Here is a 44,105-nt window from a genome sequence, read left to right on the forward strand (position 1 = left end):
TTGACGGGGGAGCTTACGGTGAAAATCTGCTATCAATCGCAGAGAAATATTGCCGGCAAGGCCCTCGCGCCCGGGGGCGCTCCTACGGGAGTGCGGGTAGTGGTTAGCGATGGAAGGCCAATGTTGCGATGACGCCGCGCTCCTGGCCTGGCCGCACGCTGACGCGCCAGCCGTATAGATCGCATAGGCGACTGACGATGGACAGGCCGATGCCGCCGCCTTGCGAATGGCCGGCGTGGGTGCCGCGGTAGCCGCGCTGGAACAGTTTGGCAGCGTCCTCTTCGCTCAGGCCGGGGCCGGAGTCGATGACTTCCACGGCATCGTCGAGCACGCGCACGCGGACCTGGCCGTCCTGGGTGTACTTGACCGCATTGCCGATCAGGTTGCCCAGTGCGACCGAGAGCGCCGCTTCCGGTGCGTCGATCACCAGGTCGCGACCGCCTTCCAGCAGCAGCTCCAGCAACTTGCCGCCGAGTTGGGCGCGGTGGGAGTCGATCAGTTGTTCGGCGACCTTGGCGACGTTGCTGCTGCCCTGCCCGCGCTCGTTGCGCGAGAGCAGCAGCAGCGAGCCGATCAGGTCGCTGCACTGCTGTTCGGCGCGCTGGATGCGCTGCAGCCGCTGCACCACCTTGTCGTCGAGGTTGGGACGGGTGAGCAGCAGTTCGGTGGCGCCGCGGATCACCGCCAGTGGGGTGCGCAGTTCGTGACTGACGTCGGCATTGAATTCGCGATCGCGCTGCACCACTTCGGTCAGCCGCGCCGAGTAGTCGTCCAAGGCCTCGGCCAGCTGGCCGACCTCGTCGTCGGGGAAGTGCGCGGCCAGCGGTTTGGGCTCGCTGGTGCCGCCGCGGTAGGCGCGCAGGCGCGCGGCCAGGTCGGATACCGGGCGCATGACCTTGGAGGCGGACCACCAGCCGATCACCAGCGACAAGCCGCTGAACACCAGCACCGACAGCACCAGGGTGCGCTTGAGCTGGATCTCGCCCTTGAGCGTCTGGGTCATGTCGTAGGCGAGGAAGAACCATTCGCTGGGCGTCTTGCGCACGGCCAGTTTGTAGGCGTAGTCGTTGCCGCTTTCGTCCACGCCGGTAATGGTGTGGATGCCTTCGGGCAGCTGGTACCACTCCGGTTGTTCGCGCCGCAGCGCTTCGAACTTGTCGCTTTTGACCACGCGCCCGCGCATTTGCTGCACCGGCAAATCCGGGCTGTGCAGCGGGTCGGAGTAATAGCGCTGGGCGAAGGCGTCGATGTTGCGGTTCATGACGTCTTCGACCAGCTGGTTTTCCACGCGCGCACGCGCCCAGTTGGTGGCGAAGGCGAACAGCGTGGTCAGGCAAAAGCCCAACAGCAGGAACGACAGGATGATGCGGCTTCGCAGGCGCCGCCGGTAGCGGCCGCGCCGACGGGCGGGCCGCGCACCATGGTGGCTTTCAGGCATCGGGCGAGGCGATGCGGTAGCCGATGCCGTGGCGGGTCTGGATCATCGGGACATCGAAGGGCTTGTCGACCACTGCGCGCAGGCCGTGGATATGCACGCGCAGGGAATCCGAATCGGGCAGCTCTTCGCCCCAGACGCGCGTTTCCAGCTCCTGGCGAGTGACCACCGCGGGCGAGGCTTCCATCAGCGCCTGCAGGATCTTCAGCGCGGTGGGGTTGAGCTGCAGGAGTTTGCCGCGGCGACGCACTTCCAGCGTATCCAGGTTGTACTCCAGGTCGCCGGTTTCCAGCACGCGGGTGTGCACGCCCTTACCGCGGCGCGACAGCGCATTGAGCCGGACTTCCACTTCCTGCAGCGCGAACGGCTTGATCAGGTAGTCGTCGGCCCCGGAATCGAAGCCGGCCAGCTTGTTGTCCAGCGAATCGCGCGCGGTCAGCATCAGTACCGGGGTCTGCTTGCGCGCCTCGTTGCGCAGCTTGCGGCAGACCTCGATGCCGTCCATGCCGGGCAGGTTGAGGTCGAGCACGATGGCATCGAACTCATGGACCACGGCCAGGTGCAGGCCGGTGACGCCATCGGCGGCAAAGTCCACGGTGTGGCCACGGTCTTCCAGATAGTCGCCGAGATTGGCGGCGATATCGCTATTGTCTTCGATTACTAGAATGCGCACTGGAACCTCGTTGGTGGGGTCGTCCCTGGCCGCCTCCGGACATCGCCGGCGCCGCCAGGTTACTTGTTGTCAGGTGGGGAACGCTCTTCGGCACGGTCCTGATCTGCATCCGCGACCGAGGCCCGAGCCAGCCCGCTGACCCCGGTATCGGCTGCCCGGTGCAAATCCGCTCGATGCCGGCATGGTCGACGTGCGCTCATTGAACAGTGCGACCATGGAACCGTGCGTGAGTTCCGCTAACGCCATTGCGGGCGGCGTTGGTGTGGCCGGCGACCTACCGATGCATGCGGCATCCAGGCGGGCGTTCCGCCACGTCCGGCGCGCATTGCGCGGGGCACAGGGCGCTCCCACGGTCGCCAGGCGAACGCCGGCATCGCGGCCGTCATGCGACAGCACGCCCTGGCCGGCGATCCTCGCCCGCATCCAGGACCTCCGCCACATCCGCCCCGCTGCCGTCATCGTGCTTGCCGCCGTTCCATCGCCGAAGTCCAGGGAATGTAGACGCGAACCCTACGGGGCGGCAAGCCGCCATAAAAAGGCCCAGGTGCCGCCAAGCACCTGGGCCGAAGTTCATCCCGATCACCGTCACTGCCGAGAGCGGAGCTACGGTCGAGAGAGGCTAACGAGGCTAGGATTAGAGTTTCGTTAAATTTTCGGTAATCAAACTGTAGATCGCCGGACCGCCTGCTCCAGGTGCTGGACGATGGTGCCGGCCACATCCACGCCGCAGACGCCCTCGACGCCCTCCAGGCCGGGGGTCGAGTTCACTTCCAGCACCAGCGGGCCACGGGCCGAGCGGATCAGGTCCACGCCGGCGACCGCCAGACCCAGCGCGCGCGCCGAACGCACCGCCACCTCCTGCTCCTGCGCGGTGGCCTCGGCCACGGCGGCACTGCCGCCCAGGTGCAGGTTGGAACGGAAGTCGCCTTCGGCTGCCTGCCGCCGCATCGCGGCCACCACGCGGTCGCCGACCACGAAGCAGCGCAGGTCCGCGCCCTCGGCTTCGGCAATGAATTCCTGCACGATGAAGTTGGCGTACAGGCCACGCAGCGCCTCGACCACGCCGCGCGAGGCGCTGGCTTTCTCGGTCAGGATCACGCCGGCGCCCTGCGCGCCCTCGTTCAACTTCACCACATGCGGCGGCGGGCCGAGCATCGACAGCAGGTCCTGGGTGTCGTCCGGGTTGTCGCCGAACACCGTCACCGGCATGTCGATGCCCTGCGCGGCGAGCAACTGATGCGCACGTAATTTGTCGCGCGAGCGCAGGATGGCGTCGGAGGGGTTGGGGGTATAGGTCCCCATGAACTCCAGTTGGCGCAGCACCGCAGTGCCATAGCGGGTGACCGAGGCGCCGATGCGCGGGATGACCGCATCGAAGCCGGTGATCGGCTTGCCCTTGTAGTGCAGGCTGAAACCGTCGGCGGCGATGCGCATGTAGCACCGCAACGGATCGAGGATGCGCACGACATGGCCGCGGGCCCGAGCCGCCTCGATCAGCCGTCGACTGGAATACAACTTGCTGTTGCGCGACAGGATCGCGATTTTCATCGCAGCGGGCGGACGGCGCGGCCTGGACATGGGCGAACACTGAGGAAGGAAAAAATGCGGCCAGCCAGTCTTCCTGCGCCGAGCATCGCGGCGGACCAACCGCCACCTGTCGATCCAGGCAACTGACCGCCCGGCCAGAAGACAGCAGAGGCAGCACGTCGAACACCTGCTCGATCCGCGCACAGTGCAACCTCGCCCGGCGCGATGCTAACAGGCGGCTTGCGCGTGGCTCAAGCACGCGGCGTCCGCACAGGCAGCAGTGACCGAATGCGCGACATTCGTTGCAGGTCCGTCTGTAGACATCCGCCAGCAGCGGTCGGTTAGCCCCCAATGGCACCTCACCGTACGCACCTGGTTCCTCACGCCGAGGCACTGCCGCCGTGACGTGTCGTGCACAAGCGCAACCGCGATGCTTCAGGCCCCTGCCCCGCCGGCATGCCGGCATTCGAGAACTCCGATGCGACGTCCTTCCAGCCCGGCCTATGCCATCCCCTCCCGCATCCGCCAGGGGCGTCCGTTTCCGCGCGGCGCTGTCTTCGACGGCCAGGGCACCAACTTCGCGTTGTTCTCCGCGCATGCCACGCGGGTGGAACTGTGTCTGTTCGACGAACAGGGCAATGAAACCCGTGTGGATCTGCCCGAATACACCAACGAGATCTGGCACGGCTACCTGCCCGACGTCAAACCGGGCCAACGCTATGGATACCGCGTCCATGGCCCGTACGAACCTACCGAAGGCCATCGCTTCAATCATCACAAGCTGCTGCTGGACCCCTATGCGCGCGAGCTCGACGGCGATCTCATCTGGGCCGACGAGCTGTACGGTTATACGGTGGGCCACCCGGATGGCGACCTCAGTTTCGACGAGCGCGACAGTGCGCCCTTCATGCCCAAGTGCGTGGTGGTCGAAGACACCTACGACTGGGGCGACGATGCGCGCCTGCTGAAGCCCTGGAGCGAGACGGTGGTGTACGAGACCCATGTGCGCGGCTACACCATGCGCCATCCGCAGGTGCCCGAGGCGCTGCGGGGTACATTCGCCGGCCTGGCGCAGCCGCAGGTGCTGCAATACATCAAGGACCTAGGCATCACCGCGGTCGAGCTGTTGCCCGTGCATGCCTACCTGGACGACCAACACTTGCTCGACAAGGGGCTGCGCAACTACTGGGGCTACAACACCATCGGCTTCTTCGCGTTGAAGTCGCGCTATCTCTCCAGCGGTCACCGCGACGAATTCCGCGACATGGTCAAGGCCATGCACAAGCAAGGCCTGGAGGTGATTCTGGATGTGGTTTACAACCACACCGCCGAGGGCAGCGAGCTGGGGCCGACGCTGTCGTTCCGTGGCATCGACAACGCCAGCTACTACCGCCTGGCCGAGGACAAGCGGTACTACATCAACGATACCGGCACCGGTAATACGCTCAACCTGAGCAATTCGCGGGTGATCCAGTTCGTCAACGATTCGCTGCGCTACTGGGCCGGCGAAATGCATGTGGACGGTTTCCGCTTCGACCTGGCCACCATCCTCGGCCGCGAGCCCAGCGGCTTCGATCAGCGCGGCGGTTTCCTGGATGCCTGTAACCAGGATCCGCTGCTGTCGGAGGTCAAGCTGATCGCCGAACCCTGGGACTGCGGCCCGGGCGGTTACCAAGTGGGTCATTTCCCACCGGGCTGGTCGGAATGGAACGACAAGTTCCGTGACAACGCCCGCACGTTCTGGAAAGGCGAAGACGGCAAGCTGGCCGAATTCGCCACCCGCTTCACCGGGTCGGCCGATCTGTTCGATCGCCGGGGGCGCCGCCCCTGGGCGTCGGTCAACTTCATCACTGCGCACGATGGCTTCACCCTGCGCGATCTGGTGAGCTACAACGAAAAACACAACATGGCCAATGGCGAGGACAACCGCGACGGTTCCTCCAACGATGGTTCGTGCAACTACGGCGCCGAAGGCGACACCGACGATGCCGATATCCTGCAGCTGCGCGAGCGGCAGATGAAGAACCTGCTGGCGACCTTGTTGCTGGCGCAAGGCACGCCGATGCTGCTCAGCGGCGACGAGCGCGCACAGAGCCAGGGCGGCAACAACAACACGTATTGCCAGGACAACGAGATCACCTGGCTGGACTGGGACAACGACCCCACCGAGGGACGGCTGACCGACTTCGTCAAGGCACTGACCGCGCTACGCAAGCGCTATCCCATCCTCTCGCGCGGCCGCTTCCTCAACGGCCAGTACAACGAGGAGGCCGGCCTGCGCGACCTGACCTGGCTCAATCCGGCTGGCATCGAGATGGACGACGCGCATTGGACCGACGGCGGTGCACGCTCGGTCGGCCTGCTGCTGGAAGGCAAGGCGCAGACCTCAGGCGTCAAGGAACTGGCCAACGACGCGACGTTGCTCATCGTCATCAACGCCTACCACGAAGGCGTCACCTTCACCCTGCCCAATTCGGACGAGCCGCTGCACTGGAAGCTGGTGCTCTCCACCGATGAAGCGCTGGAGGTCGATTCGATGCCGGCCGGCGCCAGCGACTTCCTGGCCCCGCCGCGCAGCATCACCGTGTTCGAGTGCCAGGGCGACCGCTAGTGGCTGACGGCGGCGGCTCGGCACCAGGCCGGGCCGCCGGGCGGCTCACGGCGACGAACCAAGGCGCAGGGCACGCGCTCGCACACTCAGCCCGGATAGAGCGGAAACCGCTTGTCCGGGTGCTTGGCCTTCCACTCCTTGTAGGAGCTGGTGCCCTCCCAGGCCTTGAAGGCGCGTGGGGTACGGCCGCGGCCGGTCCAGGTTTCGCCGGAATGCGGCAACCAGTACTTCGGTGCGACCTCGCCGGTGGACGTCAGCGCCCCCTTGGTCTTGCCGGTGGTCGCCAGCGCAACGATCTGCGCCTTCTGCTTGGCATTGAAGCGATTGCCGAACTGGCTCAGGACCTCGATGACCTGGTCGAAGGCCTCCAGGGTCTGGGCGTATTTCAGCTGGGCCTCTTCTTGTTCGATCCGACGCAGCTCTTCCAGCAGCTGGGCCTTGTGTGCAGCGGAAGAATCGGACGAAGCCTGGCGCATTGGCGAAGAATCTGACGTGGGCACTTGGCCGCCAAGTATTGCCGTTGCGGGTTCCAGCGTAAAGCGTGACGGCGCCCGGTGGTCAGGGAGTCAGCAAGGCCTGCTCGCGGGCCATGGTCAACACCGGGCCGATGCGCCCGAGCCGGATCAGCTCGCTGCAACGGCGGCCGACGAACTCCACTCGTGGCGTCACGAACCACTGCCTCACCCGCTCCACCTCGCCGGCGTTGATCGCCCAGGCATGGCACACGGTCTCGCCCAATTCTTCCACGCCCACCAGGCCGAGCTGCTGGATCTGCTCCTGATCCAGCCCGAACAGCGACAGCAATGCGTCCGGATCCTGCAACGAACCGCAGTGCGCATGCGCGCCGTCGGGCGCACGCGGGCGCGCGGTAACGGCGGCAGCACGTGCAAATTCTGCACGCCGCATGCCCTTGAGCAGCGCGGTCAGCAGCTGGGCTTTGGTGATCTTCATGACACTGGCTCGATGAGTGAATCCACTATCGCCGGCACGCACGCCTGACTCAATCAGGAGGTTCCTGACGGGGCGCAGGACACCGACGCACTGCAACGCCGCCGTCGCGGCTGACAAGCGACGCCAATGGGGCCCTCATCGTCAGCGCAGCCCCGTCTGCGGCGGCAGCGCTTGCGCAATCGCATCGAGCGCCCGTTCCTGCGAGACACGCTCGGCCGCGCTCAAGAATCCCTGGGTGCGCACCGCCTGTAGGACCTGCCGGTCGACCGCATGCAACTGCCGGCGCAGGCCGGCTGCCACGCGTCGACTGACCGCGCCCTGGTCACGCGCAGCCACCAGGCGCCGTTCCAGCACCGCGATGCGGTCGGCGAACGCCTGTTGCTGCACACGATCCACTTGCCAATGATCGCCGACCGGATGCACTTCCAGGCCGCTGCCGCGGATCGTTTGCAAGAACAGCTGCTCGCTGCTCAGCTGCCCCTCGACCGCGCCAACACGGCGCCCGGCGAGCAACGCGGGCTCCACCTCGACGAAGCACCCGGTGATATGCGCCACCTGCTGCAGGCGCTCATCCAATCGCTGGGCCGGCAAAGCCACCGCAAACGGCCCCTGCTGACACACCGCCATCGCCGGGGGCGCCAGCAGCGCCGCCATGCTCGCCACCCCGCAGACCAAACCTCGAATAGAAACGGACATGGGCGTGCTCGTCGATGCATGGATCTCCATGCAACGCCAACGCTAGAGGGTGCAGCCCGAACGTAGCCCGACTTGCCGACATTGCAGGTCGCAAGAGGCGAACCACCGCTTCGTACAGGCGTACTTCGCTTCGATTCAAGAGTGTACTCAAGCGCAAACCACGAGCGCCCCAAAAAAAGCAGAGCCGATTGCGTAGCGATACTGCTTGCCTCGCATCGCAGAGCACAGGTCGATGTCACCACCCAGCAGCATGCAGTGGAGCAAGAGCTTGAAATCGGACGTGGCTCAGTACGCAGGCAAACCAGATGCTGTGGGAGCAATCGACAATTGCGGAGCGGCCACGGACATTGCGGAGCGAACAGAATCGCTGAAAGCATTGCGGCAGATGGAGCGGGCGATGGGAATCGAACCCACGTCAGTAGCTTGGGAAGCTACAGCTCTACCATTGAGCTACGCCCGCGTGGCGTGGGCAGAGTGTATGCGCGCACGGGCGCTGGACGCAACGAGGGCCGGTTGCCCGGCCCTCGTGGTTTGCATGACGACGCTGGCGGCCGCTTAGAAGGCGCCGCTGAAGTTCACGAACAGCGTGGCATCGCGAGCGCTGCGCTGCGCGGTGGTGGTGCTCAGGCCGAAGTTGCTCTGCAGGCCCCACAGGCCGGTCCGCGCACCCAGCACGACGGTGGCGTAATTGCGGTCGAAGTTCTGGCCGGGAACGGTGTACATGCCCACGTCCGGCATCGACTGCAACCAGGCGCTGGCCTCGGTGCCGTCCTTGAACTCATGGTCGTAGGTCGCCTGCAGATACGGCTTGACCGCCGCGCCATCCAGATGCATCTGGAAACCGATGCGGCCGACCAGCGAATCCAGATCCTGGTTGGCATAGCCCAGTGCGGTGGACAGCTCGTTGGCCTCGCTGCGCTCGGTGTAACCGTCCAGCTTGATCTTCTGCCAGGTCAGCCCGACCACCGGGCCGTACTTGAAGCTGCCTTCGCCCAGGCTGTAGCCGGCATTGAGCGCGGCGGTCAGGTTGCTGCCGTCCGGCGAACCGCTGTGGGTCCGGGTCGCAGGCCCCAGCTGGACCTTGCGGTCCACGTCGTAGCCCAGCCAGCTGTAGCTGACTTGCGCGTTGACCCAAACCGGACCGGTGTACCAGCCGAAGAAGCCGCCCAGGGTGGTATCCCTCTCCTTGAAACTGCCATTGCGGTTGCCGAAGTCGGCGTCCATGCGGCCGAAGCCGGCAAAGCCGCCGAACACCAGGTCGCCCGCGGCCCAGTCGACACCGAACAGGCCGGCCGGCGCGGTGCCGTCGTACAGATCGGCGTGGTCGTAGCGCTGCATGTCGCCACGCACGCTACCCCACCAGCGCGCGCCATCGGCGTCCGGCTTGCCGTCCAGATGCCAGGCAACCTGGTCGGCACGCGAGCGGCCGCCGGCCTGTGCGGACCGGGTCAGCACCTGCTGCAGGCGCGGCGCTTCCAGCAGCGAAATTGCGTACTCGCCCAGGATCTGGTGCACGGCCGTGGTCGGGTGAATGCTGTCGGCGAACACGTAGCTGTTCTGCGCATTGGCGGCGACCAGGCTGGTCGGGTTGCAGGCCGGCAGCGGCACGGCCGGGTTGCAGGCGGTGCTGGCGACGTTGCTGAAACCATAGGTGCCCGGAGTGGCGACGATTTCCTGCAGCATGTGGAAGGTGTCGACCGGGATTACCTTCAGGCCGGCCGAACGCAGGCCGCCGAACAGTGCGGTGTTATAAGCCGTCGCCGCTGCCGTGCCCTGTGCCATGCCGGTCGCACCGCCCGCACGGAAGCGCGGAGTCAGGCCGACATCGGGAATGGTCGGGACCATCACATAGCGGGCGCCAGCGGACTGCAGTGCCGCCACGGTGCCGACCTGCGCGGTGACGGCGCTGCCGATGATGGCCTGCGCCTGCGCAGGCACGGTGGCTGCGGCCAACAGATCGTTGGCGCCGCCCCACACGGTGTAGAGCGCATTCGGGTCGGCACGGCCGCCGTTGGCGCTGAGGTAGCTATTGACCTGGGCGGCGACCGACGGCGCAGCGCCCAGCTGACTGACCGAGCTGGCCTGGATGCGGGCACCGCCGGCGGCGTAGTTGTCGCCGACCTGGCCATTGCCGTTGGGCGCGGCGTTGGTACCGAAGTGGTCGGCCACGTACTCGGCCCACACCCAGCCCGGATTGGTGGTGAACTTGCCGGTCACCGCGCGCGAGGCGGCGGGCAGCAGGGGGTTGTAGTAGCCGCTGTCGGTGAGGCTGTCACCGAAGAACACGGTGCGGTCGAAGGTCGACTCGGCCATGGCCGGGACGGCCGCGATGGCGATGGCCACGGCCATCAGGGAACGGATCGGGCGAAGGGATGTAGCCATGGAATACCTGCTCAAATAGAGAATGAATCCGGACCGGCAGCGCACACGTACGCCGGCGAATGGCAATGGTTTCACGCCATGCCGCCCCCGTTCACGCTGCATCGCCGCATATACAAACGCGCGCCGGGCGGCGCGCGATGCCACAATAATCGCATGAACATTCGACTTAACGGCACCCAGTGCACGATTCCGGACGCTTTTTCGCTCGCCGCCTTGCTGGCGCAGGAAGGGCTGACAGAGCGCCGCGTGGCGGTCGAGGTCAATGGCGAAATCGTGTCGCGTGGCCGGCATGCGGACCATCTGCTGCGCGAGGGCGATGTGGTGGAGATCGTGCATGCGCTGGGAGGCGGATGAGCCGCACCCCGTACGGCGCAGCCACGCGCGATCGGTGATAATCGCCCGATGACGACTTCCGCCCCCGACGACGCGCTGGTCATTGCCGGCACCCCCTATCGCTCCCGCTTGCTGACCGGCACCGGCAAGTTCAAGGACCTGCAGGAAACCCGCCTGGCCACCGACGCCGCCGCTGCGCAGATCGTCACTGTGGCGATCCGCCGGGTGAATATCGGCCAGAACCCGGACGAGCCCAGCCTGCTCGACGTCCTGCCGCCGGACCGCTACACCCTGCTGCCCAATACCGCCGGCTGCTACACCGCCGAAGACGCCGTGCGCACCTGCCGCCTGGCGCGTGAGCTGCTGGACGGCCACCAACTGACCAAGCTGGAAGTGCTGGGCGACCAGAAGACCTTGTATCCGGATGTGGTGCAGACCCTCAAGGCCGCCGAGCAATTGGTGGCCGATGGCTTCCACGTCATGGTCTATACCTCCGACGACCCCATCCTGGCCAAGCGGCTGGAAGACATCGGCTGCGTGGCGGTGATGCCGCTGGCAGCACCGATCGGCTCCGGACTGGGTATCCAGAACAAGTACAACCTGCTGGAAATCATCGAGAACGCCAAGGTGCCGATCATCGTCGATGCCGGCGTGGGCACTGCCTCGGATGCGGCGATCGCGATGGAGCTGGGCTGCGACGGCGTCCTGATGAATACCGCCATCGCCGGCGCACGCGATCCCATCCTGATGGCCAGCGCGATGCGCAAGGCGATCGAGGCCGGGCGCGAGGCGTTCCTGGCCGGACGCATCCCGCGCAAGCGCTATGCCTCGGCCTCCAGTCCGGTCGATGGCGTGATCGGATGACCGTCGGCCGTTCGCATCCTGCCGCCGCGATCGCCGCTGCGGCGCGCATCCCGTCGCCACCGGCGTCCACGCGCTCCAGCCGCGCGTGCGGCCGTCCCACGCGTGACCGCATTCGCTGATATGACCGATCCTTTCAACAGCAGCGGCGCCAAGGCACCGCCCAAGCCCTTCACCGTCGAGGAAGGCCGCCGCCAGGTACGTAGCTTCGTGCTGCGGCAAGGCCGCTTTACGCCGGCCCAGCAGCGTGCCTTCGATGCGCTGTGGCCGCGCTTCGGTCTGGACTACACCGGCGCCCCGCGCGATTTCGATGCGGTCTTCGGCAGGAACGCGCCCAAGGTGCTGGAGATCGGCTTCGGCAACGGCGCAGCACTGCGCTTTGCCGCCCAGCACGATCCCAGCCGCGATTACATCGGCATCGAGGTGCACGCACCGGGCGTCGGCCGCTTGCTCAATGCACTGGACGAGGACGGCAGCAGCCACGTCCGCCTGTATCACCACGATGCGGTGGAAGTGCTGGAACGCGAGATCGCCGACGGCGTGCTCGATGAGGTCCGTATCTACTTCCCCGATCCCTGGCACAAGAAGCGCCACAACAAGCGTCGCTTGATACAGCCGGCCTTCGCCGACCTGCTGGTGCGCAAGCTGCGCCCCGGCGGGCGCCTGCATGCGGCCACCGACTGGGCCGACTATGCCGAGCAGATGTGGGACGTGCTCGATGCCACGGTCGGCCTGGTCAATCGCGCCGGTCCGCGCGGCCACGTCGAACGCCCGGCCTGGCGACCGCAGACCCACTTCGAAACACGCGGCCAGAAACTCGGCCACGGCGTGTGGGATCTGCTCTACGACCGCGCGCCCGGAGTGGGGATTCGGGAGACGTAACCGCGCTCTCCCGCACACTCGACGCCGCAGCCGCCCAACGCCCTCCCACTCCCGACTCACGAACCCCGGCCCACAATGGACACCGCGCTGACGCTGACCAACGACATGAAGCTCGTGCTCGGGCTGGTCGGCTTCACGATGGCGATGTTCCTGTTCGAGCGCATTCGCGCCGACGTGGTCGCCTTGATCGTGCTGGTGGTGCTGGGCGTGACCGGCCTGGTCGCACCGGAGGAGCTGTTCGGCGGCTTCTCCGGTAACGCGGTGATCAGCATCATCGCCACCACCATCCTCGGCGCCGGCCTGGAACGTACCGGCGCCTTGAACCGGCTGGCCAGCTGGCTGCTGCGGCGCTCGCATGGCAGCGAGCAGCGATTGATGATGATGACGCTGGGCATCTCCGGCTTGAATTCGTCGTTCATGCAGAACCCGTCGGTGATGGCACTGTATCTGCCGGTCGCCTCGCGGCTGGCCGCACGCACCGGCCTGACCCTGCAACGCATGCTGCTGCCGATCGCCGCGGCGATCGTGATGGGCGGCGCGCTGACCATGGTCGGTAACTCGCCGTTGATCCTGCTCAACGACTTGCTGGTGTCGGCCAACAACAACCTGCCGTCGGGCATGGCCAGCATCGAACCGTTGACCATGTTCGCGCCCTTGCCGATCGGCGTGGCGCTGTTGGTCGCCGCCCTGCTCTATTTCCGCCTCTACGGCGACCGCAAGCTGATCGAGGAAGAGCGCCTGATCAATGAGGGCGTCACCCCCGCACGCACGGAGAGTTACTTCGCCAAGACCTATGGCATCGACGGCGACGTGTTCGAACTCACCGTCACCGCCGAAAGCCCGCTGGTCGGCATGACCCTGGGCGAGGCCGAGGCATTGCACGATGCGCCGCTGCTGCTGGCCCTGAAGACCGGCAACGACACGCGCCTGGCGCCGCCGGCAGACATGCGCATCTGGGTCGGCAGCGTGCTCGGCGCGATGGGCGCGCGCCAGGACGTGGCCGACTTCGCGCAGAACCATTTCCTGCGCATGTCCTCGCGGCTACGCAACCTCGGCGACTTGTTCAACCCCAGCCTGGCCGGCATTTCCGAGGCGGTGATCCCGCCCAACTCGCGCTTGATCGGCAAGAACGCAGCCGAACTGCGGCTGCGCAAGCAGGCCGGCATCAGTCTGCTGGCGATCAACCGCGACAAGCAGGTGATCCGCGAGGATGTGCGCAACGTGCCGCTGCGTGCCGGCGACATGCTGGTGTTCCATAGCATCTGGCAGGATCTGGTGCAGGCCGCCGAAAGCCGCGACTTCGTGCCGGTGACCGACTTTCCGAAGGGCGAACAGCGCCCGCACAAGTTCAAGGTCGCCATGGCGATCTTCGCTTTCACCATCCTGATCGCGCTGACCTCCAAACTGCCGGTCGCGCTGACCTTGATGACCGGCGTGGCCTGCATGCTGGTGACCGGCGTGCTGCGCATGGACGAGGCCTATGCCTCGATCAACTGGAAAACCATCTTCATGATGGCCGGGCTGATCCCGCTGGGCTGGGCGATGGACAGCAGCGGCACCGCCGCCTGGGTCGCGGGCCACACCATCGATCGCCTGCCCACTGGCATGCCCGTGTGGGCGCTGGAGATCAGTCTGGCACTGTTGACCACCGCGTTCTCGCTGGTGATCAGCCATGTCGGCGCCACCATCGTGATGGTGCCGATCGCGGTCAACCTGGCCTTGGCGGCCAATGGCAATCCCACGGCGTTTGCGCTGATCGTTGCGTTGTCGGCCTCCAACAATCTGATGACCGTCTCCAACCCGGTCATCTCGATGGTGGCCGGCCCAGCCAACTATCAGCCGCGCGAGCTATGGCGTGTCGGCGGCCCGTTGTCGCTGATCTACATCGTGGTGATGGTGGCGGTGATCAATCTGATGTTCTGGTGGTCCGGGCGCTAGACCGCGTCACCGCCAAGGATGACGAACGCCGCTGCCACGCCACCGCGCCCGAGCACGGCAACGGTTAGCCGATCAGTACCTGCTCGCCATCGAGTCGCACCGGAACCGCCAGCAGCGCCTGCCCACGACAAGGCCCGCCCACGCACTGCCCTTGCTCCAGCTCGAACGACGCGCCATGCGCCGCACATACCAGGTGCCCCTCCTGTGTCTGCAGGAACTGACCCGGCGCCCAGTCCAGCCGCCGGCCGGCGTGCGGACAGACATTCAACCAGGCGCGCAGCTGCGTGCCCTGGCGATGCAGCACCATCGACTCGGTCTCGCCTCGCCACGGCACTTCCACTTCGAACAGCCCCCCATCGGGGATCTGCGACAGCAAGACGGCAGGCATGGGCGAGGCGGCAGAGGACATGCATTGAAGTAAAGAGAAGACACCGGATTGTGGCACGCGGCGAACTGCCTGCGGCGGTGTGCGACCGCGTCGTGCACCCTGCCCAGGCGGCCAGCACCCCGTGTCTCCACGCGCCGCACGACGCTTCGCACTCAGCGCGACGTACATATCATGCGCCCGATGGGTCACGGCAGTGGTCGCGCGCATGGACGCTGGTGAGGTGCCGAACATGCACGCGCGACCACCGGTTTCGATCATTACTCGGCACCGCAGCAGTCGCGGCCGCAGTCGCGCGTCCCCCTTTTCCCGATCCACCATGCTGCGATCGCGGTTCGGCCCGTTTTCACCACAGGCGCGATGCCTGAAAGGTGATGCGCTTAACAAATCGATGCGATTTTTAACGAACTTTTCACTCAATGACATGAAACCGCAACGATACTGCGCCCTTGTTTCCTCCGGCAGCCCATCGCCATGCCCGCACGCATTTTCCAATCCGCTCATCTCCATCATCTGTTTGCGCCGCGCAAGCCGCGCCATCCGCTGGTGCGCGTAGCCGTTGGCGTGCTCGGCCTGGCCATCCTGGCCGTGCTGATCTTCTTCAGCGTGTTCGTGGGCGCCGCCATGATCCTCGGCGGCATCGCCTGGAAGCTGCTCAGCCGCCCCAATCGCCGCAGCCCGCAGCAGGCGCGTGTGGTCGAGGGCGAATACCACGTGGTCCGCAAGCCGGCACTGCCGTTGTCGCACTGAGCGAACACGCTTCCCGACCGAGCCTGGTTCCGTCCATAACGGCCAAGCCGCTAGACTGACGCGCTCCGTTCCTCAAGGATGCGTGCATGTCCCACGATGTGATCCCCGCCGCGGCCATCCCCCGTATTCCCGTCGTTGGTGGCGGCAGTTTCCCGGTGCACCGCATCTATTGCGTCGGCCGCAACTTCGCCGACCATGCGCGCGAAATGGGCGCCAGCGCGCCAGCCTCCAAGGACGAGCGCGGGCAGCCCACCTTCTTCATGAAACCCGCCGACGCCATCGTGGTCGGACACGGCGATGCCATTCCCTACCCGCCCGGCACGCGCGAACTGCACCACGAGGTGGAGTTGGTGGTGGCGCTGGGTCGCGATGCGCCCGCCGGCATCGTGCCGGTGGATCAAGCCGACGCGCTGATCTATGGCTATGGCGTGGGCCTGGACCTGACCCGGCGCGACCTGCAGGCCGCAGCCAAGGCCAAGGGGCTGCCCTGGGATATCGCCAAGGGCTTCGATCATTCGGCGCCGATCAGCGAGCTGGTGCATGCCGGCGAGGTCGGCGCGCTGGACGCACTGAACCTGTCGCTGGAAGTCAACGGCGAGGTCCGTCAGCAATCGTTGCTGGACCAGATGATCTGGAACGTTGCGGACATCGTGCATGAGCTCTCCAAGCTCTACGCATTGCGTGCAGGCGACCTGATCTTCATGGGCACGCCTGCGGGTGTTGGCCCGTTGCTGCCGGGCGACCGTTTCAGCGCACGGCTGGAAAACGTTGCAGAACGCCACGGCGTCATCGCCGGCTGACGCCATCCCGGCTAGCATCACGACCGCGGCAGTCGGTCCGCGACCGCATCAGGAGAGCGACATGGGAATGATCAGCGAGTTCAAGCAATTCGCGATGCGCGGCAATGTCATCGACCTGGCGGTCGGTGTGGTCATCGGCGCAGCGTTCGGCAAGATCGTCACCGCGCTGGTGGAAAAGATCATCATGCCGCCGATCGGCTGGGCCATCGGCAATGTGGATTTCTCGCGCCTGGCGTGGGTGCTCAAACCGGCCGGGGTCGATGCCGCCGGCAAGGAAGTGCCCGCGGTCGTGATCGGCTATGGCGACTTCATCAATACGGTCGTGCAATTCGTGATCATCGCCTTCGCCATCTTCCTGGTGGTCAAGCTGATCAATCGGCTGAGCAATCGCAAGCCGGACGCGCCGAAGGGCCCCAGCGAGGAAGTGCTGTTGCTGCGCGAGATTCGCGATGCGCTCAAGAACGACACGTCCCGCGGACCGACCACGCCGTAAGCCGACCGCGCAGCGCTCATGCGTTGCGCGGCGGGGGTGACTTTTCGCACGCCGACACAGGACTGCGCACTGCTAAGCTCCTAGCTCCCTTGTTGGAGCCGCCCTGCATGCGACGTCTTGCCGCCGCCCTCTCCGTTCTGCTGGCCAGCACACCGGTACTGGCCGCTCAGACCACCATTCCCGACAGTGCCATGCAGACCGCCGCGCAACTGCGCGAGCAGGCCTTGGCCGACAGCACCGGTTTTGCCGTGGTCGAGTCGCTGAGTACCGAGATCGGCCCGCGTATCGCCGGCGGCGAAGCCGACGCACGCGCCGTGGCCTGGGCCAAGGCCAAGTTCCAGGCCTTGGGATTCGACAAGGTGTGGACCGAGCCGGTGAGCTTTCCCAAATGGGAGCGCCGGAGCGAACAGGCCGCCGTGCTCGGCGCGCATGCTCAGCCGCTGCATATCACCGCGTTGGGCGGCAGCCCTGGCGGCACAGTCGAGGCCGAGGTAGTGCGCTTCGCCGATCTGGCAGCGTTGCAGGCAGCACCGGCCGGCGCGCTGGCCGGCAAGATCGCCTTCGTCGACTACCAGATGGTCAAGGCCCGCGATGGCAAGGACTACGGCAATGGCGGCGCGGTCCGCAGCAAGGGACCGTCCGAAGCGATCCGCAAGGGCGCGGTCGGTTTCGTGATGCGCTCGGCCGGCACCGATTCGCACCGCGTGCCGCATACCGGCATCACCCGCTTCGACGACGGTCTGACCCCGGTGCCGGCGGCAGCCCTGTCGGTGCCCGATGCCAATCAACTGGCCCGCCTGATCGCCTTGGGCAATACGCGCATCCGCCTGTCGCTGGATTGTGGCTGGGACGGCACCGCCACCTCCTACAACGTGATCGGCGAGATCACCGGCCGCAGCAAACCCAAGGAAGTGGTGGTGATCGGTGGGCACCTGGATTCGTGGGATCTGGGCACCGGCGCGATCGACGATGGCGCCGGCGTTGCGATCACCATGGCCGCCGGACACCTGATCGGCCAGCTGAGGCAAGCACCCAAGCGCAGCATTCGCGTGGTCGCGTTCGCCAACGAAGAACAGGGCCTGTATGGCGGCAAGGCCTACGCCAGCGCGCACGGCAAGGATGCCAAGGACATGGCAGCGCACCAGATCGGCGCCGAGAGTGATTTCGGTGCAGGCCGCATCTACGCCTTCAACACCGGCTCGGCGGCGCCGGAAGCATCGCGCGCGGCCACTGCGCGCATCGCCGAAGCGCTGGCACCACTGGGCATCGCCTACGAACCGAGCAAGGGCGGACCGGGCCCAGACATCGGTCCGATCGCGGCACGTGGTGCAGCCTGGGCCTGGCTGGGGCAGGATGGGACCGACTACTTCGATCTGCACCACACTGCCGACGACACCCTCGACAAGATCGATCCCAAGGCCTTGGCGCAGAACGTCGCCGCGTATGCGGTCTTCGCGTATCTAGCTGCTGAAGCCGATGGCGATTTTGGCAGTCGTGCCAAGACCGTGCTGCCACCGAGCGAGTAAGCTCAGGCGCATCGATCGCGCTTGCGTTTCACTTCCAGGACGGGCAGACACGATGGCAGCAAAGCGGCAACGCAGTGCGAATACCGCGGCAACCCTGCTGGACGTCGCCAAGCATGCGGGGGTGTCGCCAATGACCGCCTCGCGTGTGATCAATCGTCATCCGCATGTCGGCCAGGACATGCGGGCGCGGGTGGAAGCCTCGGTGCAGGTGCTGGGCTACCGCCCCAATCTGGCTGGTCGCTCGCTGCGCACGCATGGCGTGCTGCGCATCGGCGTGCTCTACAGCAATCCCAGCGCGGCCTATCTCAATCAATTCATGCTGGGCTTGCTCGAGCAGAGCGGCCTCAATGGCAGCCAGGTCCTGGTGGAGAAGTGCGGTGCCATCCGCAGCCAACGCGCCGCCACCGAGCGGCTGCTGGCCGCGGGGGTGGACGGCGTGATCGTGCCGCCACCGCTGTGCGATTCGCGCGCGACCATCGAAGCGCTCGACGCGCGCGGCATTCCCGTCGTCGCCGTCGCCAGCGGCGCGCCGATGACACAGATCAGCTCGGTGCGCATCGACGACTACCAAGGCGCACGCGCCATCGTCGATTACCTGATCGCTCTGGGCCATCGCCGCATCGGCTTGATCAAGGGCGATCCCAAGCACACACCGAGTGCGCTGCGCGCCAAGGGCTATTTCGACAGCCTGCAGGCCGCAGGCTTGAGCACGCCATCGCAGCTGGTCGCCGAGGGACTGTTCACTTATCGCTCCGGCCTGTTGGCTGCGCGCGGGTTGCTGACGCAGCCGCAACCGCCGAGTGCGGTGTTCTGCAGCAACGACGACATGGCCGCCGCGACGGTGGCGGTGGCGCATGGGTTGGGACTGCGCGTCCCCGAAGACATCTCGGTCGCCGGCTTCGACGACACCCCGGTGGCCACCACCATCTGGCCGGAGCTGACCACCATCCATCAACCGGTCACGGCAATGGGACGTGCGGCGGTCTCGTTGCTGGCTGATGCGATTCGGCAACGCCGCCGCGGCGAAACCCCACAGGGCGTCCATCAGGTCATGAAGTACACCTTGGTCAAGCGCGGGTCCACCGCGCAGCCAGCGCAGCCTTAAGCGCATGGCGGCGGGATGCGCCATCCACGGCACGGATGCGGCAGACCGACGCGGCACCACGCGCGGCGCACTGTACCGACCCATAGCAACAAGCCGTACGCGTGAGGACGCCGACACGCACTGCGCACTGCGCGCTAGAGGCGGACCACGTTGACCTCGGCCACGCCAAGCAGGCCGGCCAACGGAACCTGTGCATGCCGCTGGCGCGGATCGACGGCCAGGCCGCGCTGACGCAACGCATCCAGCAGGCGCTCGGCCAATGGCATCACCATGTGCCGCCCCCAGCATCGCTCCGAGGCGTGACCGAACGGCAAGTAGCCGGCATGCGCGTCCGGATCGAGGCTCTCCCAACGTTGCGGGCGGAATTCGGCCGGGTCCTCCCACAGCGCCGGGTCACGGTGACTCAACAGCGGCAACACCAGCACATCGTCGTGATGGCCGATCCGCGCATCCAGCGGTGGAAACTCTGGCGAGGCATTGCGCAGGATGTTCCAGGACGGCGGCAACAACCGCAGGGATTCGTAGACGATGTTGCGACTGGACACCGCTGGGTCGAACGGCGAGCCCAGCCACAGCGCATTGGCCACCAGTGTCGACACCGTAAAGCACACCGGCGCGGCAGTGCGGCGATACAGCCCCATGGCGTAGCGGCGCGCGGTATAGCCTTGCGCGGCCACGGTGACGCGCGCCAGCGCGGAGGCATCGGGATGCAGCGTCAGCGGCGCCAAGGCCCCTGCGGCAATGACCGACCACGTGAGCTTGGGCGTCAGCTCCAGGTTGCGGCTCATCAACACGCGCAAACGCGCTGGATCTCCGCCAAGCAGCAGGTCGCGCAGATACAGGTGCCCCACCTGCGGCCACGGTCCGGTCAAATCCACGCGGTCGGGCATCGGCTGTTGCAAGGCCTCACGGACGTCGCGCCCGATCGCCTGCATCAGTTTCGCCGCATCGGTGCGCGGGACCGCGCGACCGTGCAAGGGCTTGAAGGTCGGACGTTCGACATCGGTGGCCGGACGCGCCGCCAACAGGCGATCGGACAGGTGTGGCCCGGCCACGCCGACGGTATCGGCATCCAGGCGGAACAGCTCCTGGCCGAGGTAATCGTTGAGCAAGGCCTGCAGACGCGGCGCGAATGCCGTCGCGCGCGTCGGGTGGGCGAGCTGGAGTGCGCTCATGCGAAGGGCTCGATGGACAACGCCCGCGCCCAACCCGACGAGTTGGAACGCGGGCGATGATGCCGCCGCACGGCGGCGACAGGACTCAGTACCAGAGGTACCAGGCGTAGGACTTCAACGGCTTCTGGGAGGACAGTAAGTGCTTGATCGAAAACAGCAGCTTCATATGCAGCTCCTCGATTGTTGGACACCATTGCGGGCGAAGTGTCGTCCGCGCTCACGAACCTACCCTGACATCAGTCATGCCACAACAAGCAAAAACGAGGCATCGCGCACGCTATCTCGCGCCGCGCGCGATGGCTACGCATTGACGCACATGGCTTCGCAGGCAAAAAAACGGCCGCATCGCTTCCCGACGATGCAGCCGAATGGGAGGGTGTCCGGCGTGACCGCCGGACAGACAACGGACGCCGGCGAGCCGGCGACGGGAAGGTCGCAGAACGACCATTTGGAGAGGGACTGACAGCTAACCACGAGCGACACGGCACGGACGGTGCGCCGTGTCGCACAACCTTGCACTGGATCAGAATCTCACGCGGACGCCAGCGTAATAACGCCGCTCGAAAATATTCTGATCGAAGTAGTGATTGCTCCATTGCGCGTAACGACGCTCGCTCTCGCCGGTCAGATTGGTGCCCTGGGCGTACAGCGTCACGTGGTCGTTGACGTCGTAGCTGATGGAGGCGTCCAGATAGCCAACGTCGTCGTTCCAGATCGCCAACTCATCGCCCCAGGCCGAGCTGTTGATCTGGCTGAAACGCTTGCTGCGCCAGTTGTAGGCCACGCGCGCCTGCAATCTGTCCTTCTGGTACCACAGCACTGCGTTGGCCTGGTGCTTGGAGTTATCGCCGATCGGCAAGGTATTGCCGTCGATATCGGTGTTGTCGGTATCGGCATCGGAGAACGTGTAGTTGATGTTGGTACCGAAACCGCTGAGCCAGCCGGGCAGGAAGTCGAAGGCCTGCTGGTAGCCGATCTCGAAGCCCTTGATGGTGCCGCCGCCGCCGTTGACGATGCGTTCGACTGGCCCGCCGGCACGCACGACGCCATCGGCATCGGGCAAGGGTTCGATGTTGGTCACCGTGGTCGGGAAAGATTTTACGTCGATCAGGAAGGCGCCTACGCTGATCAACGAGGCATCGGCGAAATACCACTCCCACGACGCGTTGTAGTTAGTTGCGCGATACGGATCCAGATCCGGATTGCCGGAGCGGCCATTGAGGAACAACACCGCATCGGCCGGCAGCGCGGGATTGCGCGGCGGCGTGCCATTGACCGCATAGAAACTGACCAGACCGCGCCCGAGATCCGGCAGATCCTGGCGCGCCACCGCCTTGTTGTAGGCAAAGCGCAGCTTCTGGGTGTCGGTGATGTCCAGCGACAGATTGGCACTGGGCAGCACGTCGGTGTACTGGCGTACCAGCCGGTTGGTGCCGATCGCCGGGCTGACCCCGTTCCATTCGACATTGCCGATATAGACGTCACCGCTGCTGAGGTATTGATCGATCAACAACTTGGTCTGCACGATGCGTGCGCCGACATTGGCCGTCCACGGCAAGCGCGTGCCGATGCCGCCTTCCAGGTTGGCCAGGAAGTACGCCGAGCTGGTCTTCTCGGTCACCTGATAGGAATCGGCCGCCTGCTGGTAGGCGACATTGCCCGGATACAGACTGTCGATATAGCGGACCGGATCCTTCATGACCTGCGGATTGATCGCCGGCAGGCCGCGGCCGCCGAGCCCGCTGACCTTGAGCGGATCGAAGTCGTTGAAGTAGGCCCAGTACCCGGGAATCGTATTGAACGGCAGCAAGCGTGCCTCGGACACGCCGCTACAGGTATCGACGATCAACGGATCCTTGTAGTAGTACAGCGAGCGGTTGGGATCGGCGCAGCCGCTGGAGACCGGCGACAGGTAACGGTAGGTATCCAGCTTGAAGTCGCGCTCGCCGTAGCGCAGGCCGAACTGGAAACCGCGCACCACGCCGTCGTCGAACTCGAACGTGCCGTCGGCACGGAACGCATCCATCTTCGCCTTGATGCGGTTGCCCTGCGCCCAGGTCGACATCAGCTGCCAGTTGTCCGGGTTGGTGACATCGGTCTGCAGGTCGACCGCTGGATACTTGCCGCGGAAATCCACCGAGGCATCCACTGTCGGCAGGCCGTTGACGTTGGCCCACTGGGTGACACCGCCGGCACGCGGGATCTGATCGCCACGGGTCACCACCGCATCGGCGCGCGCCTCGTCGTAGGTCCGCTCCGAATCCCCATGCACCCAACGGAACGAGGCACGCAGCGGGCCGCCATCGTCGAAGCGCAGTTCCAGGTTGGTATTGAGTGCATCCGAATCGCCGACGCCGGCCATCGAGTGCGCCTGAAAGCGGTTGTAGCGGAAGCGGCCGTATTCGAGCACGCCGTTGGAATCGACGATGGAACCGGGTTGCAGCTGGTTGGTCGCCCAGCCCGTGTGCAATTGCGCAGCCACCGAGGTGTCGTGATCCTCCAGCTTGGTGTAGGCCGCATCGGCCAGCAGGGTCCAGGACTCGTTGATGTTGAATTGGAAGGAGCCGTTGACGCCGGTGCGTTGGCGCTCGGTGGTGCGGTTGTCCAGCTCGGTCGCCACCCAGTTGTAGAAGTAGTCGCGCGGCAGGTTGCCCGGATCGGTATTGCTGCCGATCACGCCGTTGCCGTTGAAGTCGAAGCCGACGTCACGCTCGGTGGACTTCTGCGCACCGTTGGAATACACGCTGGGATGCTTGTTTTCCAGCGTCGCGTCCGAATACGACACCGCCAGCAGCGCGCCCCAGCGCTCGGTGCGGAAGCTGGCCAACCCCGAGTAAAGCTCGTTGAGCTTCTGCACGCGATCGCCGTACGAGCCTTCGGCCTGGCCGCTGAAGGTCCAGCCTTCCGGCAGGTCGAACGGACGTCGGGTCTTGAGCGACACCGTGCCGCTGATGCCGCCGTCCAGGTCGGCGGCGGTCGGCGACTTGATCACGTCCACGCCGCTGAACAAGGTCGGCGGAATGTCGACGAAGTCCGGCTGCGCGCGGCCGATATTGGGCTGGCCGTACTGATCACCGCCGCCGGCGCTCAGATACAACTCGCCGTTCATCGTGGTCTGCACTTGTGGCATGCCGCGGATGTTGAGCTGCGAGCCCTCGCCGGCAGAGCGCCGGATCTGCACGCCGGGCACGCGCTGCAGCGAGTCGGTGATGGTGACGTCGGGCAGCTTGCCGATGTCTTCGGCCGAGATCGAATCGATGATCTGCGGCGCAGTGCGTTTGTTCTCGATGGCCTCGGCCTGAGCGCCGCGCACGCCCTTGACCATGACCTTGTCCAGCTCGGTGACGCCGGCCGACGTGGCGGTCTCCTGCGCATGGGCACCGGCGGCGAGCAGGGTCAACGCCGCCGCCAGGCTGGCGGCCAATGGGGTACGACGGATATTCGACTGCAGCTTGTTCATGGTCCCCTCCCAGGGATGACGACAATCCACCGGTGTTGCAATGGCGCCGCGCGACGGCGGCGCCTGGATGGCTGACGCGCAACAGGCGCGTCAGTGTGCTCCGTGCGACGCACGGCACCGCAACGGCCGCACTGCGTCAGCGCGCAGTCGCGACCGCGCCGGCAGACGCCGGCACATTCCAGCCACGCAGTTGCAGCGTGGCTGCGCGCAGAACCTCGGCCGACGGGCCGCGGATCTCCACGCTGCGCTCCTCGCCTGGCACCAGGCTGAGATAGTTGTCGCTGTAGTAGGCCGGCAGGATGCGCTGGCCTTGCGCGTCGACCAAGGTGAGCTTGGCATTGAGCGCAACCTGCTGCGAGGGATTGCGCACAGTCGCACGCAACACCGGCTCGCTATCGGGCTCGCTGCCGGGCGGCAGCTGCAAGGACAATTGCAGCGGCACCTTCGGCAGCGCATCCAGCCCGCGCATCGCCGCGGCATCGCGTGCCACCCAGTAAAGGTTGCGCGAACGCACCACGCCGTCGGCATCGAGCAGGTGCAAGCGCACGAAGCCCAGGCCATCGGTGGCCGCCAGCAACGGCGAGAGCTGCAGCAACGGTGCGGAGACGGCATTGGCGGCCGCAGTCAGCGCCTGCTCACGCTGTTCCAACAGCGTGCCGTCGCGGGCATAGACCTCTGCCCGCAGCCGCAGCCCGCGCATCGGCTCGGCAGCATTGTTGACGACCACGACCTCGTGGCCCGGCAAATTCATCTGCACATGCAACGGCTCGGCCGCATTGCGCACGCCATAGTAGGCCGCATGGGTGTCGTAGTCGTGGCTGTAGACCTGCCACATATTGCTCGGCCAGGCGGGATGGCTCATCCACAACAGGCGCCCACTGTTGCGCGTCCAGAGCTGGGCGTTGAATCCCTCGAAGATCGCGCGGTGGGTGTCGTAGTTGAGCAACTGCGCCTTGCGCTCGAAGTCTTCCAGCCCGGTCGGTGCACCGAGCTTGTCGGTCAGCGCCCGCATGAAGCTGGCGGTGTCGCCGTTCCCGGATTGATGCCAGTCGTGATAGGCCCACGCGTCGCTGATCGGCCATTGGTCCTGCACCGCCGGCACCGAGGCCTTGAACGATTCCAGGGTGGAGAACGACGGCGTGCCCACTTCCACGGAAAAACCCTGCGCCAGACTGTCGAAATACGCGACCGGCTCGCGGTAATTGTAGGGGCCGCTGCCCTGCAGATTGACCTCGTTGGAACTGCCGGTATACCAGCGCGTCCCGTCCAGGCGCGCCACCAGCGCATCCAGTCCCTCGTTGAGGATGGGGGCCGGCACGCCTTCGTTGCGTCCGAACCACAGCACGATCGAGGGGTGATTGCGGAAGCGGGTGATGACGTCGGCGGCATTGTCCAGGAACAGGGCAGCGTCGGCCGGTTCGAGGTTGTAGTTCTGGGTGGATTGCCAGAAATCGTTGAGCACCAGCATGCCGTATTCGTCGGCCAGATCGTAGAAGCTCTGTTCGGTATTCTGCCCCACCCAGTTGCGCACGACATTGAAATGCGCCTCGCGCTGCAGGCGGAAATACGGCTCCAGGCGTTCGCGCGACACCCGCTTGCGCCAGTCGTCCATGCCCCAATTGCCGCCCTTGACGGCGATGCGCACGCCATTGATGCGGATCACCAGGTGCGGCGCCAAGCTGCTGTCCTCCAACCGCTGCACCGCGGGCGAAGCCAGCGCACCGGGATAGAGCGACTGTGCGTGGCCACCAGGTACCGGGCGGATCGCATCGTGGCGCACATCGACGATGCGCTCGCCACGCTGGCGTGCGGCGGTCAGATCCACCAGCACACGCCGCAGCGCGCCATCGTCGTCGAACAATGAGAGCTCGTAGCGGACTTCGCGGATGCCGAACCGCAGCTGCTGCGTGTCAGAGCGCGCACCGGCAACGTCCACTGCGGCCTGCAAGGTATACAGTGCCGGCGCGCCGTAGCCATTGGGCCACCATAGACGCGGGCTGGAGACCGCCAACTCCGGCGTGTCGGCGGCGGTCAGCCGCAGCGTGCTGCCGCCCACCGGCACCTCGACCGAGCGCTGGATGCGCACCTCGCCAAACGACAATTGCAGGTTGCCCCGCACCGCTGCGCCGCTGTCGTTGCGCAACGGCACGGCAATTTCCAGCTCGGCGCGGCGATGATCCGGCGCCAACCGCGCAGTGATCACCTGGATATCGCCGAGCGCCAGCGGCCCGCTGGCATGCAGTTGCACGTCCTGCCAGAGTCCGGCATTGCGATCGCGTACGGCAGGAATCCAGTCCCAGCCTTCGCTGGCGATGAAGGTCGGCCCATCCAGCGCTTGCATGCCGCCGTTCTCGCCGACACCGGCGGCGATCGATTGTTCGTGCGCGATGCCCGGATGCGGCGGCGGCGAAACCCGCACCGCGACGATGTTGCGTCCGGGCCGCAACTGGCCGCTGACGTCGAAGCGACCGCGTGCGAAGGCACCGCGCGTGCGACCGACCTGACGCCCGTTGACCCAGACTTCGCCCGCATAGTTGATGCCGTTGAACAGCAACTCCAGCCGTTTGCCCTGCGCTTCGGCGGGCATCTCGAAAGTGCTGCGATACCACCAATCCTGACGACTCAGCGATTCGGGAATGGCCATGTTGTTCAAGCCGATATCCGGATCCGGATACACGCCGCGATCGACCAGCGTGGTCAATACGGTACCGGGCACCGTCGCGGAGCGCCAGCTCGCCGAGGCCGCGCCGTCATCGCCACGCGACAGCACGGCGCCGTCGACCGTGCCCAGCGTATTGGCGGCCGCCAATTGCCAGGCAGCGACGCGCCAGCTGCCGGCATCCAGCAGCTGTAGTGCGGGCGCGTTCGCCACCGGCTTGGCGACGGGCGCCGAATATGGTGCCGCACTGCGCGGCAGGGTCGCGGCCGGCTGCGGTGCAAGCTGGCCCGCCATCTGCCGGACCTGCACCTGCCACGCAGGTGAAGCGTCTTCAAAGCGCTGCAACAGCGGGTCCGGCGCCGCCGCCGCCGCTCGCGCGACGGCCGCAGCGTCCAACGCAGCGGGCTCAGCAGTGAGCCCGGCGATCTCGCCGCCGAAGTGCTGGCTGAAAGACGCTTGTGCCTGCGGCCCGAAGACCAGCACAGGCGCCACTGCGACCTTGGCTGCGTGGCTGCGCGCGACCTGGCGACCATCGGCATACAGCATGAGCTGTCCGCCGTGCGCAACCGCTGCCACGTGCATCCAGCGTCCGGATTGCAAGCGGGCGGCACTGCTGGTGCGCATGCCATCGCCCTGCACGAAGCCGAGCTTGCCATCTTCAATGACGAAGTAACGGCCCTCGCCCGGTTCGCCCAGGCCAGCCACCAAGGCAGGCCCGGTCACGCCGCGCGCAGGGCGCAGCCAGCCGGATACGCTCCAGTCGGCATCGGCCATCAACAACGGCGTATCGGCACGCAGCGGCTTGCGCAGCTCGACGCCACCGGCCAGCACACGCACATCGTAGGGGCCGGGTGGACCCGGCGGCGGGTTGCCTGCTGGCGCTGCCTCCACTGCAGTCCAGGCCAAGCAAGCACACAGCAACCACAGCGCTCCATCTCGGAACGCCTTGCGAACCATCAGCATTAGAGGCCTCTCCCAAGCTCTACTGCCACGCAACGGATGCACATCGCCAATGCGATGCAGCCCGTGGCTGCCGCCCCTGTTTCAGCGGCCATGGTGCGAGGTAACGTTATCCCAGGTAGGTGCCCGCGACAACCGTTCTGCGCTACGGTGCGCGTACTCCGGAGGAGGCAAGCATGCGAAACCTGATCCAGTCCGCACTACCGGCGGCGTGGGCGCTGTCGTGCCTGATCGCCAGCACCGCACATGCCGAACGGTTGCACGTGCAATCGCCCAACGGCCGCACGCAAGTGGAATTCACGCTACGCGAGGACGGAACGCCGATGTATCGCGTACGGTATCGCGATGCAGTCGTGCTCGACGATGCGCCGCTGGGACTGGATCTGGGCAAGGCCGGCAAGCTCGCGCGCGGCATGATGTTGCAAGGCAACAGCATCACCACGCACGACGCGCAATTCACGCTACCAGTGGGCAAGACGCGCACGGCGCGCGATCACTACCGACAGTTGCAGGTGCGCTTGCGCGACGGCCAGCAACACCAGCTGCAGGTGGAACTGCGCGCCTATGACGATGGCGTGGCGTTGCGTTATGTATTGCCAGATGCGGGCCAGGTGCGTATCCGCAACGAACTGACCAGCTTCGCGTTCCCGCGTGACTATCGCTGCTGGGGGCTCAACCTGGGCCGTTTCGGCACCAGCCACGAGGGCGAATTCGATGCAATCGCCGCGTCGCACTTGCGGCCACACGCTTTGCTCGAGTTACCGTTGGTCTGCCAGACCGACGCCACCGGCACGACGCTGGCGATCGCCGAAGCCAACCTGCGCGACTATGCAGGCCTGTACCTCAGCGGGCGCAGCGATGGCAGTCTGGGGGTGAGCGCCACACTTTCGCCACGCCTGGACCAACCGGAGCTGGCGGTCAGCATCGATGCGCACGGAAAGGATTTCGCCACGCCATGGCGGGTCGTGCTGCTCGGTGACTCGCCGGCGGCATTGATCGATTCCAATCTGATTGCCGCCCTCAATCCACCAGCGCACTTCGATGCCAGCTGGGTCCGGCCCGGCAAGGCCGCATGGGATTGGTGGTCGGGCGGTCTGGCCAGTGGCGTGGCGCAGCCAGGCATGAATACCGCCACCATCCAGCGCTATATCGACAGTGCCCAGCAGCTGCAGCTGCAATACATGCTGATCGACGACGGCTGGTACCAAGGCAGCACCGGCGACGGCCAGTACAACGCTGGCGCCGATATCCGCCGACCGATCGCGCAATTGGACCTGCCAGGCCTGGTCGACTACGCGCGCCAGCGCGGCATCGGGCTGTGGCTGTGGGTGCATTGGCGCGCGCTCGATGCACAGATGGACGAAGCCTTGAATTGGTACCAGCAACTGGGCATCAAGGGCATCAAGGTCGACTTCATGGACCGCGACGACCAGCAGATGGTCGACTTCTATCATCGTCTGCTCAGCAAGGCGGCCGAGCACAAACTGCTGGTGGACCTGCATGGCGCCTATCATCCGACCGGACTGACACGCACCTATCCCAACTATCTGACCCAGGAAGGCGTGCTCGGTGCCGAGTACAACAAGTGGAGCGCACGCATCACCGCCACCCACAACCTCACCCTACCGTTCACCCGCATGTTGCTCGGGCCGATGGACTACACGCCTGGCGGCTTCCGCAATGTTCGCCCGGCCGACTTCAAGCCACAGCACATCGGACCGCAGGTCATGACCACGCGTGCGCAGCAATTGGCGATGTACGTGGTCTACGAGAGTCCGTTTGCGGTCGTCGCCGACAGCCCAGAGCAATACGAAAACCTGCCTGCCGCACAATTCCTGCGCGAGGTGCCGGCCAGTTGGGACCAGACACGCGCGCTCGCCGGCGCGATTGGCCAATACGTTGCCGTGGCACGCCGCAGCGGCAAGGACTGGTACCTGGGCGCGATGACCAACGAGCAGGCACGCACGCTCGCGCTGCCCTTGGATTTCCTCGGCAAGGGCAAGTGGAAAGCCACCATCTACGGCGACGGCCAGACGCCGACCGATGTCACCATCGACACCCGCATGCTCACCCGGCAGGACACGCTGCGGCTGACATTGGCGGCCAGCGGCGGCGCTGCAATCAGGCTGCAGGCAGAGGAGCAATAGCCCGCCGGCGATGCGGTGATCGCCGCCACGGTTGCGCTAGCTGTCGCTGCGCGTTCGGCAATGCACGGCGCGCGGCGATGTTTGGGTTCAGTCCATCGCAGTTGCCACGTGTCTGTCGTCGCGCAATGCGACGCCGCGCGTGCAGGCGCGCCAGCGGGCACTACCATGCGCACACTTCATCGCCGGCACAGCATCGCGACCAGTGCGATCGCCGCGTCGATGGCACTGCGCTGCATGCTGCGCCGCGTGCAGGCAGTCTCTCCATGGCGCCAAGGAGACTTCGATGCCCCTTCATCCGGCTCGGCTACAACGTGTCCGCTGTTCGCTGCCGTTGCTGATCGCCTGCGCACTTGCCTCGCCAGGCATGGCGGCCAACCTGTTGGCTCCCTCCATTTCGGCCAGCCGCGATCAGCAGATCGACACGTGGATGCCGCCGTTGTTGCGCACCGCCACCACCATGCAGGTCGTCGATGGACACGCTGCGGCACAACGCAGTGCGAGCGCGCCGTCGTTGGCATTTCCACAGGTCACTGCCGACTTCCAGCAGTTCTGGCAAACCCAGGCGCGCAGCGACTACGCTCATCGTGCCGCGACAGCGAAGGTTGCCGACCCGACTGCGTTCGCCGAGATGCAACGCTATCTGTTCAACCGCTACAACGGGCTGTCGGTGCTCGCCACGCTGCAGCAAGGCCCACAGGTCTTCGACTGCATCCCGCAGGCACAACAGCCGGGCATGCGCGATGGCCGCCAGGCGGCGACACCGCCGCAACTCGCAGCCCGTGCGTCGCAGGCAGCGGCGGCCGATGCGCAGCGTTGCCCGCAAGGCAGCGTGCCGTTGCAACGTATCGGCATTGCCGACCTCGCCCGGCATGCAACCCTGCAGGACTTTTTGCAGTCCGATCACCGGCCGCTCGCCGCCAGCCGCACCACCGCCAGCCCGGCGGCCGTGTCCGACGGTCACTTCTATTCCACCGTCTTCTTCGACACCGGCGATGCCGCGGTGACCGGCGCCGGTGCCGACATCAACCTGTGGGCGCCGGCCCTGCGCAATACCGATGAGAACCAGACCATCAGCCAGCTGTGGATCGTCGGGCAGAGCGACTCGCAACAGACGCAGACGTTGGAAGTGGGTTGGGAAGCGCAGCCGGCCGCTGGCTGGGGCAATCTACCGATCGTTTTCATCTACTCCACCCAAGACGGCTACGTCCACACCGGCTGCCACAACCTGGATTGCGCCGACTTCGTGCAGACCAGTAACCGGCAGATCCTCGGGAGCACGCCCAGCGCCGGCTACAGCGTGGCCGGCGGCAAGCAGACGCTGATGGGCGTGGAGTTCCAGCGCAATACCGACGGCAATTGGTGGTTGCGCATCGATGGCGAATGGATCGGCTACTACAAGGCAGCGCTGTACTCGGGTGAACTTGGCGAAGGACATGCCGGCTATGTCACCGCCGGCGGCGAAGTCTCGAGCAGAAGCGGCGTGCCCAGCCCGCGCATGGGCAGTGGTCGGTTCGCCAGTGCCGGTTATCGACAGGCCGCCTTCCAGGCCAACCACTTCTATCGCGATACCGACATGGCCACGTACCCGGTGCAGGCGCTATCGAACCTGAGCGTGGGCCAGCCTGCGTGCTACACGATGGCACTGGTCGGCTACAGCTATCCGTATGCGCTGGGAACCGGCGTCACCCGCACCAGCCCGGCGCCGGAGATGCACACCGGCGGCTTCTATTTCGGCGGGCCGGGCTGTCCGCGTTGAGCCGCTGGCGCGCGCACCGCCCGGCAGTGCGCGCGCTTACGGCAGATCCAGATGCGCGCATGCGGCCGGGCGGGCGTCCTCGATCGGCTGCACGCCGGCGGCATCGAATTGCAGGCCGGCATGATCGGGCGCGAACGCCGGCCACGACGGCAGGCCCTTGGTATTCGGATCGCCCTGTTTGGCGAACGCGGCCCAATAGCGCTGCAGACTCACCGACGGTTGGCCCAGCGGCAGGTTCTTGAACAGGAACGGCAGCTCGGCGCTATGCGTCACTGCTGCGCCGGGCGCGGCCGCGTCGAACACGTAGTGCCAGACCGGCACGCCGAGTGCGGCCTGGCGCTGGGCGACGGTCACCGCCGGGCAACGGAAGGTGAGATCGGTGGACAACTGCATGGACGCATTGCCTTGCCGCGCGGCACGCTGCGCGCTGTCGGCGCGATGCGCCTGAAAAATGGCATCGGCGTGCTCGGGATAATCGCGGCGCACCCGCTTTTCGGCCCCCTCCTCGCCGCCATAGCGCAGTTCCTGCACCACATAGCCGATCAACAGCGGCACCTTGGCCTGCGCGCCGTCGGCCAGCAGCGCCGCCGGTGCGCGCGGCAGCACCCGCCCATCCACCACCGCCTGCAGCCAGATGTAGCCATCATCGTCCAACGCCGGCACATCGATGCCTTGCGCGGCCTTGATCACCTGCTCGGCTGGCAAGGCCCGCAGTTTTTCCAAGCGCGTGGATGCATCGGTGAGGCCGGCACGCGCAGCGATCGCAACGCCCAATGCGCGATTGTCCTCGAGCGAACGGGCCGGCAGGCCGAAGCCGGCGGTGCCGCTCTGCTCGATCGCCGCCGAGAACAACCCGCGCGCCAGCGGACTGAGCATCAACAGTCCTACATCCTGCCCACCTGCGGACTGGCCGGCGATGGTGACGCGTGCAGGATCGCCACCAAACTGCGCGATGTTGTCGTGCACCCACTGCAGCGCGGCGATCTGGTCGAGCAGGGCGACATTGCCGGCAGCAGTGCCTGCGCCCTCGCGCAACTCCGGCAGCGAGAGGAAGCCGAACACGCCCAAGCGATACTGCAGTGTCACCACCAGCATGTCCTGCGCGACCAGGTTGGTCGGCAAATGCCCGCCGGCACCGCCTGCCACGTTCGCGCCGCCGTGGATCCATACGAACACCGGCAACGGTTTGGCCGGCTGCAGACGCGGCGTCTGCACTTCCACATACAGGCAGTCTTCGTTGCCGTGCGCGGCGTAGGCGGCGTTCCAGCCCAGCGACGGCTGCACGCACGGAGGTGCCGCCTGGGTCGCATCGCGCACACCCGACCACGCCGGGGCCGGCTGCGGCGGCCGCCAACGCAGGCCCTGCAACGGCGGTGCGGCGAACGGAATCGCACGGAACACCGCGCTGCCGTCGGCCTGCCATTGCCCGCGCAGCAGTCCGTGATCGGTCCGCACCTGCGGCGGCGCATCGGTGGCAGCAGGCGCTGCCTGTGCACCGGCGCAGAACACGCCAGCTACGGCCAACAGCCATCCGGATACACGCATCATCGCTCTCCCACTGACAATTGCGCGCGCCACGCAGCCTGGAACACGGCCGTCGCCGCGGCGACATTGAGGCTTTCGACCCGGCCGCTGCCGGGAATGGACAGACGCAGATCGCATGCCTGCGCGAATTGGCGATCCATGCCCTCGCCTTCGGCACCGAGCACATAGACCAGGCGCGCCGGCAACGCGGTGGCAAAGACATCCTGGCCGCCTTGCACCAAAGTAGCGGCGATGGCGAACCCGGCGGCACGCAGCTGCGGCAACGCCGCATATGCAGGCGGCAGCTGCACCAGCGGGACGGCCTCTGCACCGCCCTCGGCAACCCGTGCCGCGGCCCCGGACAGGCCCAGCGTGGCCCCGTCCGGCAACAGCAAGCCGGCGACGCCAAAATGCGCCGAAGCGCGCAGGATGGCGCCCAGGTTATGCGGGTTGCCGACCCCGTCCAGCCACATCGCCAGCACCGGCCCGGCCGGCAGCCCGGCCAGCCAGTCCTGCAGCGACAACGGCAGGACACGCAGGACGTCGGCCACCACACCCTCATGGTGGGCGCTGGCGGCGAGCTTGTTGAGATCGGCCTCTTCGACGACGCGATAGCCGATGCGCTGCGCCACGCACCACGCCAGCAAGGCCTTGCACTGCGGGATGCGCGCCTCGCTCAGATAGAGCTTGCGCAGCGACTGCGGACGCGCCTGGAACATCGCCTGCACTGCATTGATGCCGTACAGGCGCATTTCGTCGCGCGCATTGCCCGCCCTGCCCGCGGCAGCACTGCCAGCCGGTGCGTCGGGAGCTGTCGAGGACGGCGCCGGTGCGTTGCGCGGCGTCGCCCGGCTCCAGGGATTGCCGGCGGCGCCGGATCGTGGAGTGCCCTCGCGGGGGGGACGCGCGCCGCGCCCATCGTGCTGCTTCATTACGGTGTCCAGGTTGTGCTGCGGTGCGACGCAGGCGCCGCTACGAGCACCACACGCCAGACCCACGGAGGATCCAGCAACGCCATCGCGGGCGAAGCAGGACCACAGGAGCGACGATGGTAAGCCACCTGCCCACTCGCCGACAGACGCGTGCCATCAGCGACCCGCCACCGCCACTCAGTCGCCGACGACGCGTGCGAACAGGCGCAGGTCGTGCAGCCCATCGGGCTTGCGAATCGCCGCGCGCAGCCGGCCCTCTTCGATGAAGCCATTGCGCAACAGCACCGCGGCCGAGGCCGGATTGTGGTCCAGCACGTTGGCCTGCACGCGCGACAGCGCGCAGTGCGTCATCAACCAGGTCACATACAGACTGACGATGCGGGTCATCCACCCCTGATTCCAGTACGCACGTCCCAGCCAATAGCCGAGCTCGGCACTGTGGCAGCGTTCGCCCTTGCCAAGACGGGCGCCGATGCCGCCGCAGGCCTGTCCATCGATGACGATGGCCAGCACCGGATCATCCAGATCGACCACCCGGCCGGCCAGGAAAGCCTCGCCGTCGGCGCGCGTGTACGGATCCGGAAAGCGGTCACTGAGCCCACGCGGCACCTGTGGATCATCGGCGTGACGCAGCAGCGCCTCCAGGTCGTCCGCACGCCAGCGGCGCAACACAAAGCCCTCGCCTTGCAGGTGGATTGCCTGATCCATACCGGCACTCGTGGTGGTGGGAGCGCCATGCTGCCTTCACCACCACACACGTGCAATTCAGCGCCTGAGCCTGATGCAACGCCGCACAAGCGGATCGTTTCGCAAGGCCAGGCATGGATCGGCGTCGCTAGGGGCGCCAACCTTGGCCTGATTGGCCCAACACGCGTCGCTGACCCGACCGCTGTGTCGATCAGCCGCCACGAAGAACGAGCGCGCGCACCCTGAGACGACAGCCTGCGATCGCCCGTTCGTCTCGCTGCGAGAACGAAACCGGGGTAAATCTTGGAATGCGATGCAGTTCATGCCCGTCGAAAACATACGTTTTTCAGCAATCAATGCGACGAAAATCCACAAGCGGGGCCGTCATGCGCCGGTCATCTTTGCCGCTCACTCGGCCACACAGCAGGCACCCCGCGACAAACATCCATGCATTCCACTCCGTCTAGATGTCGCGACTGTGCTGCCGCCGGCAAGCATCCGTTTGCATCGACCTCTCGGCACAGCTCGACCTCCTCAACCGCTTTTCAACTCATGTGGGAGAGACTCGTGACTTCCGAATCACCAACTCAACGCGACGCGTCACGCCGCCATATCGGTGCTGCACTGCTGCTGCTTTTCACTCTGGTTGGCATGGGTGCCATTGGCACCGCGTTTGCGCAGACCCAGGCGCCCGACGCACGCCTCACGCGCGTGGCCAATCTTGCCGACCAGCACAAGCCTGCCGGCGTCCCACAGGACTATGTGCAGACCCCGTTCGGCTATTTCGCGCCGGCCTGTGTCCGTCATGTCGGTGCTGGCGAACGCCTTCTTGCCGATGGCCTACTGCAACATGCCAATGGTATCCGGGAACAAACCGCCAGCTGCAGCCAGGATAATTTCACCAGCAGCGGCGTTCGGGTGCGGCCCAATGGCCTTGGCCTGGACGGCCAGCAGGTTCGCCACGTCGCCGCCAGCACTGCGCTTCGACAACGCCGCCCCGTTCCCGCCGCCATCGATCACGCCTACATCAGTGCGGCCGGCTACGAGAGCGGAGTGTCGCCGGGGCGCATCGTGGCCAACTGGAAGGTGCCGCCGAACCCCACCAATGTCGCGAACCAGACGGTGTACCTCTTCCCGGCCCTGCAAAGCGAAGCGCCCGTGATTCTGCAACCGGTGTTGGGGTATCGCGGAGCAAGCAATACCTGGGACTTGAGCAGCTGGAATTGCTGTGAGGAGGGCGTTGTTTGGTACAGCGATTTCATTCCGGCCAAAAGCGGCGACCAGATCAACGGTGACGTCTACGCTACATGCGGCGCCGGCAAGGTCTGCTCGAACTGGAACATCGACACGCACAACGTCACCAGCGGGCGCAGCGTGCGGCTCAGTACAGTCGCCGACGGCGATCCGACCCTGATCATGGCCGGTGCGCTCGAGGTGTATTCGATCGACAGCTGCGACCAGTATCCCCCCAGCGGCAACATTACCTTCAATGGGGTGGCGGTGTACGACTACCGGATGCGGCAGGTCAGGTCGCCGCCGTGGGGACAGATCATCGATAGCTCCGACCTCGATGTCCAATGCAACTACGATCTGGGCACGACCTCCACCACGGCAACCATCTACTATTGACGTGAGCTTGCGCCGCCGTGCGACCACGGCGGCGCATCATATTCCGCGCACATCAGGCGCCGGCGCCACAGATCGCGCGTTCCTTCGCCTAGAACGTGTGATGCACGTCGAGGTGCGTGCGAAGCATCCTGCGGCGCGTCGAGACAAGGCGTGCGGTTGCCTTGGCGCCAGCCAAGCCGACACCACCCAGCACACGCTCCGCACCGCTGACGGCCAACGCCTCTCATCTCAACGTGCAGCACACGCTCTAAACCGCCTATCGCAACACGAAGGAAGGTCATCGTCGGCATCGACTCGCGAATGTGCGAGTGCAGATTCCCGCCTGGCGCGCTGCCGTGACCGCCTGGCCTTGTCTCGGCAGTGCCTGCCGCCCATGCAGGGAAGCGATTCGCTGCACGGCCAGGCATCGCCAGCCAATCACGCCACGCCGGTGGTGCCCTGCGGCCCCACCGGAGCGGGACGTCCTCAGCGCTTGCGCGCCTGCGCCTGTTGCAGCGCCGCGCACAAGCGGATCGCTTCGCCCGTTTGCGCCAGCCCGCGATCGGCGCCGCTCAGGGTCGCCAGCCGCGGCTTGAAGAAGGCGTCGAGCTGGTCGGCTTCCTGCGTGCTGCAACCGCCGGCAGCACCCAGCGCCGGCAGACCGCCGCCGTCGAAGGAACCGCTGCGCTGCACGATGCGATCGAAGTTGGCGGTGAACCACGGCCACATCGCAGCATGCGTGGCCTGCGTGGAATGGCCACGCATCAGCAGGTACTTCATCTCGCCGACCTTGATCGCATCGGTCAAGGCGAAATCCCGCACCTGCGTCAGCAGGGCCGGATCCTGCACCGCGCCCAAGGCACCGATCATCGCGTTGCGCTGGGCCGGATCGGCATGCGTGCGCAGCGCCTGCTGCAAGGCCTGCACCGCCGGCGCCCCGCGTTCCTGCACCGCGACCGCCAGGGCCGCCTCCAGCAGGTCCGGATTGGCAGCACCGAAGTCGAGCGCACCGTTGTTGCCAGCCAGCACCGCATCGCCCTGCGCGAGCAAGGCCTTGCGCACCTCCGGCGTCTGCAGCTGCACGCCCAGCAGACTGCTCAAGCTGGTGCGCAAGCTGGTGTCGTCGATGGAATCGCCGGCACGCCGCGCGTAGCCAAGCTGACGCAGGCGTGGCAGGTAGGCCTGTTCGGCCGCCTTGCGCAGCACCGCACGCTGGGCATCGCTGCTGGCTTGATGGCGCCACATCCACTGCAAGCGGCCGACCATCGCGGTGGCAACGTCAGCCGACTCCGACGATGCCAACTGCTTGAGCGCCGCCAACACGGCGCCATCGTCGGCGTCGCCGTGACGGTAGGCGGCATCGATCGCATCGGCATAGGCCAGACGCTCGCTCTCGTCCAACTGCCCGATCTGCTTGCCCAGCGCGCTCAACTGCTTGGCCGGCAGACTGAAACGGTAGTAGCCGGCGCCGCGCGCGTTCGGGAACACCCAGGTATTGCGGCCTGCACCTTCCAGCACGATGCTGCCGCTGGGGCCGTCCAGCATCTGGCAGGCCGTGCCGACCTGGCCCTTGCCCTTGCCGTACTTCACGCACACCGGCAAGCCCCATTGCTGGGCCGCCGATCCCGTCGAGCCGATGGGCAGATAGCGCTGCTGCTGCACCTTGAGCAGGGTCTTGCCGCCTTCGCGCGCCAGCTGCGTTTGCAGGTAGGGCACACCGGGCTGATTGAGGAAGCTGCGGAATGCCGCCTTGAAGTCCTCGCCCTTGCCGGCCGCCTGGGCGATCGCATCGACCAGATCGTCGGCAGTGGCGTTGCCGAACTTGTGCTGGGCGATATAGGCACGCATGCCCTCGCGGAACACGTCCTCGCCGACGAAGGCCTCGAACATGCCTAGCACCGCAGCGCCCTTCTGATAGGTGATGCCATCGAACGCGGTCTCGATATCGCCATTGCCGGTGATCGGCTGGCGGATCTTGCGCGCGCTGACCAGGCTGTCGTTATCCATCGCATGCTGCGCGCCGACGATACGGGCCAGGTTTGCGCGGTATTCCGGATGCAACTGCATGGTGATCTTCTGCTGCATCCAGGTGGCGAAAGCCTCGTTGAGCCAGAGGTCGTCCCACCACGCCATGGTCACGGTGTCGCCAGTCCACTGATGCGCCAGCTCGTGCGCATTGACGTTGAAGGAGCGCTGCACGTTCTCGGCCGGCGAATCCTTGTCCAGCAGCAGCAGCCAATCGCGGAAGGTGACGAACCCGGGGTTTTCCATCGCGCCGGCACTGAAGTCCGGTGCAGCGACCAGATCCAGCTTGTCGAACGGGTAGCCGAAGGCGTAGTAGTCCTCCAACGCCGCGATGATCGCCGGGGTCTGATCCAGCGCCGGGGTGATGCGCGCGCCCTGCCCCTTGACCGCGATCCCGCGCAGCGGCGTGGCGATGCCACGCTGTGGCGTCGGTGCCATTGCCGACACCTCGACCACATCCCACGGACCGGCCGCGAACGCCACCAGGTAGGTCGGCAGCGGCAGCGTCGAGGCGAAGGTCACCGTCTTCCAGCCCTTGCCGGCCGGCTTGGTGGCGATCGCGCGCGTATTGGCCAACGCCTGGTCGTCCTTGGGCACCGTCAGACTCAGGTCGAACGGCGTCTTGAAGGCCGGCTCGTCGAACCCGGGAAATGCGTAGCGGGCGCTGATCGGCTCCATCTGCGTCATCGCATACGCCTGGCCCTGGGTCTTGACCTGATACAGACCTTGCAACTGCTGATTGAGCGGCGCGCTGTAGCTGATGTCCACCGTCAGGGTTTGCGGCTTGAGCACGCGACCGAAGTCCAGCCGCGCCACGCCGGCCTTGGCATCGGCCTGCACGTAGCGGGCCGTCACGGCCTTGCCCTTGCCGGGCTTCACCGTGACCTTGCTGACCTTCAGCTCCTTGCCGTGCAACCACAGGTGATCCGAGGCCTGCTTGAGCTGCACGCGGATGGTGGTGCGGCCGCTGAACTGCGCCTGGTCCGGATCGATGCGCAGCGCCAGGCTGTAACGCTCGGGAACGGCCCAGTCCGGCAGCCGGCCGGTCGGCACCGGATCGTCGGAGGATTGCGCGAGCGACGTGCCGCAGCACAGCGCGAGGACGGAAGGAACGATCAGGCGGGCAAGACGGCGCATTGGCGATTCCAGTCGTGATAACCGCCGAAGTCCACCATAAAAAGATAATCCTGTCATGTAGTAGCTGCCATCAAGCAAAGGCATAACCCACGCCAACCGGGCTCACCTGTGCGAACCCGCCGCACAGCGCCCAAGCCCGGCCCTTCACACGCCAAGGCACGAACAGCCGTGCGCCCATGCACTCCGCGGAGCCTTCGCCCATCGCCGGCTTGCTACCATCGATCACCCGCCACACGCCGCCAGGAACAGCGCACTTATGGAAGCCAGCTGCCACCGCGGATGCCGATACGTCACAGCAATCCTGCTGACCCTTAGTGTCTGGCAGCCGACGGCTGCAAGCCCTGCACCGGTCAACACCGACCCCGCCATCGCCACCCGCGTCGAAGCGCTCAAGCAAAAGACCCTCAAGGACCTGGTGCAGGTCAAGGGCGGCACCTTCTTGATGGGCGACTTTGGGCCAAGGGACACGGTCAAGCTGCCCTATAGCGGCGAGCGCAATGACGATGTGCTGCGGGATGTAACGCTCGATGATTACGCAATCACTGCTCACAAGATTACTTATGCAGACTTCGATGTTTATACCGATGCAACCGGCAAAAAAAAGGTTGCTCAAACTAAGACTGATTTAGAATATCGAAACCTCCCCAATATTCCCGCAGGTGTCGACTGGAAAAGCGCGCAATCCTATTGCCACTGGATTGGCGAAAAGATAAACACCCCTATGGACCTACCTACCGAAGCACAATGGGAATATGCCGCACGCAGCAGGGGAAAAATGATTGTTTGGGCGACGGATAATGGCAAGGTAGAAGATGGGCGGAATGTTGAATCTTTTGACCAAGCTTCGGAGGCCCGACAAAAAGGGGGATATGGCGGATATGGCCCAACAGCTATAGGCCGCTATCCTCCGAACCAGATTGGCCTGTATGATATGATTGACCACGGATTCGAATGGGCGCGAGATTGGTATAGTGATTCTTACGACCCCAAAGATTTAGTGAATCCCGCTGGCCCGAAGACCGGAACTGAGAAAGTGCAGCGCTCACACTCCAATTCAGGCGGGGATTCGCTCGCCTTGGTTTCGATGACATTCACTAGATTCAAACAAGTGCCGTCGCCGCCACCTAATAAAATGCCCGACACAGGCGAGGTAATAGAAGTAAATCAGAATGCATTCAATGCCTTTAGATGTGTTGCGATTCCAACAAGGTAAAGCGCAAAAATTTACTTTTACCAACATCTTCTTTCAGAGCAATTGCATCTACCTTTAGAAGAACCGGGGGGAGGGATGCCCCCCCAGATCTAGGGAACGCCACTTTTTTCTGCAAGCGCATAGATTTCATCGCTATGCCATTCGTGTGTCTGCACCATCATCCAAGGAGCGACCATGCTCCATCGCCAGCATGGTGCGCGCACCGTCGCGGTCCATCCACAAATACTCCGGATCAATCTGCGCAAAGCTAGGGGAAACAACTCCATCCAGCATTGCCAGCTGCTGGTCACCCATCTCATTTAATTGAGCCACCTCGTAGCCTTTGGGAAAAGCACCTAATAATGTACGCCTGTGGTTATTGTATTCCTCTAGATAGCTATTCCCTATTCCCTCAGGCCTCCATCCCGGATTTGAATTTACTTTATCAAATACCTCGCTTTTCAGATCCGAAGTTAACGACAAGCCGTAATTAAGGAATCGCATCACATCGCCATCAGCCTTGCCAGCGTCAGCAATTTTCGAACCATCCATGGACATGTGCTGCAGCATATTTATCCACTCGCCGCTCAATTTAACGCACTTCACTACATTTATAATCGCACGCTTGTGCTCATTCAGGTAATGAACCTGGATATCCAGTCCTTTACGCTGAATCTCGGGAGCGTTGTTCCAGTGCGTAGCCCAGTCATGACGAGTAAGTGCATAGAGCAACATGCCGCGAGTTTCGGGAGTCGCATGAATTAACCACTCGGACTTTTTATTGATACTAGAAACCAACTTATATCTATTATCCGCCCTCTCAAGGCTGTTCATTACAGACTTGAGCATTCCATTGATCTGGCCGAGGCTTTCAGAGAGAAAGATGCCAGCATCAGAATCCCGCGCAATAGCGAGAAACAGCACTTGCGACAGTGCCATAAACGCATCTCTCGCAAAATAAACCAGCACCTTAAACCCAGCATGCGCCAACTGGTAATACACCCACTTGACGAATTCCAGGATGCCGGCGCTTTCGACCACGAAGTCCAGGGCGCCCTTGGCGCCGACGCCCCAGCATAGGCGTGCGCTTGCTTTGACGCGGAACTTTCCGTTGGCGTAATAGATATTCAACTGGCCGCTGGCGCCCGCGCCGGCGCTGACGGCGACGTCCAGTGACAGTTTGGCGAAGCTCACCGGCTTGGATTGGTTGGGAGGGAGCCACTGCAGTTCGCCCGATGGCGTCAGCCCTGCTTCGGCGCCGGCGAAGATCTCCGCATTGACCTGCATGCCGTTGATGTCTTCCGGCGGCTTTTCATTCAATGCAGCCGGCACGATCCGCTGGGAGCGGGCGCCGTTCGGGCCGGGCGGGTCGCCCAGATCCGCGCGCGGTAGCCCGCTGCGCTCGTCGAAGCGGTTGGCCAGGCTGTCCTGGCGGTCGCGCGGTCGCGGCTGCACGCTCGCCTTGCTGCCGTTGTAGGACACGCCAACCGCGCCGGTGAGTGCGGCCTTTGCGCCGACAAAGCCATAGAGCTCGCAAGCCAGCTGGAACACGATGGCGCCGAGGTCCATGCCGCCGAAGCACATCTGCCAGCCCTTGCTGCTGGGCACCGCCAGCGTGTGCACCCACTTGCCTTCGAACAGGATCAGCTTGGCCTGCGCGTTCACCGATGCCTTGGCCTTGAGGTCACCCTTCTTCGTGTCCCAACTCACTTCGCTGCTGGCGCCGGCGCCGGCGACCAGGCGCATCCACTGGGCGGAGGACTCGACGGTGTAGTTGTCCGACTTCTTGACGGTCTCAGCGAACTGATTGGCGCCCATGTCCAGGATGTCCGCGACCCACGGGTCGGCCTTGACGCTGGTGCCGGTCTTCAATTCCGTCGAGATTTTCTTCATGTCCTCCATGAACTTGGCGGCATCGAAGGTCTTCTTGTCCGAATGCGTGGTGCTGGCCTTGCGGCCGACCTCGCCCTCGACCGGGCCGGAGTGGCTGACCTTTTGCGAGGCGCTCAGCTTGACGTTGACCGGTACGCCCTTGATGCGACGCTGCTTGTACTGCTCGTACTTGGTGCGCGGGATGTAACGGCGTCGCAGGCCGATCTGCTCCTTGCCGTTGGCGCCAGGTGCATTGGCGCCCTTGTTGTAGCTTTCGAAGGTGACCACCTCGACCAGGTCGGCCTTCTTGGAAAAATCCTTGTTCAACATCTCGGCGACTTTGTCTTCTGCGCCGTTCAAATCCTTTTCGGCCTGCTTGATCGCCTCCGGGTCCCTGCCCTGCAAGGCCTGATTCAAGGCATAGCGCGATTGATGGACGCCGGCGAAGGTGCTTTCGATATGGCCGCTGACCGCTTCGAATTCCTTCCATACCTCGGGCGTGAGCAACAGCAGTTCTTCGTCGTGCGCATTGAGCACCGCCGGGGCGCTGACCTTGCCGTTGACCTTGGAGACTGTTCCCTTGCCGGGCGAGGCGACCGCCACCTGGCTCTTGACGCTGACCTCGTACATGGCCGCATCGGCACCACCCACGCGCGGCTCGAACGCGTCGGAGGTATAGGACAGCTTGTCCGCGCCGGGCAGGTTGAAGACGAACCAGCACTTGTCGTCGGTGAAGATGCGGTCGGTTTCGCCTTGCTTGTCGGTGTTGCCCTTGATCGGCTTGCCGTCCAGATCCTTGGCGGTGATCTGCTTGCCGTCCTTGTCGAAGGTATACGCCACGTACGGCGCGCCCGGGATCGGCTTGTTGCCCTGCTTGAAACGAAAGCGCACGCGCACGTGCCGCTTGAGGATCAATTGCTGGGTCTTCAGCACCTGGAACGCGACCAGCTCGGACGGCTGCAGCGCCAGGATCGCAGTGGTGTTCTTTTCGGCCGGATGCAGATCCGCTTCGATGTAACGCGAGAGCTTGGCTTCCCAGACCAGCAGGCGATACCGCTCCACGCCATCGTCCAGCATGCTGTAGGACGGCCGGGAAAACGGCAGCACGCCGCCGGCGGTTGGTTTTGCCGCTGCGGTGGCGACGACCTGGCTGGTGCGGCCATCCTGGCCGGTGACGCCGCTGGCCACGACGCGGCCATCGAGCACATGCTGGATCTGATAGCGCACCCCGGCACAGGGGAACACGATGCCTTGGGCATTCTGATAGCAGAGCTTGAAATCGCCCTTGGCGATGGCGAGAGGACCATTCTGCGGTTGTGCAGCGCCCTGCGCCGGAGTGGTTGCCATGTCATGCATCGTGTTCGGACACCTGGTAATAGCCTTCGTGGCTGTCGTTGGCGACCATGAGATGGACACTGTCCGGACCATCCGTGGTGATTTGCTGGGTCTCGCCCTGGGCATTGGTTTTGCCGGTCATCACCGATCCGTCCGCCAGATACATCGCGTAGTCGGTGTTCTTCAACGGCGCGCCCATCGCGTCGCGCAGCACGTACTTGAGCTTGAACGGCTCGGCGCCCGGCACCGGGAGCTTGTAGGCCAGTTCGGTCGGCCCCACAAACGACT

31 protein-coding genes, 1 tRNA gene and 1 pseudogene are annotated in these 44,105 nt (G+C 65.2%); 14 read left to right on the plus strand and 19 right to left on the minus strand.

Going from position 1 to position 44,105, the window contains the following annotated elements:
* Positions 1 to 103: 103 nt before the first annotated feature.
* The 3 genes from CKY51_RS16960 to rimK form a co-directional block, all read right to left on the minus strand.
* On the minus strand, positions 104 to 1,438 hold the full coding sequence (locus tag CKY51_RS16960) for a sensor histidine kinase (RefSeq protein WP_022970980.1): 1,335 nt from the start codon (positions 1,436 to 1,438) through the stop codon (positions 104 to 106).
* Positions 1,431 to 2,108, minus strand: coding sequence for a response regulator transcription factor (locus tag CKY51_RS16965; protein ID WP_003490678.1), 678 nt, complete (start codon positions 2,106 to 2,108; stop codon positions 1,431 to 1,433). The genes CKY51_RS16960 and CKY51_RS16965 overlap by 8 nt, the downstream gene beginning before the upstream one ends.
* 660 nt (positions 2,109 to 2,768) lie before the next feature.
* Complete coding sequence (gene rimK, locus CKY51_RS16970; RefSeq protein ID WP_022970979.1) at positions 2,769 to 3,656, minus strand: 30S ribosomal protein S6--L-glutamate ligase; 888 nt, start codon at positions 3,654 to 3,656, stop codon at positions 2,769 to 2,771.
* A 457-nt stretch (positions 3,657 to 4,113) separates the two neighbouring features.
* Between rimK and glgX the strand changes: the two genes are divergently transcribed.
* On the plus strand, positions 4,114 to 6,246 hold the full coding sequence (gene glgX, locus CKY51_RS16975) for a glycogen debranching protein GlgX (RefSeq protein WP_152249538.1): 2,133 nt from the start codon (positions 4,114 to 4,116) through the stop codon (positions 6,244 to 6,246).
* A gap of 86 nt (positions 6,247 to 6,332) precedes the next feature.
* Here the strand turns inward: glgX and CKY51_RS16980 are convergent, their stop codons facing one another.
* The 5 genes from CKY51_RS16980 to CKY51_RS17000 all read right to left on the minus strand — a co-directional run bounded on the left by CKY51_RS16980 (position 6,333) and on the right by CKY51_RS17000 (position 10,242).
* Positions 6,333 to 6,722 (minus strand): H-NS histone family protein, encoded by a 390-nt coding sequence (locus CKY51_RS16980; RefSeq protein ID WP_152249539.1) that lies wholly within the window; start codon positions 6,720 to 6,722, stop codon positions 6,333 to 6,335.
* An 82-nt stretch (positions 6,723 to 6,804) separates the two neighbouring features.
* Positions 6,805 to 7,197: a hypothetical protein gene (locus CKY51_RS16985; protein WP_022970975.1), complete on the minus strand. Its 393-nt coding sequence runs from the start codon at positions 7,195 to 7,197 to the stop codon at positions 6,805 to 6,807.
* A gap of 141 nt (positions 7,198 to 7,338) precedes the next feature.
* Entirely contained in the window at positions 7,339 to 7,893 is a 555-nt protein-coding gene (locus CKY51_RS16990) for a hypothetical protein (RefSeq protein ID WP_152249540.1), read from the minus strand.
* A gap of 386 nt (positions 7,894 to 8,279) precedes the next feature.
* Positions 8,280 to 8,353, minus strand: a tRNA-Gly gene (locus tag CKY51_RS16995).
* A gap of 95 nt (positions 8,354 to 8,448) precedes the next feature.
* Positions 8,449 to 10,242: an autotransporter domain-containing esterase gene (locus CKY51_RS17000; RefSeq protein ID WP_022970972.1), complete on the minus strand. Its 1,794-nt coding sequence runs from the start codon at positions 10,240 to 10,242 to the stop codon at positions 8,449 to 8,451.
* Between the two features lie 186 nt (positions 10,243 to 10,428).
* Between CKY51_RS17000 and thiS the strand changes: the two genes are divergently transcribed.
* The 4 genes from thiS to CKY51_RS17020 all read left to right on the plus strand — a co-directional run bounded on the left by thiS (position 10,429) and on the right by CKY51_RS17020 (position 14,289).
* On the plus strand, positions 10,429 to 10,629 hold the full coding sequence (gene thiS / locus CKY51_RS17005; RefSeq protein ID WP_022970973.1) for a sulfur carrier protein ThiS: 201 nt from the start codon (positions 10,429 to 10,431) through the stop codon (positions 10,627 to 10,629).
* A gap of 48 nt (positions 10,630 to 10,677) precedes the next feature.
* Entirely contained in the window at positions 10,678 to 11,472 is a 795-nt protein-coding gene (locus tag CKY51_RS17010; RefSeq protein WP_031338575.1) for a thiazole synthase, read from the plus strand.
* A gap of 120 nt (positions 11,473 to 11,592) precedes the next feature.
* Complete coding sequence (gene trmB, locus CKY51_RS17015) at positions 11,593 to 12,351, plus strand: tRNA (guanosine(46)-N7)-methyltransferase TrmB (RefSeq protein WP_022970971.1); 759 nt, start codon at positions 11,593 to 11,595, stop codon at positions 12,349 to 12,351.
* A 75-nt stretch (positions 12,352 to 12,426) separates the two neighbouring features.
* Positions 12,427 to 14,289: an SLC13 family permease gene (locus CKY51_RS17020; RefSeq protein WP_022970970.1), complete on the plus strand. Its 1,863-nt coding sequence runs from the start codon at positions 12,427 to 12,429 to the stop codon at positions 14,287 to 14,289.
* 64 nt (positions 14,290 to 14,353) lie between these two features.
* Here CKY51_RS17020 and CKY51_RS17025 read toward each other — a convergent pair whose 3' ends face one another.
* The gene (locus tag CKY51_RS17025) at positions 14,354 to 14,698 is read right to left on the minus strand and encodes a Rieske (2Fe-2S) protein (RefSeq protein ID WP_052172130.1); all 345 of its coding nucleotides are present in this window, start codon (positions 14,696 to 14,698) and stop codon (positions 14,354 to 14,356) included.
* A 450-nt stretch (positions 14,699 to 15,148) separates the two neighbouring features.
* Between CKY51_RS17025 and CKY51_RS17030 the strand changes: the two genes are divergently transcribed.
* The 5 genes from CKY51_RS17030 (at position 15,149) to CKY51_RS17050 (ending at position 19,348) form a co-directional block, all read left to right on the plus strand.
* Entirely contained in the window at positions 15,149 to 15,424 is a 276-nt protein-coding gene (locus CKY51_RS17030; RefSeq protein WP_022970968.1) for a hypothetical protein, read from the plus strand.
* Between the two features lie 86 nt (positions 15,425 to 15,510).
* Entirely contained in the window at positions 15,511 to 16,224 is a 714-nt protein-coding gene (locus CKY51_RS17035) for a fumarylacetoacetate hydrolase family protein (RefSeq protein ID WP_022970967.1), read from the plus strand.
* A gap of 61 nt (positions 16,225 to 16,285) precedes the next feature.
* Positions 16,286 to 16,717, plus strand: a complete 432-nt coding sequence (gene mscL / locus CKY51_RS17040; protein WP_152249541.1) for a large-conductance mechanosensitive channel protein MscL — start codon at positions 16,286 to 16,288, stop codon at positions 16,715 to 16,717.
* 107 nt (positions 16,718 to 16,824) lie between these two features.
* Positions 16,825 to 18,243, plus strand: coding sequence for a M20/M25/M40 family metallo-hydrolase (locus CKY51_RS17045; RefSeq protein WP_022970964.1), 1,419 nt, complete (start codon positions 16,825 to 16,827; stop codon positions 18,241 to 18,243).
* Positions 18,244 to 18,295: 52 nt separating this feature from the next.
* Positions 18,296 to 19,348 carry a LacI family DNA-binding transcriptional regulator gene (locus CKY51_RS17050; protein ID WP_022970963.1) on the plus strand — a complete coding sequence of 351 codons (1,053 nt, stop codon included), beginning with the start codon at positions 18,296 to 18,298 and terminating at the stop codon, positions 19,346 to 19,348.
* 134 nt (positions 19,349 to 19,482) lie between these two features.
* On the opposite strand, the gene CKY51_RS17055 is transcribed toward CKY51_RS17050, so the two are convergent.
* The 4 genes from CKY51_RS17055 to CKY51_RS17065 form a co-directional block, all read right to left on the minus strand.
* The gene (locus CKY51_RS17055) at positions 19,483 to 20,523 is read right to left on the minus strand and encodes a cytochrome P450 (protein WP_022970962.1); all 1,041 of its coding nucleotides are present in this window, start codon (positions 20,521 to 20,523) and stop codon (positions 19,483 to 19,485) included.
* An 85-nt stretch (positions 20,524 to 20,608) separates the two neighbouring features.
* Positions 20,609 to 20,689 carry a tryptorubin family RiPP precursor gene (locus CKY51_RS22990; RefSeq protein WP_425479849.1) on the minus strand — a complete coding sequence of 27 codons (81 nt, stop codon included), beginning with the start codon at positions 20,687 to 20,689 and terminating at the stop codon, positions 20,609 to 20,611.
* 357 nt (positions 20,690 to 21,046) lie between these two features.
* A complete protein-coding gene (locus CKY51_RS17060; RefSeq protein ID WP_152249542.1) occupies positions 21,047 to 23,983 on the minus strand; it encodes a TonB-dependent receptor in 2,937 nt (978 codons plus the stop codon).
* A gap of 136 nt (positions 23,984 to 24,119) precedes the next feature.
* Positions 24,120 to 27,605 (minus strand): glycoside hydrolase family 2, encoded by a 3,486-nt coding sequence (locus CKY51_RS17065; protein WP_022970960.1) that lies wholly within the window; start codon positions 27,603 to 27,605, stop codon positions 24,120 to 24,122.
* A 173-nt stretch (positions 27,606 to 27,778) separates the two neighbouring features.
* On the opposite strand from CKY51_RS17065, the gene CKY51_RS17070 reads away from it, so the two are divergent.
* Together CKY51_RS17070 and CKY51_RS17075 are read left to right on the plus strand one after the other, a co-directional pair.
* Positions 27,779 to 29,749, plus strand: coding sequence for a glycoside hydrolase family 97 protein (locus CKY51_RS17070; protein WP_022970959.1), 1,971 nt, complete (start codon positions 27,779 to 27,781; stop codon positions 29,747 to 29,749).
* A gap of 364 nt (positions 29,750 to 30,113) precedes the next feature.
* The gene (locus tag CKY51_RS17075) at positions 30,114 to 31,505 is read left to right on the plus strand and encodes a neprosin family prolyl endopeptidase (RefSeq protein ID WP_038219396.1); all 1,392 of its coding nucleotides are present in this window, start codon (positions 30,114 to 30,116) and stop codon (positions 31,503 to 31,505) included.
* 36 nt (positions 31,506 to 31,541) lie between these two features.
* Here CKY51_RS17075 and CKY51_RS17080 read toward each other — a convergent pair whose 3' ends face one another.
* The 3 genes from CKY51_RS17080 to CKY51_RS17090 form a co-directional block, all read right to left on the minus strand.
* A complete protein-coding gene (locus CKY51_RS17080) occupies positions 31,542 to 33,053 on the minus strand; it encodes a carboxylesterase/lipase family protein (RefSeq protein WP_022970957.1) in 1,512 nt (503 codons plus the stop codon).
* Positions 33,050 to 33,961: a TrmH family RNA methyltransferase gene (locus CKY51_RS17085; RefSeq protein WP_022970956.1), complete on the minus strand. Its 912-nt coding sequence runs from the start codon at positions 33,959 to 33,961 to the stop codon at positions 33,050 to 33,052. The genes CKY51_RS17080 and CKY51_RS17085 overlap by 4 nt, the downstream gene beginning before the upstream one ends.
* A 177-nt stretch (positions 33,962 to 34,138) precedes the next feature.
* Entirely contained in the window at positions 34,139 to 34,669 is a 531-nt protein-coding gene (locus CKY51_RS17090; RefSeq protein WP_022970955.1) for a GNAT family N-acetyltransferase, read from the minus strand.
* 630 nt (positions 34,670 to 35,299) lie between these two features.
* Here CKY51_RS17090 and CKY51_RS17095 point away from each other — a divergent pair.
* Entirely contained in the window at positions 35,300 to 36,277 is a 978-nt protein-coding gene (locus CKY51_RS17095; protein ID WP_152249546.1) for a hypothetical protein, read from the plus strand.
* A 465-nt stretch (positions 36,278 to 36,742) separates the two neighbouring features.
* Here the strand turns inward: CKY51_RS17095 and CKY51_RS17100 are convergent, their stop codons facing one another.
* Entirely contained in the window at positions 36,743 to 39,418 is a 2,676-nt protein-coding gene (locus CKY51_RS17100; RefSeq protein WP_152249543.1) for a M1 family metallopeptidase, read from the minus strand.
* Between the two features lie 256 nt (positions 39,419 to 39,674).
* Between CKY51_RS17100 and CKY51_RS17105 the strand changes: the two genes are divergently transcribed.
* The gene (locus tag CKY51_RS17105) at positions 39,675 to 40,631 is read left to right on the plus strand and encodes a formylglycine-generating enzyme family protein (protein WP_152249544.1); all 957 of its coding nucleotides are present in this window, start codon (positions 39,675 to 39,677) and stop codon (positions 40,629 to 40,631) included.
* 132 nt (positions 40,632 to 40,763) lie between these two features.
* On the opposite strand, the gene CKY51_RS17110 is transcribed toward CKY51_RS17105, so the two are convergent.
* Positions 40,764 to 43,829, minus strand: coding sequence for a DNA repair protein (locus tag CKY51_RS17110; protein WP_244952549.1), 3,066 nt, complete (start codon positions 43,827 to 43,829; stop codon positions 40,764 to 40,766).
* Between the two features lies 1 nt (position 43,830).
* Positions 43,831 to 44,105 (minus strand): annotated as a pseudogene (locus tag CKY51_RS17115) (type VI secretion system tip protein VgrG); the annotation flags it as partial.

Source organism: Xanthomonas maliensis (genome assembly GCF_009192945.1).
Lineage (GTDB): Bacteria > Pseudomonadota > Gammaproteobacteria > Xanthomonadales > Xanthomonadaceae > Xanthomonas > Xanthomonas maliensis.

What these genes read in the sequence shown, in the direction of transcription:
- rimK (WP_022970979.1), bottom strand. Translation starts at nt 3,656, where the DNA reads ATGAAAATCGCGATCCTGTCGCGCAACAGCAAGTTGTATTCCAGTCGA.
- CKY51_RS17080 (WP_022970957.1), bottom strand. Translation starts at nt 33,053, where the DNA reads ATGATGCGTGTATCCGGATGGCTGTTGGCCGTAGCTGGCGTGTTCTGC.
- CKY51_RS17050 (WP_022970963.1), top strand. Translation starts at nt 18,296, where the DNA reads ATGGCAGCAAAGCGGCAACGCAGTGCGAATACCGCGGCAACCCTGCTG.
- glgX (WP_152249538.1), top strand. Translation starts at nt 4,114, where the DNA reads ATGCGACGTCCTTCCAGCCCGGCCTATGCCATCCCCTCCCGCATCCGC.
- CKY51_RS17085 (WP_022970956.1), bottom strand. Translation starts at nt 33,961, where the DNA reads ATGAAGCAGCACGATGGGCGCGGCGCGCGTCCCCCCCGCGAGGGCACT.
- CKY51_RS17075 (WP_038219396.1), top strand. Translation starts at nt 30,114, where the DNA reads ATGGCGGCCAACCTGTTGGCTCCCTCCATTTCGGCCAGCCGCGATCAG.
- CKY51_RS17095 (WP_152249546.1), top strand. Translation starts at nt 35,300, where the DNA reads ATGGGTGCCATTGGCACCGCGTTTGCGCAGACCCAGGCGCCCGACGCA.
- CKY51_RS17055 (WP_022970962.1), bottom strand. Translation starts at nt 20,523, where the DNA reads ATGAGCGCACTCCAGCTCGCCCACCCGACGCGCGCGACGGCATTCGCG.
- CKY51_RS17060 (WP_152249542.1), bottom strand. Translation starts at nt 23,983, where the DNA reads ATGAACAAGCTGCAGTCGAATATCCGTCGTACCCCATTGGCCGCCAGC.
- CKY51_RS16990 (WP_152249540.1), bottom strand. Translation starts at nt 7,893, where the DNA reads ATGTCCGTTTCTATTCGAGGTTTGGTCTGCGGGGTGGCGAGCATGGCG.
- CKY51_RS17100 (WP_152249543.1), bottom strand. Translation starts at nt 39,418, where the DNA reads ATGCGCCGTCTTGCCCGCCTGATCGTTCCTTCCGTCCTCGCGCTGTGC.
- CKY51_RS17030 (WP_022970968.1), top strand. Translation starts at nt 15,149, where the DNA reads ATGCCCGCACGCATTTTCCAATCCGCTCATCTCCATCATCTGTTTGCG.
- CKY51_RS17025 (WP_052172130.1), bottom strand. Translation starts at nt 14,698, where the DNA reads ATGTCCTCTGCCGCCTCGCCCATGCCTGCCGTCTTGCTGTCGCAGATC.
- mscL (WP_152249541.1), top strand. Translation starts at nt 16,286, where the DNA reads ATGGGAATGATCAGCGAGTTCAAGCAATTCGCGATGCGCGGCAATGTC.
- CKY51_RS17010 (WP_031338575.1), top strand. Translation starts at nt 10,678, where the DNA reads ATGACGACTTCCGCCCCCGACGACGCGCTGGTCATTGCCGGCACCCCC.
- CKY51_RS16985 (WP_022970975.1), bottom strand. Translation starts at nt 7,197, where the DNA reads ATGAAGATCACCAAAGCCCAGCTGCTGACCGCGCTGCTCAAGGGCATG.
- CKY51_RS17070 (WP_022970959.1), top strand. Translation starts at nt 27,779, where the DNA reads ATGCGAAACCTGATCCAGTCCGCACTACCGGCGGCGTGGGCGCTGTCG.
- trmB (WP_022970971.1), top strand. Translation starts at nt 11,593, where the DNA reads ATGACCGATCCTTTCAACAGCAGCGGCGCCAAGGCACCGCCCAAGCCC.
- CKY51_RS17020 (WP_022970970.1), top strand. Translation starts at nt 12,427, where the DNA reads ATGGACACCGCGCTGACGCTGACCAACGACATGAAGCTCGTGCTCGGG.
- CKY51_RS17090 (WP_022970955.1), bottom strand. Translation starts at nt 34,669, where the DNA reads ATGGATCAGGCAATCCACCTGCAAGGCGAGGGCTTTGTGTTGCGCCGC.
- CKY51_RS16980 (WP_152249539.1), bottom strand. Translation starts at nt 6,722, where the DNA reads ATGCGCCAGGCTTCGTCCGATTCTTCCGCTGCACACAAGGCCCAGCTG.
- CKY51_RS17000 (WP_022970972.1), bottom strand. Translation starts at nt 10,242, where the DNA reads ATGGCCGTGGCCATCGCCATCGCGGCCGTCCCGGCCATGGCCGAGTCG.
- CKY51_RS17065 (WP_022970960.1), bottom strand. Translation starts at nt 27,605, where the DNA reads ATGCTGATGGTTCGCAAGGCGTTCCGAGATGGAGCGCTGTGGTTGCTG.
- CKY51_RS17045 (WP_022970964.1), top strand. Translation starts at nt 16,825, where the DNA reads ATGCGACGTCTTGCCGCCGCCCTCTCCGTTCTGCTGGCCAGCACACCG.
- CKY51_RS17110 (WP_244952549.1), bottom strand. Translation starts at nt 43,829, where the DNA reads ATGGCAACCACTCCGGCGCAGGGCGCTGCACAACCGCAGAATGGTCCT.
- CKY51_RS17105 (WP_152249544.1), top strand. Translation starts at nt 39,675, where the DNA reads ATGGAAGCCAGCTGCCACCGCGGATGCCGATACGTCACAGCAATCCTG.
- CKY51_RS17035 (WP_022970967.1), top strand. Translation starts at nt 15,511, where the DNA reads ATGTCCCACGATGTGATCCCCGCCGCGGCCATCCCCCGTATTCCCGTC.
- CKY51_RS16960 (WP_022970980.1), bottom strand. Translation starts at nt 1,438, where the DNA reads ATGCCTGAAAGCCACCATGGTGCGCGGCCCGCCCGTCGGCGCGGCCGC.
- thiS (WP_022970973.1), top strand. Translation starts at nt 10,429, where the DNA reads ATGAACATTCGACTTAACGGCACCCAGTGCACGATTCCGGACGCTTTT.
- CKY51_RS22990 (WP_425479849.1), bottom strand. Translation starts at nt 20,689, where the DNA reads ATGAAGCTGCTGTTTTCGATCAAGCACTTACTGTCCTCCCAGAAGCCG.